This is a genomic window from Polaribacter staleyi (assembly GCF_038024045.1).
In the GTDB taxonomy this organism is placed as follows: Bacteria; Bacteroidota; Bacteroidia; order Flavobacteriales; family Flavobacteriaceae; genus Polaribacter; species Polaribacter butkevichii.
In genome coordinates this window covers 3,114,260-3,162,500 of sequence record NZ_CP150665.1, presented here as the reverse complement: position 1 = coordinate 3,162,500, position 48,241 = coordinate 3,114,260, and the positions used below count along the sequence as shown (strand labels likewise).

Below are 48,241 nucleotides of genomic sequence, written 5' to 3'. Positions count from 1 at the left end.
GTCAGAGTTGCCTCCATTGCCCAATATTCCTCACTGCTGCCTCCCGTAGGAGTCTGGTCCGTGTCTCAGTACCAGTGTGGGGGATCTCCCTCTCAGGACCCCTACCTATCACAGTCATGGTAAGCCGTTACCTTACCATCTAACTAATAGGACGCATAGCCATCTTTTACCAATAAATCTTTAATTAATTAATCATGCGATTAATCAATACTATGGAGCATTAATCTTCATTTCTAAAGGCTATTCTCCAGTAAAAGGTAGGTTCTATACGCGTTACGCACCCGTGCGCCGGTCGTCATCTGTGCAAGCACAATGTTACCCCTCGACTTGCATGTGTTAAGCCTGCCGCTAGCGTTCATCCTGAGCCAGGATCAAACTCTTCATTGTATATTTTAAATATTTTAATGAATAAGTTTCAAAAGAATTTTACATTAATCTAATAATGTGGTCATTCTACTCTTTAATTACGCTGTCAATTTCAATATTTTCAATGAACTTTGCCGAGTCGGAAATGACAAGTTTTAACACTCTATCAATCCCCTTTTAATCTCGAACTTTGTAGAAACGTTAGAATCGAACTAACTGATTTTTTTTTAAATCATTCCAAATTTTCTCTGATCGTTTTTGCTGTATTTCTTAGCGGCTGCAAACATACAAACTATTTCTAATCTGACAATAAAAAAAATAAAGTTTTTTTTTATTTTATTTTGCTTGTGAAAAATGCTGAACTTTTTGCCGAAAATTTCGGACTGCAAACATACAACGTTTTTTACAAAGAAACCTCATAAAAATGAAAGTTTTTTGATAAAATTTTCATAACTTTATCAGCTTAACTCCTTAATTTTTAATCCCTTTACAACTCCTCAATGAACGAAACTAACGAAGCAATATTGCTGTTAGCGGGTGCAAACTTACAACTCATTTTTAATCTAACAACTATTTTTTAACCCTTTTTTTTTGTTTATTTTACATACTTCTCCTAATTATTTTGTTTCTAGCAAGTTACATGAAATATTTTTTAGTTATTTTTTTAAGGATCTTGGGTTTTAGGTGGGGTTTGGGGATAGTTGCTACTTTTTAAAACATAATAGTATTAAAAACGGGAAAGAGTGTACGCTGAAAATTTAGTCTAAATAGGTTTGAAATAACTTTACTTGGTTACTTGGATTTGTTTTTTTGCTTTTAAATAAGGTCGGTAAATAATTGTTTTTTAATTTTAATACAACGAAAATTATGAAAAAGGTCTCTTATAGATGGAGTAGAAACTTTGTAAATAGAATTAAACCTAAAAAAAACGGTTTTATACAAAGCTTCAATTTGCTCAGAAGCTTAATTTACTAGAATAAAGGGATTGCTTCGTGCCTCGCAATGACAGTTTTTTTTACATGAAGAACAAATAGGTGTCTATTTGTTAAAATTGCTCTTTGTAAGCTTGTTTCCTTCTTGCTAATTAAAATTACAGGCTTTGTGTTAGGGATTGAAACGGCATCCTTTTTGCTTTTCGCAAAAAGATATAGTGGAAAGCCCGACCTTTTTTATTCTATAAGTTTATTTGAATTGCAAAAGTGTACCTATATATAAACCCTACTCTTTTTTATATCTCAACAAAAAAAGGGAACATCCAAATGGAAATTTATACGGATACTTTTTGAAATAGCCAACTTTCATTGCATTTTTAATGACTGAAAGAAATGAAATGTTAAAACAAGTTCCGCATGACATGTATTACTCTTTATAGACCGAATTTGTATGAATGTTGTATAAAAACAAGTATGACTGAGAACTTAAACGATTATTTAGATTACATAAAGTTACGATATATTCTAGAAAAAGGCGATAACGAATTGATTATAAACAAAAAAAGCTGACTTATAAAGTCAGCTTTCTCTTATTGTACAGGCGGAGAGACTCGAACTCTCACACCTCGCGGCACTAGATCCTAAGTCTAGCGTGTCTACCAATTCCACCACGCCTGCAACTTTACCATTAAATTGGGGTGCAAATATAAACAATAGTTCGAAACTGCAAAGCAGTTCATAATTATTTTTCTACTTTTGATGAAGAAATAAAAAATATCTTTAATGAATACAATTAAATCTTATATAAAAGACAACAAAGAACGATTCTTAAATGAATTGATTGACTTACTTAAAATACCTTCTGTAAGCGCTGACTCTGCCTACAAAAAAGACGTTTTACTAACTGCCGATTTTGTACTTGAAAGCCTTAAAAAAGCAGGATGTGAGAAAGTAGAAATGTGTGAAACACCAGGGTATCCTATTATTTACGGAGAAAAAATTATTGATAAAAACTTACCTACAGTGTTAGTTTACGGTCATTATGACGTGCAGCCAGCCGATCCTATTGAATTATGGACCTCTCCTCCTTTTGAACCAGTAATTAAAAAAACAGAAAATCACCCAGAAGGAGCAATATTTGCTCGTGGTGCTTGTGATGATAAAGGACAAATGTATATGCATGTAAAAGCATTAGAATACATGACATCTACCGGAAACTTACCTTGTAACGTAAAATTTATGATTGAAGGTGAAGAAGAAGTTGGATCTGAAAGTTTAGCTTGGTTTGTACCAAGAAATACCGAAAAGTTAGCCAATGATGTTATTATAATATCTGACACTGGTATGATTGCCAACGATATTCCTTCAATTACTACAGGTTTACGTGGTTTAAGCTATGTAGAAGTAGAAGTTACAGGACCAAATAGAGATTTACATTCTGGTTTATATGGTGGGGCAGTTGCAAACCCTATTAACATCTTAACCAAGATGATTGCTTCTTTACATGACGAAAATAATCATATTACTGTTCCTGGTTTTTACGACAATGTGGAAGAGCTATCTACAGAAGAAAGAGCTGAAATGGCAAAAGCCCCATTTTCTTTAGAAAACTACAAAGAGGCTTTAAAAATTGATGAAGTATATGGTGAAAAAGGATACTCTACTAACGAACGTAACTCTATAAGACCTACTTTAGATGTAAACGGAATTTGGGGCGGTTATACTGGAGAAGGTGCAAAAACGGTAATTGCTAGTAAAGCTTACGCAAAAATTTCTATGCGTTTAGTACCTAATCAGGATTGGAAAGAAATTACACAATTATTTAAAAAACACTTTGAAAGCATTGCTCCTAATGCCGTAAGAGTAAAAGTAACACCTCATCATGGAGGACAAGGCTATGTTACTCCAATAGACAATATTGCATACAAAGCAGCAAGTAAAGCTTATGAAACTACCTTTGGTAAAACACCAATTCCACAAAGAAGTGGTGGTAGTATACCAATTGTAGCATTATTTGAACAACATTTAAAAAGTAAAACTATTTTGATGGGTTTTGGTTTAGATTCTGACGCAATTCACTCTCCAAATGAACACTTTGGCGTGTTTAATTATCTGAAAGGAATTGAAACAATACCTTATTTTTATAAATACTTCACAGAATTATCAAAATAAAAATCTGCTTTTGAATAAATGAATTTTTATTTAAGACTTAATCTGTTTTTCATATAACAATTCTTTGACAAAACAACGTATAAGGGGCATTACCACTCTATATTTTATAAAAAAACAACTTAATAATACAACTTAACAGCTATAAATTACTTTGTAAATTTCGATTTAAAATGATCCAACATTTATTATAGGGAAAGTATTGTTTGTATATACAAAAAATATTGTAAATTTGCAATCAAAATCACAGTTATAATTAAAAACAAAAAAAATGAAAAGATTAATTTTAGGGGCATTATTAATAGGTTCCGTTTTTCAATCAAGTGCGCAAGATTTTAACAAATGGTCTATCGATGTTGGAGCAGGTGTACAAACAATTGTAGGTTCAGTAGCACCTGGATATGGAACAAACAATCCAGATTTCTGGCAAGCAAATATAGGAGCTAGATATATGTTTAACGAAAGATTTGGTTTACGTTTAGATTTAGGTTACAACAATATTAGTGAAGCTAGCGGTAACAACCCTTTTAAATCTAACTATTACAGAGGAAGTATAGAAGGAGTTATAAATGCTGGTAATCTTTTAAACTTTAGAAGCTGGACGAAAGACTTTAACTTATTAGTGCATGCTGGTGGTGGAATCTCTAGATTATATTCTTCAGAGCCAATAGATACTGATGCTGATAAAATGCGTCAATTAATTGCAGGTGTAACACCTCAGTTTAAATTATCTAATCGTGTTTCTTTATTTGCAGATGTATCTGGAATAAGTAATTATTACCAAAACCGTTCTTTTGATGGTACAACTACAAGTAAAAAAAATGGAATCAGTGGTGGAATTGTTAACTATTCTATTGGTGTAAACATTGCTTTAGGTAAAAATGAGCAACATGCAGACTGGTACTATTCTGATGAAGAATTAGCTACAACTACTGAATTAGAAGAATTAAGTAACCGTTTAAAAACTGCAGAAACTGAAATTGCAGCTTTAAAAGCAAAAGACATTACTAAAGAAAAACTTGTTTCTGAATTAGATACTAGATATGCTAAAGCAGGAAATGAAGGAACTAAAAATGTAGATTTTGCTAAGCAATTAATTGACAACGGTTATGTAAACGTTTATTTTGATATTGACAGAGCTAACGTTCAAACTGGTTCTACAAGTGCAATCAACTTCTTAAAAACATACTTAGAAAATAATTCTTCTGCAAAAGCTGAATTAATTGGTTATGCTGATGAAACTGGACCAGAAGGTTACAACAAATTTTTATCTGAAAAAAGAGCTAAAACAGTATACAATATTTTAGTTGATGCAGGTGTAGATGCTAACAGATTATCTTATAAAGGTGACGGTGAAGACACTACTGCAACTTCTACTGCTAGACAATTAGCAAGAAGAGTAGCTATTAGAATTCAAAAATAATAAATAGTTCGTTACATATTTTATTATAATAGAACAACCATCAACAATTTATTTGTTGATGGTTGTTTTTTTGTACCTATAAATTATTTATTTTAAGAAAACCCTCACTCGTCTACAATTAAGAAATAATTTAAAATAAACGAGTAATTAACAGCTACTAGAGAATGTTTAAAAGACTCTTAGCTAATTTCCTTCAAACCCACAACAGAAAGCAGCAAAATTCAGTAATAATAGCTCTCTATCCCTAAAAAAAGCACTCCACACTATTTTAAAATAGATATAAATAATTCTATTGTAGTTTAATCATAAAAAAAATAGTCATAAAAACAATTCGAAAACTTCGAGATGTTTTTATGACTATTTTAAAGAATCATTAAACTAGATTCTAATGTTATGTGTCCGTAAATAAACCTGTATTAGATTTCTACTTAACTTTACACAAGTTCTAAGTAAAACCCCAGCCTTTATGGTATAAAAGATTACTCTTTTTCTGCCATCTTTTTAACGTAATCTGTAATAATTACAATTTGAGTTGGCCCAACTTTACCCTCAATATATTTTGCATTTTCGTGATCTAAAGAAATTCTACGTACCGCAGTTCCTTGTTTTGCAACCATACTAGATCCTTTTACTTTTAAATCTTTAATTAAAACAACAGAATCACCTGCTTCTAAAATAGCACCATTTGCATCTCTGTGAATAATTTTTTCGCTATCATCTAAATGATCTCCAGATTCTTTTGCAAAACGTAAATCATCATCCTCTAAATACATCATGTCTAACAAATCTTGTGGCCAACCTTCTTTTCTTAAACGAGAAAGCATTCTCCAAGCAACCACCTTTACAGCTCTGTGCTCACTCCACATAGAATCATTTAAACAACGCCAATGGTTTGCATCTGTTTGACCTGGATTATCAATTTGAGTTACACAAGTTTCACAAGCCAGTAAACTTCCATCTACACCTCCACCACCTGTTAAGCTTGGTTTTACTTCATATATAGATAAATTATCTTTTGAAGCACATAATTCACATTGATTTCCACTTCTACTTTCTAGGTCTTGTTGTAAACTCATAATTTTTTATTTTAATTCTGCAAAAGTACATTATTAAATGAAAAAAGCTAATTAATTCCCAATTAACTACACCATAAATTAAGAATTTGATAAAATTTTAACTTTGAGCTATTTCCTGCTTTCACTACTCGCTTTTTTCACCCCAAAAGGGGATAAAAAAGAGCTCAAACACGCCGTTCAATCAGGGCTAGACTTGTTTTCTTGCTTTTAGGTTTTTAGAAACTAATTGTTTTTTCAATTTCTTATTATAGATTCCTAATGCGCAGGAATGACAAAGCATTATTGTCATTTCAAAATGAGATTTTTTTAGCGATTAAGAAATCTCATTTCACATAGACGAATAACCCGTATATAAAATGAGATTGCTTCGTAAACTCGCAATGACAGTTCATTATTCAATTTCTAAAGAAGTAAATGAAAAAGAAGTTCCATCAAACAAACCTTTGTCTGATAATTTTAAAGACGGAATTACCAACAACGCCATAAAAGACAAGCTCATATAAGGAGCACGTAATTTACTACCCATTTGTTTTGCCATAGCATCTAATTCTGCATAAGATTTCCCTATTTCTTCTGCAGATAAATCAGACATGATTCCGGCAACGGGTAACGAAACTATTTTTTCTTCGGTTTTATTTACAGCACAAACTCCTCCTCTATTTTCTATAATAAGGTTTACGGCTTTACAAATATCCTCATCAGACACTCCAACCGCAATTATATTATGAGAATCATGACCAACAGAACTTGCAATAGCACCTTCTTTAATTCCAAAGTTTTTAATAAATGCAATTGCTGGCGCATCATTTTTATAACGATTTACAACCGTCATTTTTAACACATCTGTTTTTGTATTGGAAACTAAATTCCCATCTACAATTAAAGAATTGGCTTCAATTTTATTGGTTACTAATTCGCCATCTAAAGCCTCAATAACTCTAATTTTTTCTAAAGATGATTCAAATCTAAAATCAGATACTTTCTTTTTATCGGTATTAAAATTATTCAACACTTCAAAAGGAACAGATTCTACAAAAGACTCGCCATTTTTAGCAACCAATTCTCCATTAATATAAGTCTCTAAAACATTGAATTTCTCTAAACTATCTACCAAAATAAAATCGGCATCATCTCCTTTTTGTAAGAAACCAACATCTAAATTATAATGTTTGATAGGATTGATACATGCTGCCTGCAATACTTTAAAAACATCGATTCCTTTAGCAACCGCTCTTTCACAAAGTTGATTGATATGTCCTAACAATAAATCATCCGGATGTTTATCATCCGAACAAAACATCATGTTTTCGAAATGAGTTGGTAATAGATCTATTAAAGCTTCAAAATTTTTGGCTGCAGAACCCTCACGGATAATTACTTTCATCCCTTTTTGCAGCTTTTCTAAAGCTTCATCATAAGAAAAACACTCGTGATCTGTAGAAATTCCGGCTGCAATATATTTGGTAACATCATCTCCTCTTAAACCCGGAGCGTGACCATCAACTGGTTTGTTATTGTTTTTAGCATGTTGAATTTTTGCTAAAACCTCAGCATCATCAAACAAAACCCCAGGGTAATTCATCATTTCTGCCAAATATTTGATATCTGGGTTTTCCATCATCAATTTAATATCATCAGCATCTATAATTGCACCAGCACTTTCAAAAGAGGTTGCAGGCACACAACTTGGTGCCCCAAAATTAAATTTCAACGGAACTTTCTTTCCGTTTTCAATCATAAATTCTACACCTTTTACACCTAAAACATTGGCAATTTCGTGTGGATCGGAAACAGTTGCAACTGTACCGTGTTTTACCGCTATTTTGGCAAATTCTGAAGGCACCAACATAGAACTTTCTATGTGAATATGCGCATCTATAAACCCTGGTAAAATATAATTTTCTTGGTGGTGATTTACTTCTTTTACAGAAGATATTTTTCCGTTTACAACTTCTACTTCTCCTTTAAAGATTCTTTTGTTTTGTATATCAACAATATTTCCTTGTACAATCATTTTGCTTTCTGTTTCTAAAACAAATTTACAAAGAATATTAGGTGCCTTAAAGTTTATTTAGGATAGATTACTTGATGTAAAGGGACATCAAACTCATTAGAGTCTTCAATTTGGTAAATAGGTTTAAAAAAGTTTACCCCAATAAATTGTGCCTGATCTGTACATTTTGATAAAAAACGATCGTAATAGCCTTTTCCGTAACCTACTCTATAATTTAATTCATCAGATATTAAAAGCGGAACAAAAATAAGGTCGAGTTCCTTTTCATCTACCTCAACTGCATTTATAGGTTCTGGAACTCCAAATTTATTCAACTCTAAAACAGTATCTTCTTCTAAATAAAAATGAGAAAGTGTGTCATCTTTAAAATTACATCTACTAACTACAATTTTTATATGTTTCTTTCTAAAAAAATTAATAATTGGCTGTGTATCTATCTCATTAAATTTCCTCATAGAAAGAAATAAATGCACATTTTTAACACTCGAAGTATCTAAATTATAAATTTGTTGATAGATGTTTTCTTGAAACGATGCAACTTCATGTTCCGTTAAATCTATACGTTTTTGCTTATAAATTTCTCTAAGTTCTTCCTTTTTCATTATACAAATTATCTACGTTTACTGGTAATGCTATCTACTGTTATTACTCGAAAGGTTTTTGAATTTACGGTAACTCTAATAGCGTGATGCTCATTAGAAACATAAAAATTCTTTCCTTTTTTTAGGTAGTTTTCTAAAGAGGTTTCTTCTAATATTCTTTTAATAAGCAGTTCACTTTCTGCATTAGAAAAATTAGTTTTCAACTTCTTGTTTATCCTTTCGTAAACCAATTTTGTGTAACAATGATTCTTTACAATTTCTTCTTTATGCAACTTCATAAGGTACTTAACAATTCTTTTTGTTTTTTAGTCAAACCTTTTACCACCAATTCATAAGAATGATTTATCAATTCTCTTACTAAATCGTCTGAAACATCACTTCTATTTACACTTACTGTATTCCAGTGTTTTTTATTCATATGAAAACCAGGAATAATACCTTCATATTCATCTCGTAATTCTACAGCTTTTTCTGGATTGCATTTTAGGTTTATTTTAGCCTCTGCTTTTTCCCAATGATTTAATCCGGTTAATAAAAACATTTTATGCATCACCTTAAAAACCAAGGTAGATTCATCAAAAGGAAAATGTTCTGTGACTCCTTTTTTTGCCATGCAAAAATCTCTTAATTGTTCTATGTGCATAAACTCTTTATTTTAAAATTGATATTATTACAATTTAAAAAGTATCTTTATCTATCAAATTTACAATTATTTTATATGACGGAAAATGATTTTTTAGACAATACTACTATTATCAAATATTCTCATAGTAATTATGAAAAAACTGATTTTGCTTCAGTTTCAGAAATTGATTTTCTAGAAAATAAAACAACTATAAAGTGGCTAAACACCTATGGCATTAAATTTCATCAGGCCTACAAGCAAGTCATTATTCAAAATAAATTAGACGATTTTTTAATAAAATTATTAAGTGATGAAGATCATCCTAACAAAGTAATTTTGTTAGATGATTTATTATTTGTAACCACACGTGTCTTAATTACTACAAGCAATAAATTAGATTCTGAACAAATGGTTTTTATTGTTTCTCCAACTTTTTTATGGTCTATTCAAGAAAAACCTGGTGATTATTTTAATTGGATTCGCGAGCGATTAGAAGGAAACAAAGGTATTGTTAGAAAGAAAAAAGCAGATTATTTATTGTTTTTGTTATTAGAATCTATTATTGATAATTACCAAGATACTTATGAAGAAAATGCCGAATTAAGTGCCGATAAACTAAATTCTACACATATTAAACCTACTCCAGAATTTACCTCTCTTGTAGAAAAAAGAAAACAAGAATTATTCAATTTTAAAAAAGCAACAATGAGTTTAAAAGACACTATTGTTAAGCTAGAAAAAATGGAAATTGATGGTTTTGATGTAAAATATTTTAGCGAATTAAAAGAACAAACAAATAATTTAATTTCTAATATCGATTTTGAGTTACAAGAATTAGAAAGTAAAATAAACTTAATTTTTAGTATTCAAGGGCATCGTTTAAATGAGGTAATGAAAACCTTAACCATTTTGTCTGTGGTTTTTATTCCACTAACTTTTTTAGCAGGAATTTACGGAATGAATTTTGATAACATTCCTGAATTAAAATATGAATATAGCTACTTTATTTTATTAGGTGTTATGGTGCTTATTACTATAATTTCTATTTGGTATTTTAAGCGTAAAAAGTGGTTTTAATCCTCTTTTTCAATAAAAAGCTTAGAAATAATTAAAATTAAAGACACCATACCAAAAATCAACAAAAACCACTTTCCCAAATGAATGGTTATATAAATTCCGAATCCCCTACTAGAATCACTTTCTTGTAATTTAAATAAAATTGAATTTACCTTATTAGAATTGTTTAGCACTAGATAGGACGTAAATGATAAAACAGACAATCCAAAAACTTTAATAAGTTTTAAATTAACTTTCTTCATTTAAAAACACCTCAAATTATTTTATAATTTTATACAAAATAGGTTTACTTGGCGTTGCATCATTTTCGAATGGTGCAATCATTAAATTTAATAAATACTCGCCATCATCAATACTATTTGGCACAAAAATAAACTCTGTAATAGTAGCATTCATCCTCATTTTACCAGAAGTGTTCCAAAAAATATTATGAACTTCTAATTTACCCCCATCTTTTTCTTTATCTACAGATGGCAAATCTATTAATAAGTGCTTAATTCCTTTTTCTACCAAATAACTAGCAGCTTCATTAGATAAATAAGGCGGATTTGTATTAAAGTATCTAGTTTCTTTTTTATCGGATAAATTTGGTAAAGTCCTAATTACAATAGCATCTCTTTTCTTATTTCTTAACGCTGTTTTTAACTGCTTTTCAGAAATTACAAAATCACTTCCTATTTTTTCTGGCGCAACTGTTACCAACTCCGCTACAAAAAAATAATGTTTTAAATTCTGATTTACAGAATGTACTTTTTTAGTAATATGCCCAACACATTCTGTATGTGTAATATGAGAATGTGGATTAAATTGTATGCTATTAAAGTTTACAACAGCTCCGTTAGCAACACTTACTTCGTAACCATCAAAAGATTCTGGCCCAATCTTAGGATCATCAATTCCCCAAGCATTTATATTATTTTTAGTGTTATCTATAGGGATCGAAATATCTATAGGTTCTGATACATTGATCTCTATCTTTCTGGAATTGTACTCTATAACCGCTTTCATATTTACCTAACTTATTTCAGTAATTTTTAATTTTACTACAAACTCAAATATAAGTTTTTATAATGGGATTTATACACTTAAACAAGACCTAATCTTAATATTTAACACAAATAAAAAGCTGTGAAAAACTAATTGACCATAAATAGATCAGACGAAATTCCGTCTGACAAGAACTTTCCCTTTTGAGTTGTTTTTAAAATTCTGTTTTCTAGCACCAATAACTCTTGTTGCAGATACTTTTTAGACTGATTTTCTAAATATTTTATATAATTTTCTCCAAAATCCTTTTCAATTTTATCTAAAGAAACTCCCCAAATAGTTCTTAAACCTGTCATAATATATTCATTATAACCATCCATTTTTGTTAACGTTTCTCTTTCTATAGGTAGTTTATTTTCTTGAATAGACTTAATATACTTGGTGTTATTTCTAACATTCCAACTTCGTTGAACACCATCAAACGAATGTGCGGAAGGACCAATACCCAAATAAGATTTACCCAACCAATAAGACGAATTATTTTTACTAAAAAAACCTTCTTTACCAAAGTTTGATAATTCGTAATGCACAAAATTTGCTTTGGCTAGTTCTTCAATTAAAATATAAAACTGCTCTTGTGCTTTTTCTTCGTCAATATTTTTAATTTTACCTTTTTTAATTAAGGTATCTAAAGCTGTTTTTGCTTCTACCGTTAAGGCATAACTAGATATATGTGGAATTCCAAAACTCAATGCCGTTTGTATATTTTCTCTCCATTCTTCATTTGTACAATCTGGAATTCCGTAAATTAAATCGACAGAAATATTATCGAAATATTCAGTCGCTATTTCAAGACATTTTTTTGCTTCGGATGAATCATGAGCACGATTCATCAGTTTTAAATCTTTCTCAAAAAAAGATTGAACACCAATACTCAGTCTGTTTATTGGTGATTTAGAAAGTTGTATAATTTTTTCTTCTGATAAATCATCAGGATTTGCCTCTAGCGTAATTTCTGGATTATCAACGACTGTATGATTTTGATAAACAGCATCAATTAAAGTTTGAATTTCTTCCGTATTTAAAACAGATGGTGTTCCTCCTCCAAAATAAATAGTCTCTATAACTGAATTTTCTAATTCGTATTTTCTAATTTCTATCTCTTTAATTAAAGACAAAATCATATCTTCTTTCTTCTTTAACGAAGTAGAAAAGTGAAAGTCGCAATAAAAACATGCTTGTTTACAAAACGGTATGTGTATATAAATTCCGGACATAAATTCAGTTATCTTTTATCAATTATCACGATTGCTTATTAATTCTAGTCGTTTTTAAAATTGAAAAAAGAATTCTCCCAATTTCATCTGCCTTTTCAAATAAAACATTAAAATCTTCCAAATCTAAATCATTACTATCTTTTAACAAATGCAACCAATACTTTGTTTCTAAACATTCTTTATACGCAATTGACATTTTAGCAGAAAAATCTGCCTTAGAAATAGCTCCATTAGCTTCAACTATATTAGCTCCAACTGAAGTTCCACTTCTTAACATCTGTTTAGACAAAACGTATTCTTTCTTTTCTGCCATTAACTTTTTGCTAAATTTTACAATTAACAATGCAAGGTCATAAGATTTATTCTGTAACGGATTATTGGGTAATTTCATTATTTCTGATAATTGATTACGGATAAATACTCATTGAAAATTTACTTTTTAACCCGTTTTTCATTTTGTTTTACAAAACTGGCCCAACCTGTATAGTTTTTTCCACCAACAACTTTACCTGAATTGTAAAAATGACAAACTGCAGCTGCCAAACCATCTGTTGCATCTAAATTTTTAGGCAATGTTTTTAAATTCAATAAAGATTTTAACATCAAAGCAACTTGCTCTTTACTTGCACTTCCGCTTCCGGTAACTGCCATTTTAATTTTCTTTGGCAAATACTCTGTAATCGGAATTTCTCTTGATAACCCAGCAGCCATAGCAACTCCTTGCGCTCTACCTAACTTTAACATCGATTGCACATTCTTACCAAAAAAAGGTGCTTCAATAGCAATCTCATCCGGATTATAAGTATCTATCAACTCTATGGTTCGTTCAAAAATGAGTTTTAATTTTAGGTAATGATCGTCGTATTTCTTTAACATCAATTCATTCATTTGAATAAATTCCATCTTTTTACCAAGAACTTTTATCAGTCCAAAACCCATAATTGTGGTTCCTGGATCAATTCCTAAAATAATTTTTTCTATCGCCAAACTGGTAGATTGTTTTTGTATGTATCACCAAAAATACTGATGATTATTTATTACTTTGCGAACCATGTACAATTCGCTTTCTTACAAATCTAAACAATTCTTTTGGTTGATAATAAAACTATCGATTGTAATTGGCTGCGGATATTTTATTTACATAAAACTGATTGAAAACGAACAATTAAAGTTTGCTGTTTTTTATCAGAATTTGACAAAAAACAACATTTTTACATTAAAAAACAGCATATTTCTGCTCCTTTTTACTTTTTTAAATTGGACTCTAGAAATCTTAAAATGGAAATATCTTGTAGGTTATGTAAAAAATATTTCTTTTTTAGAAGCATCAAAACAATCTTTAGCCTCCCTAACAACTTCTTTAATTACCCCTAACCGAATAGGAGAATACGGAGCAAAAGCATTGTATTTTGAAAAAAAACATAGAAAACAAATTTTAGGACTAAACTTGGTAGGCAACTTTTATCAAATGTTAATAACCTTATTTTTTGGAATTATTGGTTTTAGCTATTTTGTTTTTAAACATAGCGTTACTATAAATCTTACTCAATTTTTCAGTATTTTATTAATAGGAATATGTATAATCGTTGCTTTATTTTTTTTGATAAGACGCTTTAATTTTAAAGGATTTTCTTTTGAAAAAGTAAGAAATTTTATCAAAAAAATTCCAGCTTCACTTAACCGTAAAGTTGCGCTTATTTCATTATTGAGGTTTGTTGTTTTTTCTCATCAATTTTACTTTCTATTACTAATTTTTAATGTTGACATTTCTTATATAGACGCCATTTCTGCAATTTCGTCCGTTTATTTAATTGCTTCTACAATACCAATGTTATCTTTATTTGATGTTGTTTTAAAAGGGTCTGTAGCAATTTGGGTATTTCATTTTTTTAATATTGAAGCACTTATTATTTTATCTACCACAACCTTAATGTGGATTCTAAATTTTGTTTTACCTGCAATTATTGGTAGCTACTTTGTGTTAACTTTTAAACCTAATTTTACAAAATGATTTGGTTCTTGGTTTTTACATTCGTTTTCTATGCTATTTTAATTGGCTCGTTAGCAATCGGCTTTAAAAATATTGATGATTATATTCCTAAAAACACTAAACCTGAAACTTCTTTCTCTGTAATTATTCCATTTCGTAACGAGGCTAAAAACCTACCTCTTTTATTAAAATCAATTTCAGCATTAAACTACCCAAATAATTTGGTAGAATTTATTTTGGTTGATGATGCTTCTTCTGATAATTCTATCGAAGTCATTAATAGCTTCTTTTCTTTCATTCCGAATGAGGAACGAAGAGAAACCTTTAAAAATGCTACTAGAATTGATATTAAGGTTATAAAAAACGTAAGAATATCTAATTCACCAAAAAAAGACGCCATTACCACTGCCATAGCTACCGCAAGAAACAGTTGGATAATTACCACAGATGCAGATTGTATTTTACCCAAAAACTGGTTGAAAATTTTAGATAATTTTATTCAAAATAAAAACCCGAATATGGTAGTTGCTCCTGTAAACTACAAGGTTGAAAATAACTTTTTAGAACAGTTTCAGTTATTAGATTTTATGAGTATGCAAGGAACTACAATTGGTGGTTTTGGCATCAATTTTCCGTTTTTGTGTAATGGTGCTAATTTTGCTTATAAGAAAACAACCTTTTTAGAGTTAAATGGCTTTAAAGGAAACAACAATATAGCAAGTGGTGATGACATCTTTCTATTCGAAAAATTTATAAAAACTGATAAAAAAAGTGTTCGGTATTTAAAATCACAAGATGCAATTGTAACTACATTTCCTGTAAAAAGTTGGGTAAATTTGATGAACCAAAGAACAAGATGGGCAGCAAAAACAAGTAGTTTTAGTTCTTTAAGCGTAAAATTGATTGGTTTATTAGTTTTACTAACAAACGCATTTGTAGTGTATTCTATTTGCGTTTTACCGTTTAAAACGATGTTTGTTCTTTTTATGCTAAAAATGAGTATTGATTTATTATTATTCTTACCAACAATCAAATTTTTTAAACACCAAAAGAATTTTTATAAATGGTATGTTTTAGCTAGTTTATGGTATCCTTTTTTTAGTGTTTTTATTGTTTTTAAATCACTCTTTTTTAACTATAATTGGAAAGGAAGAAGTTTTAAAAAATAATATTTACACGATTATCAGTACTATCAATAGCAAATAATTTTAGCCCTGATTGAAACAATTGTTTGAGCTCTTTTTTATTCCTTTTTCAGGATAAAAAAAGCGAGTGTGGAAAGCAGGAAATAGCTTCTAAAAAACATCTTAAAACAAGGCACTCATAATATCTTCGGCCTTTAACCAAAGGATGATAACAACCGCTAAAAGCACTATATATAAGAGTCCTTTTGTAGGTTTAGACTCTCTTTTTCTACCAAATTTTCTTTTGAATTCCATTTTTAATATTGATGTTTTATTAGCTATCAAGGCAAATTTAGTTAATCTTACTAAATTTACGCAAACCAATAGACTGAAAACGGTTTACTGTACACTTTTTTTGGTTGCTCTTAACATTTCTCTTTTCCCTGGAGGCCCAGGCAAACGCTCTACTACAAACCCTACTTCTTGCATGGCTCTTCTTACGCTTCCTTTTGCTGAATAGGTAACTAAAATTCCGTTTTCTTTTAATGCCTCAAACATTTTTCTAAAAATTTCTACCGTCCATAATTGAGGTTGTACACGCGCACCAAAGGCATCGAAATAAATTAAATTAAAGGTATCTTTATCTTCAATGTCTTCAAAAAACTGTTTTCTTTTTGTTAGAGAAAAAGTAACAGAAATCTGATGTTTTTCTTCCCAAGAAACCTCGTGCATTTTTTTAAAAGCTTCGTTTTCTTTTTCTGCCTTTAAAATAGAAATAAAATTCATCTTTGTTACTTCTTCCGATGTAACTGGGTAAGCTTCTACACCCACATAATCTATCTCTTTTTTAGCTTCTAAATAAGTTATAAAACAATTTAAACCTGTACCAAAACCAATTTCTAATACAGAAACCTTGTCTGAAGGCACCATTTTTAACCCACTGTTTATAAAAACATGATAGGTTTCATTTATAGAACCGTTTTTAGAATGATATTGCTCATCCCAATCTGGTAAATGTATGGTAGATGAACCGTCTGAAGTTATTAGAATTTCTCTTTTCAAAATCTTAAATTGTTTAAATGATATTATTATTTCTTCATTAAAACACCATCGGCCTCAAAAGCAAATTCTGTTTTAGGTTCTGTTATTTTTGCTATTTCTTCTTTAGATTTCCCTGCATCTTCTGCATAATGTTGCAATTCTTTTACAGAAGTTTCTTTTACAAATGCTTTTCCATTTAAAACCACTTCTTTTCCTTTAGCATCTAAAGGCATAAAAAAACCGTAATCTTTAAAACGAACCATTGTTTCTGTTTTGTCATTTAAAGGAAGCTTCATCCAGCAACCTTTTTTAGAACATACTTCTTTAATTGTAGAAGCAAATTTTACATGAATAGTATCGCCTACTTTTAATTCTTTAAATTTAGACAAAAGCACTTCTGAAGTAATGGCTTTTTCTGAGGTTATTTGTTTGCCAAAAGATTGAAAAGCTAGTTCTTGTTTTTGTTTTTCTACTTCTTTATGCTCCTTTTTACAAGAGGTAAAAACACCCAAGATAACCAAACAAAACGGCAATAAATATTTCATATTTTCTAAATTTAACACGATTTCAACAAAAGTACATTTTTTAAAGAGTAAAAGCAATCATTTGTTCTATTGACAGATGAATATTTTATGTACATTTGTTATTCATCTCAATCAAAAAAGAATGAAATCTAATATAGAAATTCAACGTATAGAAAAATCGAAGATCGATTCTGTAGATTTTAACAACCTACCCTTTGGTAGTGTATATTCTGACCACATGTTAGAATGTGATTTTATAAATGGCGAATGGCAAACCCCTGTTATTAAACCATACGCTCCGATATCTTTAGATCCGGCTGCAAAGATTTTCCATTATGGACAATCTATTTTTGAAGGAATGAAAGCCTACAAAGATGCAGATGAAAACACCATGTTATTTAGACCTTTAGAAAACTGGAAGCGTTTAAATAAATCTGCAGAACGTTTGGTTATTCCTCACATTCCTGAAGATATTTTTATGGAAGGTTTAAAAAAATTATTAGAAGTTGATAATAACTGGATTCCTACAAACGAAGGAAGCTCTTTATACATAAGACCTTTTATGTTTGCTTCTGGAATTGGTTTTCATGCTTCTCCTGCTGATTCGTATAAATTTATAATTTGTACAGCTCCTTCTGGCGCTTATTTTGCTGGTAAAGTAAAAGTTTTAATTGAAGAAAAATATGCACGTGCTGCAAATGGCGGTGTTGGTTTTGCAAAAGCAGGTGGTAATTATGCAGCTCAGTTTTATCCTACACAATTAGCTATAGAAAAAGGGTATAATCAAGTAATTTGGACGGATGATAATTCGCACGAATATATTGAAGAAGCTGGCGCGATGAACATTTTTATCAGAATTAATGACACCTTAATTACAAGCCCTACTAGTGATCGTATTTTAAATGGAATTACACGTAAAAGTGTGATTCAGATTGCAGAAGACATGAACATTGACGTAGAAGTTAGAAAAATTACTGTTTCTGAAGTAATAGCTGCCGCACAAAGTGGTAGTTTAAAAGAAATGTTTGGGGCAGGAACTGCTGCAGTTATTTCTCCAATAGCTACTTTTGGTTATCATGGTACAGATTATGATTTACCAGAATTAGAAAACCCTTTTGCAGAGATTTTAAAGAAAGCTATTACAGATATTCAAACAAATAAAGCAGAAGATCCATACGGATGGAGAGTTGTTTTAGACTAAAAAAAATATTAAATATTTAATATACTAAAAGCATCAATTAATTTTGATGCTTTTTTTTATCTTTCAATTTTATTTCTAAATTATGAAACACATAGCGGCACTTTTATTTCTTTTCCTAATTTCTTGTCAAACTCCTAAAGACAAAGATAAAATTCTACCTTTAGAAAAAGGAAAGCAATACATTACAGTATTAGGAATTGCCCAAGACGGAGGCTACCCACATATTGGTTGTCAAAAAGAATGTTGCGCTAATTTTTACAATGGAAAAAGCAACAAAAAAAGTGTTGTTTCTTTAGGCTTGGTAGATCTAGATAACAAACAAAAATGGCTATTTGATGCAACACCCAATATGCATACACAATTAGCAACATTAGAACAACATCACCTAAAAAAAGAAAACCTTATTGATGGCGTATTTTTAACTCATGCTCATATAGGGCATTACACAGGTCTTATGTATTTTGGTAGAGAAGCTTTTGGTAAAAAAGACATTAAAGTATTTGCAATGCCTAAAATGAAAAGTTTTTTAAAAGAAAATGGCCCTTGGAGTCAATTAATTTCTCTTCAAAATATTCAACTGCAAAATTTACAACATGACGCTACCTTAGTGTTAAATAATAAAATAAAAGTAACCCCATTTTTAGTACCACATAGAGATGAATTTTCTGAAACTGTGGGATATAAAATAGAAGGAACACAAAAAACAGCTCTTTTTATTCCAGACATTGACAAATGGCATAAATGGAACCGCAATATTATTGACGAAGTTAAAAAGGTTGATTATGCCTTTGTAGACGCCACATTTTTAAATCAGAATGAAGTAAAACGAGCAATGACAGAAGTTCCTCATCCTTTTATACAAGAAACCATAGACGTATTTAAAAACGAAACGCTAGCAACTAAAAATAAAGTTATTTTTATTCACTTTAACCACACCAACCCTACTCTACAGAAGGATAGTAAAGAACGAAAAGAAATTGAAAAAATGGGATTTCGTTTTGCAAGTGAAGGCGATAACTATACACTATAAAAACGAGTGTTACTTCCCTCTTTTTTTTTAGTTTTTAAAACATAAAAAAAGACAAAAATATTTATTCTCTATTATTTTGTAAAATAATTATAACACGCTATTTGTCAATCAAATAAAATACAGTACATTTGCACTCCTTTTTTAAGGGAAAATTGATTATTAATAAACAAAAACTAATAGTGTAATTATGAACACATTAAGTTACAAAACAGTATCAGCAAACAGCGCTACCGTAAACAAGGAGTGGGTTTTAGTTGATGCAGACGGGCAAACGTTGGGTCGTCTAGCTTCTAAAGTAGCAAAGCTAATTAGAGGTAAATACAAACCAAATTTTACTCCTCACGTAGATTGTGGAGACAACGTGGTTATTATCAACGCAGAAAAAATTGTTTTAACTGGAAACAAATGGAGAGACAAATCTTACATTCGTCACACAGGTTACCCAGGAGGACAAAGATCGTTAACTGCAACAGAAATGTTTGAGAAAGATCCTACAAGATTAATCGAAAAAGCAGTAAAAGGAATGTTACCTAAAAATATTTTAGGAGCAGCTCTATACAGAAACTTGTATGTATATGCGGGTGGAGAGCACAAACAAGCAGGTCAAGAACCTAAAGCTATTAACCTTAACGATCTTAAATAATGGATATAGTACATAAAATCGGTAGAAGAAAAACAGCTGTTGCTCGTATTTATCTTTCTGAAGGAACAGGAAACATTACAGTAAACAAAAAAGATTATAAAAGCTATTTTACTACAGGTACTTTACAGTATAAAGTACAACAACCTTTAATGTTAACAGATAACTTAGAGTCTTATGACATTAAAGTTAATGTTTACGGAGGTGGTGTAACAGGACAAGCAGAAGCTATCCGTTTAGCTATTACTAGAGCTTTAGTTGCTATTAACGAAGAGCACAGATTAGTATTGAAACCAGAAGGTTTATTAACTCGTGACCCAAGAATGGTTGAACGTAAGAAATTCGGTCAGAAAAAAGCACGTAAAAAATTCCAATTCTCGAAACGTTAATCGAATACAGAATTTATTCTGTACTACATTATATCGAGAACTGTTATTATATTTTAATATTAAACAGTTTAGCATCTAAATAGTTAGGACTCGAAAGACTACCTAACTATTGATTTCAAAACAGAAAGTAAACACATTTAAGAAAATGGCAAACGTAAACATTCAAGAATTATTAGATAGTGGTGTACATTTTGGACACTTAACTAGAAAATGGAACCCAAACATGGCTCCATACATTTATACAGAACGTAATGGTGTTCACATCATCGATTTGTATAAAACAGCAGCAAAAATAGAAGAAACTTCAGAAGCTTTAAAAAAGATTGCTAACTCTGGACGTAAAATTTTATTTGTAGCTACAAAAAAACAAGCAAAAGATATTGTTGCAGAAAAAGCAAAAGCAGTAAACATGCCTTTCATTACAGAAAGATGGCCAGGTGGTATGTTAACTAACTTTGTAACTATTAGAAAAGCTGTTAAAAAAATGGCTCATATTGATAGAATGAAGTTAGATGGATCTTTTGATGCATTATCTAAAAGAGAAAAATTACAAATCAATCGTCAGAGAGAAAAATTAGAAAAGAATTTAGGTTCTATTTCTGATATGACTCGTTTACCTGGAGCATTATTTGTAGTAGATATTAAAAAAGAGCACATTGCTGTAGCAGAAGCTCAAAAATTAAGCATTCCTATTTTTGCAATGGTTGACACAAACTCTGATCCTAGATTAGTAGATTTTATCATTCCAGCAAATGATGATGCCTCTAAATCTATAGATAAAGTATTATCTTATGTTACTGATGCAATTGCAGAAGGTTTATCAGAAAGAAAAGCAGACAAAGAAAAAGTAAAAGAAACTAAAGAGGTTGCAGCTCCAAAGGCAGCTCCTGTAGTTGAAGAAGCAAAAGCTGAAGTTACTGAAACTCCTGCAGAAGAAAAAAAATAACAATCATTAAAAAATATACATAACATGGAAACAGTAAAGATTAGTGCTGCTGATGTTAAAAAGTTAAGAGAAGCAACTGGCGCTGGAATGATGGACTGTAAAAAGGCATTAGTTGAAGCTGCTGGAGACTTTGATAAAGCAATTGATATTTTACGTAAAAAAGGTCAAAAAATTGCTGCAAAAAGAGCTGATAGAGAATCTACAGAAGGAGTTGCAGTAACAAAAATTAACGCAGACAACACTGTTGGTGTTGCTATCGTTTTAGCTTGTGAGACTGATTTTGTTGGTAAAAACGAAGCTTTTGTAACTTTAGGAAGTCAATTTGCTGAAATCGCGTTAAATTATGCAGATAAAGAATCTTTCTTAGCTGCTGATTTTGGAGGAATGACTGTTGCTGATAAATTAATTGAGCAAACTGGTGTTATTGGTGAAAAGTTAGACATAACTGCTTTTGAAAAAGTAGAAGCTGCTTATGTTGGTGCTTACACTCACATTGGTAAAATTGCTGCTTTAGTTGGTTTATCTGCTGCTGTAGATAATGCTGATGTTTTAGCTAAAGACGTAGCAATGCAAGTAGCTTCTATGGGAGCAACTACATTGTCTTACAAAGATTTTGACCCTGCATTTGTAGCTGCTGAAACAGAAGCAAGAATTGCTGTGATTGAAAAAGATAATATTGAATTAGGAAGATTAGGGAAAACATTAAAAAATGTTCCTCAATTTATTTCTAGATCTCAATTATCTGAAGAAGTTTTAGTAAAAGCTGAAGAAGCTGCAAAAGCAGAATTAGCTGCAGAAGGAAAACCAGAAAAAATCTGGGATAGAATTTTACCAGGAAAAATGGAAAGATTTATTTCTGACAACACAACTTTAGATACAGAGCAATGTCTTTTAGACCAAGCTTTTATTAAAGATGAAAAGAAAACTGTTGCACAATATGTTCATACATATGGAGATGTTGAAGTAAGCACTTTTAAAAGAGTTACTTTAGGATAAACCTTACTGCAATTCTTGTTAATTATAAACTCTATTAACTTGAGTTAACAAGAAAATAAATTTTTAAAAACCTCACATTCTATAATTTTAGAATTGTGAGGTTTTTTTATTTCTAAGAAAAAGGAAACTCAAAAAAAAAGCTTAATTTTGCACAACTTTCAAAACAAACTATGCAATATAATAGAATTCTTTTAAAATTAAGCGGAGAAGCACTAATGGGTGATAGACAATATGGTATAGATCCTAAACGTCTAGCAGAATATGCAAAAGAAATAAAAGGAATAGTAGCTAAAGGTATTGAAGTTGCTATTGTAATTGGTGGTGGAAACATTTTTAGAGGAGTAGCTGGTGCAGCTAATGGTATGGATCGTGTACAAGGCGATCACATGGGCATGTTAGCAACCTGCATTAACGGATTAGCTCTACAGAGCGCACTAGAAGACCAAAATGTAGACACTCGCTTACAAACAGCTCTAGAAATTAAAGAAGTTGCAGAACCATATATCAAAAGAAAAGCGATTCGTCATTTAGAAAAAGGAAGAGTTGTTATTTTTGGAGCAGGTACAGGTAATCCATATTTTACAACCGATACTGCTGCTGTTTTAAGAGCAATTGAAATAGATGCTGATGCTATCTTAAAAGGAACTCGAGTAGATGGAATTTACGATGTAGATCCAGAAAAAAATAAAGATGCCATAAAATTCGAAAAAATTACTTTTAAAGACGTTATTAAAAAAGGATTAAAAGTAATGGATATGACTGCATTTACATTGAGTGAAGAAAACAACCTACCAATTATTGTTTTTGACATGAATACAAATGGAAACTTAATGAAATTAGTTTCAGGAGAAAAAATTGGTACTATTGTTGACTCTCTATAAACAGCATATTTTTAAAATTTACTTAAGATGAACGAAGAAATTGAATTTATACTAGATTCTGCTAAAGAAGCAATGAATAATGCTATTGAGCATTTAGTGAAAGAATTAAGAACTATTAGAGCAGGTAAAGCAACGCCTGCAATGTTATCTAACGTTATGGTAGATTACTATGGTTCTCAAACACCATTAAGTCAAGTAGCAAATGTTAACACACCAGACCCTAGAACTATCTCTGTGCAACCTTGGGAAAAAAACATGCTACAACCTATAGAAAAAGCAATAATGATTGCTAATCTTGGTTTTAACCCAATGAACAATGGTGATATTATAATGATTAACGTACCACCTTTAACAGAAGAACGAAGAATTGGTCTAGCTAAACAAGCTAAAGCAGAAGCAGAACACGCAAAAGTTGGTATTAGAAATGCTCGTAAAGATGCAAATAATGAAATCAAAAAAACAGACGTTTCTGATGATATGAAAAAAATTGCAGAAGACGATATTCAAAAACTTACTGATACTTTCGTAAAACAAACAGAAGAAAAACTGGCTGTAAAAGAAGTAGAAATAATGAAGGTTTAATAAAAACCTAAGCAATAAAAAGAGGGTGTTTCTTAACACTCTCTTTTTATTTGCACTACACACAATTTAACTACATTTTCGTAAATATAACTGAATGAATTTTTGGACAAAAGTTGCTGGTACTATCTTAAGAAACCGTTATTTGGTTTTACTAGGTATTGCAATCATTACAGGCTTATTAGCATCACAGATGAAGTATATGAAATTTTCATATACAGAAGCAAACCTATTGCCAGAAGATCATGAGGCAAACATACAATACAACCAATTTTTAAAGATCTTTGGTGAAGAGGGTAACTTAGTAATTTTAGGGATTAAAGACTCTACTGTTTTTACACCTAAGAAATTTAATGCTTGGAACAATTTAGTTCGGAAATTTGATAGTTTAGAAGAAATCGATTTTACAATTTCTATTGCTGATGTACAAAAATTAAAAGCAGATAGAAAACAAAGAAAATTTGTATTAGAACCTTTGTATGAAGAAGAACCTACTACCTCAGAAGAAGTATTGGAAATTAAAAAACAACTTTTCGAAAAACTTCCTTTCTACGATAATTTACTTTTTAATAAAGAAACAGGAACATTACAAACAGCAATTTATATAAAAAAATCAATTATAAATACTCCTAAACGTAGAGATTTTATTTTTGATACATTAATACCCACAATAAAACAGTTTGAAAAGGAAAACAATGTAAACGTACGTGTTTCTGGTATGCCTTACATTAGAACTCTAAACGCACAAAACATACAAGATGAAATTATACTCTTTGTAGGGGGAGCATTAGGTATAACAGCTATTATTTTCTTCTTTTTCTTTAGATCCTTTAGAGCTACATTTATTACGCTTTTAGTAGTAATGATTGGTGTTATATGGGCATTTGGATTTATTGGTTGGTTTCAGTATGAAATCACAGTATTGTCTGCATTAATACCTCCTTTAATTATTGTTATTGGAGTACCCAATGCTGTATTTCTGATAAATAAATATCAACAAGAAATAAAAAAACACGGACAACAAGCCAAAGCCTTACAACGAGTAATATCTAAAGTAGGAAATGCTACTTTAATGACCAATATTACCACGGCATCTGGTTTTGCAACTTTTGTTTTTGTAAAAAGTAATCTACTTCGTGAGTTTGGTATTTTAGCATCTGTAAACATTATTAGTATCTTTATTTTAGCATTACTTATTATACCTATTTTATATAGTTTTATGCCGCTTCCTAAGAAGAAACATTTAAATCACTTAGAAACAAAGTGGATTGAAAATGTGGTAAATTGGATGGAAAAAACGGTTAAAAATAGAAGAATTACTATTTATTTTACCACAGTAATTGTTATTGTTGCAGCAATTATTGGTGTTTATAAAATTAAAGTATCTGGTAGTTTAATAGAAGATATGCCTAAAAGTTTAGAGTTCTATCAAGATATTAAATTTTTTGAAAGAGAATTTGGAGGTATCATGCCGTTAGAAATATTGGTAGATACTAAAAAAGAAAAGGGAGTTATGAAACTCTCTACTTTAAAAAAGATGGAAAAAATAAATGAAGCCATTGAAACTTTTCCAGAACTATCTAAACCAATATCGGTTACCAACTTAGTTAAATACTCTAAACAAGCGTATTACAGAGGTAATCCTAAATATTATCAATTACCAACAAGTCAAGAACAGAGTTACATTTTTGCATATACTAAAAACTCTAACAGTGAAGCAGGTATGCTTAAAAACTTTGTAGATTCTACAGGTCGTTATGCCAGAATAACAACGTTTATGAAAGACATTGGTACTGAAAAAATGAATGTCATTCAAGAAAGACTTAAAGCTGTTATAGCTAAAGAATTTCCAACAGACGATTATAAAGTTTCTATAACAGGTAAAGCATTGGTTTTTATAAAAGGGACCAATTATTTGATCAAAAATTTAGTAATATCTTTATCATTAGCAATTTTATTAATCGCCATTTTTATGGCTTGGATGTTTAGATCGCCACAAATGATATTTATTTCCCTGATTCCAAACATACTACCATTACTAATTACGGCAGGTTTAATGGGCTTTATTGGCATACCAATAAAACCATCAACCATTTTAGTATTTAGTATTGCTTTTGGGATATCGGTAGATGATACCATTCACTTTTTAGCGAAATATCGTCAAGAATTAATGACCAATAATTGGCGTGTAAAAACCTCTGTTTACGCTGCTCTTAGAGAAACCGGTGTAAGTATGTTTTATACTTCTATAGTGTTATTTTTTGGTTTTTTAACTTTTACCCTTTCTAGTTTTGGAGGTACCATTGCGTTAGGAGGTTTAGTATCTATTACTTTATTATTAGCCATGGTTTCTAACTTATTATTATTACCATCCTTACTATTAACTTTTGAAAAGAAAATAGCCAATAAAAAAGTATTTAAAGAGCCTGCAATAAAAATATTTCCTCCAAAGGAAGAACTAACAGACGAATAATATTTTAGTTTGATAAAATATAGCCCAAATAAAAAAAATCGGATGTTTTATAAAAACATCCGATTTTTAAGTTAATGAAAGAAATTAACATATAATATAATTCAAATAATAACATAAATTTCTAACGGTTTAAAAGTATATAAAAAAACATACCCTTTATAGGGGATTTTCCCCTTTTTATTTATTTTTAAAACATCATATAATAAAACCATACCATTTCTACTTATAAGAACAGTAATTAGTTTTTAACAAGTCTTTTAATAGCTTTTCCTTTATCGGTAATTATGTTTACCAAATAAATACCTTTTGCTAAATATGAAACATCTATAGATTTTAAGGGTTTATTTACAACATGTATTTTCTTACCTAGTACATTGTAAATTTCAATACTTATTACTTTATCCTTGTTAATATTACTAATTTTCAAAGTATTTGTAACAGGATTAGGGTACAATTTAATCGATTTTAAGAAATTAACATCATTTACACTTAACGCTGCATCATAATTTAATGTAACTCTTTCTGTCTCTATAGTTAAACTGGTAACAATCGAATTTGAAACTTTACAGTAGTAGTAACCAGCATCTTGGTGGGTTGCATCTGTAATTACATATTGCTTATCGATTGCATCTGTAATTTTCCCTCCATTTTTATACCATTGATACGTATTGTTAGTCCCACTAACAACAGCTTCTAATGTTTTATCAAAACCATCGCCAAAATCTACGTTTTCTTCTTCACCAACTTTTTCTTGAGAAGTATAAGAAAACGTCTTTAAATTTTGATACGTTGTAAATTCATCTTCAAAATCACCAAACTGAAATTTATTAGAACTGATGTATAATCTTTCTAAAGTTGAAGCTTCCGTAAAATCAGGAACTTTACCCATAATTTCATTATTTTGTAAATAAATGGTTTTTAACTTTAACATTCTAGTCATTTCTACTGGTAAACTTTCAATTTTATTATTGTTTAAATACAAAGTTTCTAAAGATATTAGGTTACCAATAGAGCTTGGTAAAGCTCCAGAAATATCATTAGAACTTAACTGTACGTTTATTAATTTAGATAAATTACCAAAACTTTCTGGTATTTCTCCTTTTAGCTTATTTGATGACAAGCTAACATCGGTTATATGCTTTCCTCCGTCTACAATTTTTGTAGTTATTCCTCTCCATTTAGTTGCATTGTACGGATTGCTTATTAATGCTTTTGCTAAATTTCCTGTCCAGTTTTCACTGTTAGTCCAATTAGCTCCATCTAAATTATTATAGATATCTACCAAAGCTTGCATTTCATCTTCTGGCACATTGTTGTAAGCACTACAATCTTGACCCCAAACAATATTTGGATTTGAAGTTGCAAAAGAACTTGATTCCCAATCTGTAATTGTGTTATCGGGTACAGCAATACAGTTTAAATATTGATTTGAAAAACTAAATCTATTGCTATATCCATCTTGAGATCCATTATCGAAAACATTTGGTGAAACGCCAATTTTTAAACCTGTAATTTGATTTGATGAAACGATTAAAGATGTAAGATTTACAAGATTACTAAAATCTAAATTCCCTTCTAACTGATTAGAACTTAATTCTAATCTTTTTAAAGAAATTATATTATTAATTTCAGATGGTATACCCTTTAAAACATACTCAGCTTTTGCAGAACTGTATTGACTTGTAAAAGTTAATTGTTCTAAATTAGCCAACTCACCAATTTCAGCTGGTATTTCTGAAATAGCATTGCTATTAATTTCCAGCTCTTGTAGTTGCGGTAAATTTTTAATTTCTGATGGAATTTTACCATCTAAATCATTTGAGTTTAACTCAATTTTAGTAACATGTTTTTGTCCGTTTATAATTGCAGTTGTAACACCATGCCAAGCACCTACGTTTCTTTTTAAACTGTTATCCGTTTCCCAAGGCACACCATAAGAACTAGATAAGTCATTTTTCCAATCTGTACCTTTTGTCTTATTGTAAATTGCAACTAAAGCATCTCTTTCTAAATCTGGTATAGAATTAGTTGTAACTGAACTACAATTGTCTGAGTAAACGACACCATTGTCTATAATATTTCTTTCTTCTGTAGCTTCTGATAGTTGCCATGCAACCAATTCGTCATTTGGCACTTCTATACAACCCAATGCATTTCTTTTAGCATAAAACCTACTTGAACGATCTGTAATACCAAAAATAGTTGGGGAAACTGCTATTTTTAATTCAGATATATTGTTATAATCTACTCTAAAATCCTTTAAAACCTCAGAATTACTTAAATCTAAACTTCCTGAAATTCTATTATTTCGAACATTTAAATTTTCAAGGTTGATTAGACTCGTAATTGTTGTTGGTAAGCTTTCTAAATTGTTATATTGAAGTTCTAATTTTTCTAAACTTGTAATATTACCAATCTCATCGGGTAAACTAGCTAATGTATATTCAGGTTTATACCTTACTGGACTTGTTTTTTGATATGAAATATTTAGCTCTTTTAAATTTGTAAAATTCCCTATTCCTGATGGTAAACTCGTTAAGCCGTTATAACTTAAATTTAACTTTTCTAAGGTGGCTATATTACCAATCTCATCAGGTAAACTTGTTAATGTTGAAGTATATTGAGAAGTTCTAACATCTTTTTTCTGATTTGTTATTTGTAATTCCATCAAGCTTGCAAAATTCCCTATTCCTGTTGGTAAACTCTCTAAACTATTACTACTTAAATTTAAATAAACTAATTTGCCTAAATCTCCTATTTCGGTAGGGATGCTTTCTAAACTATTCCCACTTAAATTTAAAATCGTTAACTCACTTAAATCTTTTATTTCTTTTGGTACATTTCCTGATAATCTTTTATTGGTTAACTCTAACTTTGTTACATGTTTCTGACCATTTATAATCTCTGTGGTAACTCCTTGCCAAGAACCAACATTGGTTAATTCTGTTGCATCTGTACTCCAATTTGCACCTACCCATGTTATTCCTGTTGTTGCATCTACTTTATCACCACCTTTTGTAGCTACATAAAATGCAACTAATGCATCTCGTTCACTTTGTGGTACTCTAAAACCTGTACAGTTATCACTAAAAGCAATACCATTGTCTGCTATTTGTGGTACTTGTGCATATCTTGCTTCCCATTTTGTTACTTCTGAGGTAGGTACTTCTACACATGTTATAAATGGATTTTGAGTAAGGTTAAAATGATATCCAGCACTCGAAACTGAAAAGTTTGACACTGGTGCATCTATCTTTAAATCGGTAATCTTATTATTATTCAATTGAATCCTTTTCAGTTTCGTTAATTTTGTTAAATCTACCAAACCTTCTATACCACTATTAGAAGCTTCTAATGCTTCTAAATTTAACATCTTATTCATCGTGGTTGGTAAACTTGTTAAGGTATATGTATAAACTCCTGTTGTAGTATCATAACTACGCATATTCTCTACATACAATTCTTTTAAGTTGCTTAAATCTCCTATCTCATCGGGTAAACTTGTAATCTTATTATTTGAACTACTTTGCGACAAATACAACTTCTCTAAACTTGTTAAACCTCCTATTGTTGTTGGTAAAACCGTTAACTCATTCGCATGCAAGTGTAATTCTTGTAAACCTGACAATCCATTAATTGTTGTAGGTAAACTTGTTAAGCCATTATTATTTAAATATAGTTTTTCTAAACTTGTAATGTTTCCTATTTCATCTGGAAGACTTGTTAAGGTTCTTGTTAAAACACCTTCTGGTTTTGTCTCCTGATAAGTGATTTTCAACTCTTTTAAATTTGAAAAATTCCCTATTCCTGATGGTAAACTCGTTAAGCCGTTATAACTTAAATCTAACTTCTCTAAAGTAGATATATCACCTATCTCATCCGGTAAACTTGTTAAAGGTCTAACATAATTAGAGCTACTTAATCCATCTTTTTTCTGATTTGTTATATGTAATTCCAACAAGCTTACAAAATTCCCTATTCCTGTTGGTAAACTCTCTATGTTATTATTTGATAAATTTAAATAAGTTAATTTGCTTAAATCTCCTATTTCGGTAGGAATACTTTTTAATCTATTCCCACTTAAATTTAAAATCGTTAACTCACTTAAATCTTTTATTTCTTTTGGTACATTTCCTGATAATCTTTTATTGGTTAACTCTAACTTGGTTACATGTTTCTGACCATTTATAATCTCTGTTGTAACTCCTTGCCAAGAACCAACATTGGTTAATTCTGTTGCATCTGTACTCCAATTTGCACCTACCCATGTTATTCCTGTTGTTGCATCTACTTTATCACCACCTTTTGTAGCTACATAAAATGCAACTAATGCATCTCGTTCACTTTGTGGCACTCTAAAACCTGTACAGTTATCACTAAAAGCAATACCATTGTCTGCTATTTGTGGTACTTGTGCATATCTTGCTTCCCATTTTGTTACTTCTGAGGTAGGTACTTCTATACATGTTATAAATGGATTTTGAGTAAGGTTAAAATGATATCCAGCACTCGAAACTGAAAAGTTTGACACTGGTGCATCTATCTTTAAATCGGTAATCTTATTATTATTCAATTGAATTCTTTTCAGTTTCGTTAATTTTGTTAAATCTACCAAACCTTCTATACCACTATTAGAAGCTTCTAATGCTTCTAAATTTAACATCTTATTCATCGTGGTTGGTAAACTTGTTAAGGTATATGTATAAACTCCTGTTGTAGTATCATAACTACGCATATTCTCTACATACAATTCTTTTAAGTTGCTTAAATCTCCTATCTCATCGGGTAAACTTGTAATCTTATTATTTGAACTACTTTGCGACAAATACAACTTCTCTAAACTTGTTAAACCTCCTATTGTTGTTGGTAAAACCGTTAACTCATTCGCATGCAAGTGTAATTCTTGTAAACCTGACAATCCATTAATTGTTGTAGGTAAACTTGTTAAGCCATTATTATTTAAATATAGTTTTTCTAAACTTGTAATGTTTCCTATTTCATCTGGAAGACTTGTTAAGGTTCTTGTTAAAACACCTTCTGGTTTTGTCTCCTGATAAGTGATTTTCAACTCTTTTAAATTTGAAAAATTCCCTATTCCTGATGGTAAACTCGTTAAGCCGTTATAACTTAAATCTAACTTCTCTAAAGTAGATATATCACCTATCTCATCCGGTAAACTTGTTAAAGGTCTAACATAATTAGAGCTACTTAATCCATCTTTTTTCTGATTTGTTATATGTAATTCCAACAAGCTTACAAAATTCCCTATTCCTGTTGGTAAACTCTCTATGTTATTATTTGATAAATTTAAATAAGTTAATTTGCTTAAATCTCCTATTTCGGTAGGAATACTTTTTAATCTATTCCCACTTAAATTTAAAATCGTTAACTCACTTAAATCTTTTATTTCTTTTGGTACATTTCCTGATAATCTTTTATTGGTTAACTCTAACTTGGTTACATGTTTCTGACCATTTATAATCTCTGTTGTAACTCCTTGCCAAGAACCAACATTGGTTAATTCTGTTGCATCTGTACTCCAATTTGCACCTACCCATGTTATTCCTGTTGTTGCATCTACTTTATCACCACCTTTTGTAGCTACATAAAATGCAACTAATGCATCTCGTTCACTTTGTGGCACTCTAAAACCTGTACAGTTATCACTAAAAGCAATACCATTGTCTGCTATTTGTGGTACTTGTGCATATCTTGCTTCCCATTTTGTTACTTCTGAGGTAGGTACTTCTATACATGTTATAAATGGATTTTGAGTAAGGTTAAAATGATATCCAGCACTCGAAACTGAAAAGTTTGACACTGGTGCATCTATCTTTAAATCGGTAATCTTATTATTATTCAATTGAATTCTTTTCAGTTTCGTTAATTTTGTTAAATCTACCAAACCTTCTATACCACTATTAGAAGCTTCTAATGCTTCTAAATTTAACATCTTATTCATCGTGGTTGGTAAACTTGTTAAGGTATATGTATAAACTCCTGTTGTAGTATCATAACTACGCATATTCTCTACATACAATTCTTTTAAGTTGCTTAAATCTCCTATCTCATCGGGTAAACTTGTAATCTTATTATTTGAACTACTTTGTGACAAATACAACTTCTCTAAACTTGTTAAACCTCCTATTGTTGTTGGTAAACTTGTTAGTTTATTTCCCTCTAATTTCAATTCAATTAAATTTGTTAAATTTCCAATTGTTGTTGGTAAGCTCTCTAAATTATTTTGCTGAAGATGTAATTTTGTAAGTTTATTCAGATTACCAATATTAGTAGGTAACTTTGTTAATTGATTAGAATACAAAGTCAACTCTTCCAACAAAACCAAATCACTCATATCTTCTGGTAGATCTGTATTAAAGTTAGGGTTGTCTTCTCCTAATCTATTATTATGCAGGCGTAATTGTTTTAATTGGGTAAATCCTCCTAAACCAGCAACTACTTGTAATTCGTTATCATTTAAAAACAAGGTTTCTAATTGAGTAAGATTTGCAAAAGCAGCTGGAGTATTTGATAATTCACAATTAGCAAAATCTAAATAGGTAAGTTTTGTTAATTGTCCAAATTCAGATGGAATACTTGCAATATTATTAGGTGCAGCAACCAATCTTGTTAACGCTGTTAAACCGCCTATTTGAGGAGGTAACAAAGATATCTTTGTTTTGGAAAATTCTAAAATTACTAACTTTTTTAAATTACCTATTGTGTTAGGTATTAAGTCTACTTGTGTATTATTAAACTTTAAGGTTAATAAATTAAATAAATTACCAAGGCCAGTTGAAAAAGTTAATAATGGATTATTATTGATTTCGAAAATCTCTAAATTTGATAAATTATAAAAATTTTCGGGTAAAATAGTAATTGAATTATTATTAACTCGAAAATCTTTTAAATTTGTTAAATTTCCTATTTCTGACGGTAAGGATGTTATAGAATTGTTATTTAAATATACACTTTCTACCTTAACCAAATTACCAAACTCATTTGGAATAGAATTTAGTTTACACTGAAATAAATTTAAGCTTTTTAATTCCGTTAATAAACCTACTTCAGTAGGTAAGGCATTATTAGCAAACGTATAATTGCTTAAATTAATTTGAGTAATTCTTACTTCTCCATTAATATTTTCTAGTCCAAATGATTTAGCGTCTTTAAAAGTTTTTATATTATTATCAAACCTTAAAATAGCCTCTCTATCACCTGCATTCGGAATTACAGTTTTATCAGCTTGATTATAAGAAACAATTCTTAATCCAACATCAAAATTAGAATATCTTAAATCGTTAAAATGGTTACTTCCAACTTCAACATAGGCTAATTTTGGAGTGTTTTTAGCTCTAAAAGAACCATCATCATCACCATCCAGACTATGAGGTAATTTTAAAAAATTAATATTGGTGTTATTAATATTTATTGCATTAAAACCATCAAACTCACTAAAGTCTAACTCTCCTGAAATATCATTGTTATTCAACCAAACACTATTTATATTTTTATTAAATAAAGAAGAATTTACAGAGCCTGTAAAATGATTATTCCCCAACCTAAGGTAAACGATTCTAGATTTATTGCTGAAATCTGGAATATTACCAGAAAACTGATTGTCATCAAAAAGAATAGAACTTGCTCTCGGAGGTAAAAAATCTACATTTATAGTTCCTCTTAAATTATTATTAATAAAGTTTAAACTTTTCAATTCAACTAATTTTGACAAATTAGGGAGTTCACCAACTAAATTATTATCTGATAATGTTAAGCTATTCACATATTTTTGTCCTGCTATACTAGCAACTGAAACACCATACCAAGTAGAAACATCAGATGTAGAATTTATATCTGTATCCCAATTGGTATTATTGGTCCAATTATCGCCATCTGTGGCGATATAAAAATCGATTAATGCTTGCCTTTCAGCCTGAGATACTTGTCCTTGTATGGCCAAAGTAAACATCGAAAAAAATAATAGTAGTTTTGTTTTCATGGGTTAGGTATTTAGTAATACACAAAACTATAAGATAATAACCTATATATCAATACCTAATAGTAGGTATATTTATACCTTCAAGTTTTAAATAATTACTTATTTTACATTTTTGAGTATATTCTTGTCTTTCTTGTTAAATTATTTAATTAGTTAAATCTTTCTAAATAATCCTTTTTTTAGAAAATCAGAAAAATCAATTATTGTGCTTTTTTATATACCGAATATCATTGCTCATCTTATATCAAAAAAGTATCTTTACTTTTTAATTATAACATATATTTATATCAATATTATAAGAATATGATAAACAGCAACGTTGCCGAACTTTTAAAGTCGGAAGGATTATTATTACAAGAAGTACAATTAAAAGGATGGGTTAGAACTTTTAGAAGCAATCGTTTTATTGCTTTAAATGATGGTTCTACTATTAATAATATTCAATGTGTAATAGATTTTGAAAACACAGATGAAAATACATTAAAAAGAATTACAACAGGTGCAGCAATTGCTATAAAAGGAACTTTAGCCGCAAGTCAAGGAAGAGGACAGTCTGTAGAAATTCAGGTTACCGAAATAGAAATTCTAGGAGATTCTAATCCAGATGAATACCCTATTCAACCTAAAAAACACAGTTTCGAATTCTTAAGAGAAAATGCACATTTACGTGTTAGAACTAATACATTTAGCGCTGTAATGCGTGTACGTTCTAAATTATCATTTGCCGTACATCAGTATTTTCAAGAAAGAGATTTCAACTATGTTCACACTCCAATTGTTACAGGTTCTGATGCAGAAGGTGCAGGAGAAATGTTTAGAGTTACTACTTTTAAAGACAATGAAGCCCCAGTTACAGAAGACGGAAAAGTAGATTATTCTAAAGACTTTTTTGGTAAAGAAACTAACTTAACCGTTTCCGGACAATTAGAAGCAGAAACTTTTGCAATGGCTTTAGGTAAAGCATATACTTTTGGTCCAACTTTTAGAGCAGAAAACTCTAATACCACCCGTCATTTAGCAGAATTTTGGATGATAGAACCAGAAGTTGCCTTTATGGATTTAGATGGTAATATGGATTTAGCAGAAGACTTTATAAAATATGTAATAAACTATGTTTTAGAAAAGTGTGAAGATGATTTAGCCTTTTTAGACCAACGTTTAACGCAAGAAGAAAAAAGCAAGCCACAAGCTGAAAGAAGTGAAATGAGTTTGTTAAATAAATTAAAATTTGTTGTTGATAACAACTTTAAAAGAGTTTCCTATACAGAAGCGATAGATATTCTTAGAAATTCGAAACCAAATAAAAAGAAAAAATTTCAATTCCCTATTAACGAATGGGGAGCCGATTTACAATCTGAACACGAACGTTTTTTAGTTGAAAAACACTTTAAATGTCCTGTAATTTTATTTGATTACCCAGCAAACATCAAAGCATTTTACATGCGTTTAAATGACGATGGTAAAACAGTAAGGGCCATGGATGTATTATTTCCTGGCATTGGAGAAATCGTAGGAGGTTCTCAAAGAGAAGAACGTTATGATGTTTTAGTTGATAAAATGAAAGCATTAGATATCGAAGAAAAAGAATTGTGGTGGTATTTAGATCTAAGAAAATTTGGAACAGCAGTACATTCTGGATTTGGCTTAGGTTTTGAAAGATTAGTGCAATTTACAACAGGAATGAATAATATTAGAGACGTAATTCCTTTTCCAAGAACTCCACAAAACGCAGAGTTTTAAAAGAAATACTAAAATTTTATAATATGAAACGTCATTCCTAACAGAATGACGTTTTTTATTTTAACCTATTTCATATATTTGTCTATATGCTAAAACAAAGTTTACAATACAAACTCTTACAAAAATTATCTCCGCAACAAATACAGTTGATGAAGTTAATTCAATTGCCTACGCAAGCTTTTGAAGAACGCTTAAAGCAAGAAATAGAAGAAAACCCTGCGTTAGACACAGGTAAAGATGATTCTGATGCTATAGATGATGATTTATCTAATGAGTTTGATGATACCGGTAATGAGAAAATTGAAGCAGAAGACATCAATATTGATGAGTATTTGAGCGATGATGAAATACCTAATTACAAAACTCAAGCAAACAATTATTCTGCAGATGATGAAGAAAAAAATGTACCTTATGCATCTGGGACAAGCTTTCATCAATCTTTAAAAAATCAATTAAGTACTTATAGTTTTAATGAAGAAGAACTTGCTATTGCAGAATTTTTAGTAGGTAGTATTGATGATAGCGGTTATATAAGAAGAGATATTTTAGATTTAGTAGATGATTTGGCGTTTACAGAAAATGTTTTTACCACTGAAGAGAAAGTTATATCTATCCTAAAAAAAGTAGTGCACACCTTAGATCCTATTGGTGTTGGAGCTAGAGATTTAAAAGAGTGTTTAATCATTCAACTAAAAAGAAAAGAAAAAAACAAAATAAGAAGTTTAGCCATTGACATTTTAGAATCTGCCTTTGATCATTTTGTAAAAAAGCATTACAAAAAACTACAAGAAAAATTTAATATTTCTGAAAATGAATTAAAGGAAGTAAATAAAGAAATTTCTAAACTAAATCCTAAACCTGGTAGTTCTTACGCTGGTAATAATAAAATTGCAGAACAAATTGTTCCTGATTTTTCTATTAAACTTATTGATGGAGAATTAGACTTGGTTTTAAACTCTAGAAATGCACCAGAATTGCATATTTCTAGAGAATACAACAACATGCTAAAAGGATACCAAGAAGCAAGTGTAAAAAGTAAATCTCAAAAAGACGCTGTATTTTTTATCAAACAAAAATTAGATTCCGCAAAGTGGTTTATTGATGCTATAAAACAACGTCAGCAAACACTTTTGGTGACCATGAATACTATTATGCATTATCAATACGATTATTTTTTAACAGGTGATGAACGCAAGTTAAAACCAATGATTTTAAAAGACATTGCAGATAAGATTAACATGGATGTTTCTACCGTGTCTAGAGTTGCAAACAGTAAATATGTATCTACTCCTTACGGAACAAAACTAATTAAAGAATTCTTTTCTGAATCTATGAAAAATGATCAAGGAGAAGATGTTTCTACCAAAGAAATAAAGAAGATTTTAGAAACTGTAATCTTAGAAGAGAACAAGAAAAAACCTTTAACAGATGAAAAGCTAGCAGCCATTCTAAAAGAAAAAGGATATCCAATAGCAAGAAGAACAGTAGCTAAATATAGAGAGCAGTTAGATTTACCTGTGGCGCGTTTAAGAAAAGAAATTTAGTGAAGTTTTATAAATTTATATCCGTAATGTTACACCCAATTGTTGTACCAACAATTGGCATATTCTTATATTTTATTTTTATACAAAATAACTTTAATAGTTCGCAAAAGTTTACGGTTTTAGGTTTAATATTTTTAACAACATACATAATACCTTTACTTGTTCTTATCCTTTTTAAGAGATTTAAGCTCATTAAATCTTTTAAAGCAGAAAGTATTCAAGAAAGAAAAGTTCCTATCGCTATGATGATTGTTCTGTTCTATCTATTGGGTAATACCCTATACGGAATACATAATTTAATAGATTTGGGAATCCTTTTTTATGCCACAACTTTAGGATTACTTTTTATCTATATCTTATTCGCCTTTAAGATAAAAACAAGTATCCATTTAACATCATTAGGCATCACTACAGGGTTCTTTTTTATTTTAAACCTAATCTATCAGCAAAATTTAATAATCCTAATTATTTGCTCAATACTACTCTCGGGGATAGTTGCTAGTGCACGTTTGCATTTAAAAGCGCATACACAAAAAGAAGTTTATTTAGGGTTTGTTTTAGGATTTCTATCTCCAATAATCGTTTTCTATTTTTTATAAAATATAGAAAATCAGTCCAAATTTTAAAATCTTTGTATTTATCACTTCTCCATTTATAACACTATTATTAAAAATAGGTGTTAATCCATAATAAATATTGATATTAAACTCATCATACCCTGCAGATAAGGTTAAACCATACTGCAAATTATTATAATTAGAGATATTAGAATACTTAAAAGTAGTTTGAGTATCGTCATCAAACTGAAATTTATTCGATAGATTGTAAGCAAATTTTACACCACCATAAATTCTCCAAAAACTATATTTATTAGCTGTAGAAGTTCTCCATCTAAACTCTAAAGGAAACTCTAAGTTATGCGACTTAAATAAATTTGAACTAATAGTATTATCTTGACTAAAAACAATTTCATTATTAATTTCTTGAATCTTTAATTTATGATTGAAAAAATCAAAACCATAGCCAACTCCGGCTGCGATAGATATATTTCCTTGCTTATTTAATATTATATCCTTGATAAACCCTACAGAAAGCCCATACGAAAAATTACTTTTAGAAATTACAGTTGGTTGATCATAAAACTGAGCATAAGAAACAGCTACATAAATTTGATCGTCTGCATATCTATTTCCTAGTTCTAAAGAATCTTTCTGAGCAAAAGAGACCATAACATTCATCAATAATAAAAAGGAGGTAATAGCTGTTTTCATATACAAAATTAACGTAGTCTAAAGATACAATATTTCATTAGTAGAACTGTTTTACTCAAAAAAAAACATAAAAAAAGGATAATTCAAATGAATTATCCTTTTTTTATTACAATTATATTATAAAGATTACTCTGTTTTTTTAGAAGCAGAATAACTAATTTTAAGAGCGTTAACATCTCTTAATTTTAATCTAATATCCGTAATTGTACCTACATTAGATTCTTTATCTGCTTTAATCGAAGTCGTCATAAATGGTACTTCTGCTTCAGAAACCTTAGATCTTGCATTTATAATAAAAGCAGGAACGTCATCTGCAGAACCTATTTTATCATTCAATTGAATTCTATTAAAACTAGTTCCGTATTTAGCATCTTTTGCTTTACCTACGTATATAGTAGTTACTAAACTTTTATGTTCAAGTTTTTTAACTTCTGTTGCCGACGGTAATCTTGGAGCATCAATTTGTAAAGAAGTTTCTCTCATAGTAGTAGTTACCATGAAAAAGAATAACAACATAAATACAATATCTGGTAAAGCTGCAGTATTCACTGCAGGCATTCCTTTTTTCTTTTTTCTAAATTTAGACATACTGTTAAATTTTAAAGATTATTTTGTAGGTTCTTGATCAGAAATAATTTGAGGATAACTTGTTTTGATAAACTCAACTTTTTTCTTCAAACTCTCGTTATTCTTATCATCTTTATAAGCTTCTTCTAATTCAGAAAAAGGCATTTTGTATTTTTCAATACTTAACCTATTTCTTAATGAAGCATAAGCCTTCAACAATTGATCTTGAACAGTTAAATACGTTCCATATTCTGTTAATCTATCACTTTGTACCGAAATAATTGCTTTGTTTGGATGATCTGAAGAAGATTCACTTCTTTCACCTTTACAATAGCTACAACGTCCACTAGCAACACCATTCTCAACTTTACCTTCACCTCCACCATTATCGATAAAAGCGATAGCAGCTTCTTTTAGGTCTTTAATATCCATTCTTTCGCCTTCAACTAAAAGCTCATTATTTCTATTAATGCTTACCTCAAAAATGTTTTTTTCTTTAATAACAGGTGGTACATAATCCGCTGGTGGTTTTTCAGATAGTTTTTTAGAAACTCCTGAATCAACATTCATTGTTGTTGTTACTAAGAAAAAGATTAACAGCAAGAAGGCAATATCTGCCATAGAACCTGCATTAATTTCTGGATTCTCTCTTCTTGCCATATTATTATGATTTTATTAATCCTTTTACTAAATCGTATACAAAGAACAAACTTGCTACAAGTCCTAAACAAATGCTGTACCAGATACCTGTTCCAACCCATTGGTTTATTGATGTTCCTGCATCACCTCCTTCAAGTACTTTACCTTGTGTATCTAATACGGCATTACTATCTGCTAAAAAGTAAGCAAAAACTAATACAACACCTAACACAGCAACACCTAATAAAGTTTTCTTTAAATTATCAGGATTTGTAAAAAGGCTGATTAAAGAAAGTATTAAAGTTGCACCAATTGCAAAGTACAGTAATATAGTAGAAAAAGTAACTATACTACCCACAGAGCCACTTAAGGCTTCTGTATCTCCTTCATCAGTCATAAAGATTCTGATGAAGAGAAAAGCTCCTATTACAGCTATAATAGCTATAAATATGTTTAAAATTTTTGATAAATTATTTTTCATAATATATCTTATTTTTTATATTTCACTAATAAATCTATTAATTGAATAGATGCATCTTCCATATTATTTACAATACTATCGATTTTAGAAACGATGTAATTATAAAAGATTTGAAGAATAATAGCCACAACTAAACCAAATACAGTTGTTAATAAGGCTACTTTAATACCAACAGCTACAACTCCTGGAGAGATATCATTTGCTACTGCAATCATATCAAAGGCCTGAATCATACCGATTACTGTCCCCATAAACCCAAGCATTGGTGCTAAAGCGATAAACAAAGATAACCATGAAATATTTTTCTCTAAAAGTCCCATTTGAACACCTCCATAAGAAACTACTGCTTTTTCTGCTGCATCTATTCCCTCATCTACTCTGTCTAATCCTTGGTAAAAGATAGATGCAACTGGTCCTTTAGAGTTTCTACAAACTTCTTTAGCAGCTTCTATACCACCAGAACTTAAAGCATCATCTACACTTGCTACTAATTTCTTAGTATTGGTTGTTGCCATATTTAAATAAATAATTCTTTCAATTGCAATTGCTAAACCTAAAATTAAGGCTACTAATACAATTCCCATAAATTCTGGGCCACCTTCTATAAAACGTTGTTTTAATTCCTGGTGGAAAGTTTTTGACTCTTCAGCTGCTTCTTGTGCGAAAGTTGATTGAATAGCTCCAAAAAACATAAATCCTGTTACGGATAGGACATTTACTACTTTTTTCATCTTTGTTATAATTAATTTTTAATAGTTAACGGGTTAAAGATATTAATTTTCATCTCAAAAAAACAATATGAAAGACAATTTAACTAAATAAATTAGAAAGATTTTCTCTCTACAATACTTTTGAGAGTGCCAAGTAACAAAAAAATATTGAGCATAAAAAAAAAAAATCAATCTATTTATCTCTTGAAAGTTGATTTAACTGAATTAGTTATTTAAAAATGATATTTATCAGTTAATTCGCCCCTTAAAGACGATTCGAAGTACTTTTTAAATGCCTCATTTGATAAATTTTTATTTAAAAGGTACATTAATTTGGCTATTGCAGACTCTGTTGTGATATCTCTTCCATTGATAACTCCCATTTCTTTTAACAATAAACTAGTATCATAATGCCCCATCATTACCCTACCACTTTTACATTGAGTAACGTTTACAATTTTAATTCCTTTATTAATTGCTTCTTTTAATAAAGCAATAAAATAATCAGAATTTGGTGCATTTCCAGAACCATAAGTTTCTAATACAATTCCTTTTAAATTGGGTATATTTAAAATACTTTCTATAACTAACTTAGAAATACCTGGAAATAATTTTAAAATAACAACTTCTTCCACCAATTCTTTTCTAACAACTAAAGGTTGCTCTGTATTTTTTGTTTGATGAATTAAATGTTCATTAAACTTAAGATGCACACCACTTTCTGCCAATGGAGGAAAATTCATAGAAGTAAATGCCTCAAACTGTTCTGAGCTTATTTTGGTTGTTCTATTAGCTCTGTATAATTTATATTCAAAATACAAACAAACTTCAGAAATAACAGGCACTCCATTTTTATTGGCGCAAGCTACTTCTATAGAAGTTATTAAATTCTCTTTTGCATCTGTTCTTAAATCGCCAATTGGCAATTGAGAACCTGTAAAAATAATAGGTTTTTGTAGGTTTTCTAACATAAAGCTAATTGCTGATGATGTATATGCCATTGTATCAGAACCTGTTAACACCACAAAACCCTCGAATTTTGTATAATTTTCTTCAAGAATTTCTATAATATCTTTATAGTACTCAATATTCATGTTTGATGAATCTATAGCTTCATCAAAAGAAATACTTGTAATATTACAATTTAACTGTTGTAATTCTGGAATTTTATCTACAATCTGACTAAAATCAAATGCTTTTAAAGCATTGGTTTTATAATCTTTAATCATACCAATAGTTCCGCCTGTATAAATAAGTAATATATTTGGTTTCGTTGTCATTTTGTCATTTTTATTCTCCAAACAATAAATTGGAATACTTTATGCTGTAAATTTATCAAACAAAAATGAAAAACAATTTTTAAACAATATAAATTATGATAGGATTTTATATTTTAATTGGTGCAATTGCTTTAGTAAGCTGGCTAGTTAGTAATACTTTAAAAAATAAATTTAAAAAATACTCTAAAATTCAGCTTAGAAATGGAATGAGCGGTGCAGAAATTGCTAAAAAAATGCTTGCTGATAATGGTATTTTTGATGTAAAAGTGATTTCTACTCCAGGTAGATTAACAGACCACTACAATCCTGCAGATAAAACGGTGAATTTAAGTGAAGCTGTTTACAACCAAACAAATGCCGCTGCCGCTGCTGTTGCAGCACATGAATGCGGGCATGCAGTGCAACATGCACAAGCGTATAGCTATTTAACAATGCGATCTCAATTAGTGCCAATTGTAAGTGTTACTTCTAAATACTCGCAATGGTTGGTAATTGGTGGGTTAATTTTAGGGGCTGCTTCCGGAGCTACAGGAATTGGTTTTTATATTGCCATTGCTGGTTTAATTTTTATGGGCTTTGCTACTCTTTTTAGCTTTGTTACCTTACCTGTAGAATATGATGCTAGTAACAGAGCATTGGCTTGGTTAGAAAATAAGAACATGGTAACCCGAGAAGAGTTATCGGGTGCAACAGATGCCTTAAAATGGGCTGCAAGAACGTATTTAGTAGCTGCTTTAGGTTCTTTAGCTTCATTATTATATTGGGGACTTCAAATTTTAGGAGGAAGAGATTAAGCATCGCAAATGCTTTTAACTTTTATCTGATACAAATATTACAAAACACTTTCGATTTATTTTGGAAGTGTTTTTTTTTGACTCAACTTATAAAAGTAGATTTATGAGTACTGCTTTCGCAGGATAAAAAATAAGCTGGCAAAAAAGTATAGCCCGGATTGAACGGCATGTTTGAGCTCTTTTTTATTCCTTTTTTAGGATAAAAAAAGCGAGTAGTGAAAGCCGGAAATAGCTACAAATAAAAAACCCTTCTTGATTTCTCAAAAAAGGTTTTTCTATGTTGTAAGTTTTGTACTATTAATTGACATTCTATGGATTCCTGCCTGCGCAGGAATGACAAATCGGATTTTTAATTCTAAAAATCGAGTAATCTAGATTTAGTCATTCAATTTTAAAACCGCCATAAATGCTTCTTGCGGAATTTCTACATTACCAACCTGACGCATTCTTTTCTTTCCTTTTTTCTGTTTTTCTAGTAACTTACGTTTTCTAGAAATATCTCCACCATAACATTTTGCGGTAACATCTTTACGTAATGCTTTTGTGGTTTCACGCGCAATAATTTTTGCTCCAATTGCTGCCTGAATAGGAATATCAAACTGTTGTCTTGGTATTAATTCTTTTAATTTTTCTACAATTTTCTTACCAATTGTATAGGCATTATCTGCGTGTAAAAGTGCAGAAAGTGCATCTACTGGAGAGCCATTTAATAAAATATCTACTCTTACCAATTTAGAAGTTCTCATTCCTATTGGAGAATAATCGAAAGAAGCATATCCTTTAGAAACTGTTTTTAATCGATCGTAAAAATCGAAAACAATTTCTGCCAAAGGCATATCAAAAATTAATTCTACTCTTTCGGTTGTTAAATAAGTTTGATTTACAATTTCGCCACGTTTTTCGATACACAAACTCATTACCTGTCCAACAAAATCTGACTTGGTAATAATACTTGCCTTAATATATGGCTCTTCTACTTTTTCTAATCTTGATGGATCTGGTAAATCGGTTGGATTGTTTAATAAAACAATTTCGGTTGGGTTTTTCTTGGTATATGCGTGGTAAGATACGTTGGGAACCGTTGTAATTACCGTCATATTAAACTCACGTTCTAAACGTTCTTGAATAATTTCCATGTGCAACATTCCTAAGAAACCACATCTAAAACCAAAACCTAAAGCGGCAGAACTTTCTGGTACAAATACCAAAGAAGCATCATTTAATTGCAGTTTTTCCATAGAATAACGCAACTCTTCATAATCTTCTGTATCTACAGGATAAATCCCTGCAAAAACCATTGGTTTTACATCTTCGAAACCATCTATAATTTCTGTTGTAGGGTTTAATGCATCTGTAATTGTATCTCCTACTTTTACTTCTTTTGCTGTTTTTATTCCTGTAATTAAATACCCTACATCACCTGTTTTTACAGATTTTTTTACAACCTGAGATAATTTTAAAGTACCTACTTCATCGGCAAAATACTCATTATCTGTTGCCATGAATTTAATACGTTGCCCTTTTTTTATTTCTCCGTTTAAAACTCTAAAATAAGTTTCTATACCTCTATAAGAATTGTAAACAGAATCGAAAATTAAGGCTTGTAACGGTGCATCTGGATCTCCTTTTGGAGGAGGAATTCTATCTATAATGGCCGCTAAAATATTTTCGACTCCAAAACCTGTTTTTCCACTAGCATGAATTACTTCTTCTGGGTCGCAGCCTAATAAATCTACAATATCATCTGTTACCTCTTCTGGGTTTGCAGAAGGTAAATCTACTTTATTTAACACCGGAATAATTTCTAAATCATTCTCTAAGGCTAAATATAGGTTAGAAATTGTTTGTGCTTGTATACTTTGTGCAGCATCTACAATTAACAAAGCTCCCTCACAGGCCGCTATAGAACGAGAAACTTCGTAAGAAAAATCTACGTGACCTGGTGTGTCAATTAAATTTAAAACATATTCTTCTCCTTTATAGATATAATCCATTTGAATGGCGTGCGATTTTATGGTAATTCCGCGTTCGCGTTCTAAATCCATATTATCTAATAACTGATCTTTCTTTTCTCGATCTGTTACAGAGCCTGTATATTCTAATAACCTATCTGCCAACGTACTTTTACCATGATCTATATGTGCGATAATGCAAAAGTTTCTAATATTCTTCATACTTCGTTTTCTAACTGCGTTCAACTTACAAAGATATGTTATTTACAGACCTTCCCAAATAAAAAAAATCACAATACCTATTATTGTACTATTCTAATAAAAAAAATGAATTATAAATCTCTTTCTAATTCAGAAATTGCTATTTTAAACTCTTCTAAATTAATAGCTTCATCACCAGATTTATCATACCCTTTAATTAATTCGTTAGCTACAATTCCTCTTAAAAAACTACTTATATCCGCATTTTTTAATAAATCTTTAAGTTCGTCTTTGTTTAAACTTCCGTCTTTATCCTTATCGTAAAACTGAAAAGCTTCTGTAGGTGTTTGAAATTTATCGTTAATTAAACCGTGTATTTTTTCTAATATTTTTTCTTTTGTTCCCATTTTATTTTTTGGCTAATAATATTTTAAGATACTAAATAAAGTTGAAATGAATTACAAAAATACAATCTTTTACAACTTATTTTCACAAAAATAAATGACTAAAAAAAGCGAAGCCACCACGTATTTGTAACTCATAAATAAACCAACGAGAACTAAAGCTTCTCTTTACATTGATGAGCTATAAAAATATTTTTTCCTCTGAAGGATGAAAAAACACTAAATTTGCAAAAAATTAAATCGTTTTGATTAAAATTAGCAACATAGAATTACCAGACTTTCCGCTTTTATTAGCACCAATGGAAGATGTTTCTGACCCACCATTTAGAGCCTTATGTAAAGAACAAGGCGCTGATGTGGTTTATACAGAGTTTATTTCTTCTGAAGGCTTGATTCGTGACGCTGCAAAGAGCATCATGAAATTAGATATCTATGAAAAAGAACGTCCGGTAGGAATTCAGATTTTTGGAGCCAATTTAGAATCGATGTTAAAAACGGTAGAAATTGTAGAAAAATCGAATCCAGATATTATTGATATCAACTTTGGTTGCCCTGTAAAAAAAGTAGTTTCTAAAGGAGCCGGAGCAGGAATTTTAAAAGATATCGATTTGATGGTTTCTCTTACAGAAGCCATGGTAAAACACACCAATTTACCAATTACCGTAAAAACTCGTTTGGGTTGGGATCATGATTCTATTAGAATTGTAGAAGTTGCAGAGCGCTTACAAGATGTTGGCTGTAAAGCAATTTCTATACATGGTAGAACGCGTGCTCAAATGTATAAAGGAGAGGCTGATTGGAAACCTATTGCCGATGTAAAAAACAACCAAAGAATGCACATTCCTGTTTTTGGTAATGGAGATGTTACGACTCCTGAAAAAGCTATGGAAATGAGAGATTCTTATGGTTTAGATGGCGCCATGATTGGTAGAGCTGCAATTGGATATCCTTGGATTTTTAACGAAATAAAACATTTTTTTAATACTGGTGAACATTTAGCAAAACCAACAATTGCCCAACGTGTGGAAATGGCGAGAAGACATTTGCAAATGGCCATTGATTGGAAAGGACCTGTTTTAGGTGTTTTTGAAACCAGAAGACATTATACCAATTACTTTAAAGGCATTCCGCATTTTAAAGAATACAGAATGAAAATGGTAACTTCGGATGATGCTAAAGATGTTTTTGCGACGTTTGATGAAGTAGAAGCGAAGTTTGGAAATACAATTATTCCTCAGTTTTAAACTCAGTTAATTCGATAAATACTATTGTTAGCAAAAATACTTAGCCCTGATTGAAGTGACATCCTTTTTATTGCTCTTTTAAATAAGCGTCATTACGAGGAACGAAGTAATCTCTTTCGGATTTAGAGATTGCCACAGTTTACAAAAAAGTAAACTTCCCAATGACAGCAATAAAAAGATATAACGAAAAGCAGGAAATAGCTTCAAAAAAATCACTTCTCTATAAACTCTTTTGAAATTCTACTACTAGCTATTTTAGAGGCTATAAAACCTAAAACGGTAATGGTTGCTATTACAATAAACAGATTAGAAAATCGAAACTCAACCGGATAAGCTAAATTTTGAGTGATCATAAACACCCCAAATTCTTTTTGTATAAAAACAATGAGCACACCCAATGTTAAGCCTATCAACATCCCTAAAACAGTTAATAAAAATCCTTGTAAAACAAAAACTTTTTTAATTTCTTTAATGGATGCTCCTAAACTAAAAAGTGTTTTTAAGTTAGATTTTTTATCAATTATCATCATTATAATGGCACCAATAACATTAAATAATGCTATAATTACAATCAAAGTAAAAATAAGATAAGAAACAAAATTCTCTGTATTTATAACCTTATAGAAAACTTCATTCAATTGCTGTTTGGTTTGTACTTTAAATTGATTACCTAGTTGTTCTTGTAACTGTTCTGAAAATAAATCTGCCGTAGAATTATCTTTTAATTTAATTTCAATTCCAGTAATTTCGTTGTCTTTATACCTTAATAAATTCTTAGCATCATCTATAGAAACAAAAACAAATTTACTTTCAAACTCTTCTGTACCCGAGTATAAACCTACAATTTGTACATCCTTTTTATAGAAAGCATTATTAGGATTTATAAAACCAACACCAGGCTTAGGAACCATGATAGATAAAGGCGCTCCAAAATTTAAAATCCCTAAGGATAGTTTTCTAGAAATACCATTCCCCACCACTGCTATATTAGAAAAATCACTATCCAACCAATTCCCCATACTTACAACAGAATCTATTTGGGTAATAGAAGTA

General features: G+C 30.3%; 42 protein-coding genes, 1 tRNA gene and 1 rRNA gene (2 of these 44 cut by a window edge). 19 read left to right on the top strand and 25 right to left on the bottom strand.

What is annotated here, in order from left to right:
- Both WHD07_RS13320 and WHD07_RS13315 read right to left on the bottom strand, forming a co-directional pair.
- Positions 1–387 (bottom strand): 16S ribosomal RNA (locus tag WHD07_RS13320) (it extends 1,131 nt beyond the left edge of the window).
- 1,507 nt (positions 388–1,894) lie between these two features.
- Positions 1,895–1,976: transfer RNA gene (locus tag WHD07_RS13315), tRNA-Leu, on the bottom strand.
- Positions 1,977–2,081: 105 nt separating this feature from the next.
- On the opposite strand from WHD07_RS13315, the gene WHD07_RS13310 reads away from it, so the two are divergent.
- Positions 2,082–3,470: a dipeptidase gene (locus tag WHD07_RS13310; protein WP_343328803.1), complete on the top strand. Its 1,389-nt coding sequence runs from the start codon at positions 2,082–2,084 to the stop codon at positions 3,468–3,470.
- Between the two features lie 268 nt (positions 3,471–3,738).
- Positions 3,739–4,890 (top strand): OmpA family protein, encoded by a 1,152-nt coding sequence (locus tag WHD07_RS13305; protein ID WP_343328802.1) that lies wholly within the window; start codon positions 3,739–3,741, stop codon positions 4,888–4,890.
- 479 nt (positions 4,891–5,369) lie between these two features.
- On the opposite strand, the gene WHD07_RS13300 is transcribed toward WHD07_RS13305, so the two are convergent.
- The 5 genes from WHD07_RS13300 to WHD07_RS13280 form a co-directional block, all read right to left on the bottom strand.
- Complete coding sequence (locus WHD07_RS13300) at positions 5,370–5,966, bottom strand: PhnA domain-containing protein (protein WP_343328801.1); 597 nt, start codon at positions 5,964–5,966, stop codon at positions 5,370–5,372.
- 391 nt (positions 5,967–6,357) lie between these two features.
- On the bottom strand, positions 6,358–7,980 hold the full coding sequence (gene ade, locus WHD07_RS13295; RefSeq protein WP_343328800.1) for an adenine deaminase: 1,623 nt from the start codon (positions 7,978–7,980) through the stop codon (positions 6,358–6,360).
- 53 nt (positions 7,981–8,033) lie between these two features.
- Complete coding sequence (locus tag WHD07_RS13290; protein WP_343328799.1) at positions 8,034–8,582, bottom strand: 5-formyltetrahydrofolate cyclo-ligase; 549 nt, start codon at positions 8,580–8,582, stop codon at positions 8,034–8,036.
- 8 nt (positions 8,583–8,590) lie between these two features.
- Complete coding sequence (locus WHD07_RS13285; protein WP_343328798.1) at positions 8,591–8,860, bottom strand: DUF3781 domain-containing protein; 270 nt, start codon at positions 8,858–8,860, stop codon at positions 8,591–8,593.
- Positions 8,857–9,225 carry an MmcQ/YjbR family DNA-binding protein gene (locus tag WHD07_RS13280; protein WP_343328797.1) on the bottom strand — a complete coding sequence of 123 codons (369 nt, stop codon included), beginning with the start codon at positions 9,223–9,225 and terminating at the stop codon, positions 8,857–8,859. The genes WHD07_RS13285 and WHD07_RS13280 overlap by 4 nt, the downstream gene beginning before the upstream one ends.
- 75 nt (positions 9,226–9,300) lie before the next feature.
- Between WHD07_RS13280 and WHD07_RS13275 the strand changes: the two genes are divergently transcribed.
- Complete coding sequence (locus WHD07_RS13275) at positions 9,301–10,284, top strand: CorA family divalent cation transporter (protein WP_343328796.1); 984 nt, start codon at positions 9,301–9,303, stop codon at positions 10,282–10,284.
- Here the strand turns inward: WHD07_RS13275 and WHD07_RS13270 are convergent.
- From WHD07_RS13270 to ruvC, 5 genes are all read right to left on the bottom strand, one after another.
- Positions 10,281–10,526, bottom strand: coding sequence for a hypothetical protein (locus WHD07_RS13270; protein WP_343328795.1), 246 nt, complete (start codon positions 10,524–10,526; stop codon positions 10,281–10,283). The two genes, WHD07_RS13275 and WHD07_RS13270, sit on opposite strands and share 4 nt — an antisense overlap.
- Before the next feature lie 16 nt (positions 10,527–10,542).
- Positions 10,543–11,292, bottom strand: a complete 750-nt coding sequence (locus WHD07_RS13265; RefSeq protein WP_343328794.1) for a cyclase family protein — start codon at positions 11,290–11,292, stop codon at positions 10,543–10,545.
- Positions 11,293–11,420: 128 nt separating this feature from the next.
- Positions 11,421–12,548, bottom strand: coding sequence for a radical SAM family heme chaperone HemW (hemW, locus tag WHD07_RS13260; RefSeq protein ID WP_343328793.1), 1,128 nt, complete (start codon positions 12,546–12,548; stop codon positions 11,421–11,423).
- A 25-nt stretch (positions 12,549–12,573) separates the two neighbouring features.
- The gene (locus tag WHD07_RS13255; RefSeq protein ID WP_105049417.1) at positions 12,574–12,939 is read right to left on the bottom strand and encodes a four helix bundle protein; all 366 of its coding nucleotides are present in this window, start codon (positions 12,937–12,939) and stop codon (positions 12,574–12,576) included.
- 41 nt (positions 12,940–12,980) lie between these two features.
- Positions 12,981–13,535, bottom strand: a complete 555-nt coding sequence (gene ruvC / locus WHD07_RS13250; protein WP_343328792.1) for a crossover junction endodeoxyribonuclease RuvC — start codon at positions 13,533–13,535, stop codon at positions 12,981–12,983.
- A gap of 106 nt (positions 13,536–13,641) precedes the next feature.
- Between ruvC and WHD07_RS13245 the strand changes: the two genes are divergently transcribed.
- On the top strand, positions 13,642–14,559 hold the full coding sequence (locus tag WHD07_RS13245) for a hypothetical protein (RefSeq protein WP_343328791.1): 918 nt from the start codon (positions 13,642–13,644) through the stop codon (positions 14,557–14,559).
- A complete protein-coding gene (locus tag WHD07_RS13240) occupies positions 14,556–15,707 on the top strand; it encodes a glycosyltransferase family 2 protein (RefSeq protein WP_343328790.1) in 1,152 nt (383 codons plus the stop codon). The genes WHD07_RS13245 and WHD07_RS13240 overlap by 4 nt, the downstream gene beginning before the upstream one ends.
- Positions 15,708–15,845: 138 nt before the next feature.
- Here WHD07_RS13240 and WHD07_RS13235 read toward each other — a convergent pair whose 3' ends face one another.
- The 3 genes from WHD07_RS13235 to WHD07_RS13225 form a co-directional block, all read right to left on the bottom strand.
- Positions 15,846–15,977: a hypothetical protein gene (locus WHD07_RS13235; protein WP_262510182.1), complete on the bottom strand. Its 132-nt coding sequence runs from the start codon at positions 15,975–15,977 to the stop codon at positions 15,846–15,848.
- Positions 15,978–16,061: 84 nt separating this feature from the next.
- Complete coding sequence (gene mnmD, locus WHD07_RS13230; RefSeq protein ID WP_343328789.1) at positions 16,062–16,724, bottom strand: tRNA (5-methylaminomethyl-2-thiouridine)(34)-methyltransferase MnmD; 663 nt, start codon at positions 16,722–16,724, stop codon at positions 16,062–16,064.
- 26 nt (positions 16,725–16,750) lie between these two features.
- Positions 16,751–17,248 (bottom strand): DUF4920 domain-containing protein, encoded by a 498-nt coding sequence (locus WHD07_RS13225; RefSeq protein ID WP_343328788.1) that lies wholly within the window; start codon positions 17,246–17,248, stop codon positions 16,751–16,753.
- A gap of 121 nt (positions 17,249–17,369) precedes the next feature.
- Between WHD07_RS13225 and WHD07_RS13220 the strand changes: the two genes are divergently transcribed.
- The 9 genes from WHD07_RS13220 (at position 17,370) to WHD07_RS13180 (ending at position 26,362) form a co-directional block, all read left to right on the top strand.
- On the top strand, positions 17,370–18,428 hold the full coding sequence (locus WHD07_RS13220) for a branched-chain amino acid aminotransferase (RefSeq protein ID WP_105049423.1): 1,059 nt from the start codon (positions 17,370–17,372) through the stop codon (positions 18,426–18,428).
- Positions 18,429–18,510: 82 nt separating this feature from the next.
- Positions 18,511–19,458: an MBL fold metallo-hydrolase gene (locus WHD07_RS13215; protein WP_343328787.1), complete on the top strand. Its 948-nt coding sequence runs from the start codon at positions 18,511–18,513 to the stop codon at positions 19,456–19,458.
- Positions 19,459–19,645: 187 nt separating this feature from the next.
- Positions 19,646–20,101, top strand: coding sequence for a 50S ribosomal protein L13 (gene rplM / locus WHD07_RS13210; RefSeq protein ID WP_068449531.1), 456 nt, complete (start codon positions 19,646–19,648; stop codon positions 20,099–20,101).
- Positions 20,101–20,487, top strand: a complete 387-nt coding sequence (gene rpsI / locus WHD07_RS13205) for a 30S ribosomal protein S9 (protein ID WP_343328786.1) — start codon at positions 20,101–20,103, stop codon at positions 20,485–20,487. The genes rplM and rpsI overlap by 1 nt, the downstream gene beginning before the upstream one ends.
- Positions 20,488–20,632: 145 nt before the next feature.
- Complete coding sequence (gene rpsB, locus WHD07_RS13200) at positions 20,633–21,433, top strand: 30S ribosomal protein S2 (protein ID WP_105049426.1); 801 nt, start codon at positions 20,633–20,635, stop codon at positions 21,431–21,433.
- A 24-nt stretch (positions 21,434–21,457) separates the two neighbouring features.
- Complete coding sequence (gene tsf / locus WHD07_RS13195; protein WP_105049427.1) at positions 21,458–22,429, top strand: translation elongation factor Ts; 972 nt, start codon at positions 21,458–21,460, stop codon at positions 22,427–22,429.
- Positions 22,430–22,599: 170 nt separating this feature from the next.
- Complete coding sequence (gene pyrH / locus WHD07_RS13190) at positions 22,600–23,310, top strand: UMP kinase (RefSeq protein ID WP_105049428.1); 711 nt, start codon at positions 22,600–22,602, stop codon at positions 23,308–23,310.
- 27 nt (positions 23,311–23,337) lie between these two features.
- On the top strand, positions 23,338–23,892 hold the full coding sequence (frr, locus tag WHD07_RS13185; RefSeq protein ID WP_343328785.1) for a ribosome recycling factor: 555 nt from the start codon (positions 23,338–23,340) through the stop codon (positions 23,890–23,892).
- 94 nt (positions 23,893–23,986) lie between these two features.
- A complete protein-coding gene (locus WHD07_RS13180; RefSeq protein ID WP_105049430.1) occupies positions 23,987–26,362 on the top strand; it encodes an efflux RND transporter permease subunit in 2,376 nt (791 codons plus the stop codon).
- A gap of 238 nt (positions 26,363–26,600) precedes the next feature.
- Here the strand turns inward: WHD07_RS13180 and WHD07_RS13175 are convergent, their stop codons facing one another.
- Complete coding sequence (locus WHD07_RS13175; RefSeq protein ID WP_343328784.1) at positions 26,601–34,361, bottom strand: leucine-rich repeat domain-containing protein; 7,761 nt, start codon at positions 34,359–34,361, stop codon at positions 26,601–26,603.
- Positions 34,362–34,664: 303 nt separating this feature from the next.
- Here WHD07_RS13175 and asnS point away from each other — a divergent pair, with 303 nt between their 5' ends.
- From asnS to WHD07_RS13160, 3 genes are all read left to right on the top strand, one after another.
- Complete coding sequence (gene asnS, locus WHD07_RS13170; RefSeq protein WP_343328783.1) at positions 34,665–36,101, top strand: asparagine--tRNA ligase; 1,437 nt, start codon at positions 34,665–34,667, stop codon at positions 36,099–36,101.
- Between the two features lie 86 nt (positions 36,102–36,187).
- A complete protein-coding gene (gene rpoN / locus WHD07_RS13165; RefSeq protein WP_343328782.1) occupies positions 36,188–37,645 on the top strand; it encodes an RNA polymerase factor sigma-54 in 1,458 nt (485 codons plus the stop codon).
- Complete coding sequence (locus WHD07_RS13160; RefSeq protein ID WP_343328781.1) at positions 37,645–38,244, top strand: hypothetical protein; 600 nt, start codon at positions 37,645–37,647, stop codon at positions 38,242–38,244. Before rpoN ends, WHD07_RS13160 begins: the two co-directional genes overlap by 1 nt.
- Here the strand turns inward: WHD07_RS13160 and WHD07_RS13155 are convergent.
- From WHD07_RS13155 to WHD07_RS13130, 6 genes are all read right to left on the bottom strand, one after another.
- Positions 38,239–38,916, bottom strand: a complete 678-nt coding sequence (locus WHD07_RS13155) for a porin family protein (RefSeq protein WP_343328780.1) — start codon at positions 38,914–38,916, stop codon at positions 38,239–38,241. The two genes, WHD07_RS13160 and WHD07_RS13155, sit on opposite strands and share 6 nt — an antisense overlap.
- A 126-nt stretch (positions 38,917–39,042) precedes the next feature.
- Positions 39,043–39,504: a biopolymer transporter ExbD gene (locus WHD07_RS13150; protein WP_343328779.1), complete on the bottom strand. Its 462-nt coding sequence runs from the start codon at positions 39,502–39,504 to the stop codon at positions 39,043–39,045.
- A gap of 18 nt (positions 39,505–39,522) precedes the next feature.
- Positions 39,523–40,143, bottom strand: a complete 621-nt coding sequence (locus WHD07_RS13145) for a biopolymer transporter ExbD (protein ID WP_343328778.1) — start codon at positions 40,141–40,143, stop codon at positions 39,523–39,525.
- Between the two features lie 4 nt (positions 40,144–40,147).
- On the bottom strand, positions 40,148–40,603 hold the full coding sequence (locus tag WHD07_RS13140; RefSeq protein WP_343328777.1) for a hypothetical protein: 456 nt from the start codon (positions 40,601–40,603) through the stop codon (positions 40,148–40,150).
- 8 nt (positions 40,604–40,611) lie between these two features.
- A complete protein-coding gene (locus WHD07_RS13135) occupies positions 40,612–41,334 on the bottom strand; it encodes a MotA/TolQ/ExbB proton channel family protein (RefSeq protein ID WP_343328776.1) in 723 nt (240 codons plus the stop codon).
- A gap of 212 nt (positions 41,335–41,546) precedes the next feature.
- Positions 41,547–42,593, bottom strand: a complete 1,047-nt coding sequence (locus WHD07_RS13130) for an asparaginase (protein WP_343328775.1) — start codon at positions 42,591–42,593, stop codon at positions 41,547–41,549.
- A 95-nt stretch (positions 42,594–42,688) separates the two neighbouring features.
- Here WHD07_RS13130 and WHD07_RS13125 point away from each other — a divergent pair, with 95 nt between their 5' ends.
- Positions 42,689–43,387 (top strand): zinc metallopeptidase, encoded by a 699-nt coding sequence (locus WHD07_RS13125; RefSeq protein WP_343328774.1) that lies wholly within the window; start codon positions 42,689–42,691, stop codon positions 43,385–43,387.
- A gap of 377 nt (positions 43,388–43,764) precedes the next feature.
- Here WHD07_RS13125 and lepA read toward each other — a convergent pair whose 3' ends face one another.
- Positions 43,765–45,561 carry a translation elongation factor 4 gene (gene lepA / locus WHD07_RS13120; RefSeq protein WP_105049441.1) on the bottom strand — a complete coding sequence of 599 codons (1,797 nt, stop codon included), beginning with the start codon at positions 45,559–45,561 and terminating at the stop codon, positions 43,765–43,767.
- Between the two features lie 110 nt (positions 45,562–45,671).
- A complete protein-coding gene (locus WHD07_RS13115) occupies positions 45,672–45,947 on the bottom strand; it encodes an EF-hand domain-containing protein (RefSeq protein ID WP_105049442.1) in 276 nt (91 codons plus the stop codon).
- 242 nt (positions 45,948–46,189) lie between these two features.
- Here WHD07_RS13115 and dusB point away from each other — a divergent pair, with 242 nt between their 5' ends.
- Positions 46,190–47,188: a tRNA dihydrouridine synthase DusB gene (gene dusB, locus WHD07_RS13110; RefSeq protein WP_343328773.1), complete on the top strand. Its 999-nt coding sequence runs from the start codon at positions 46,190–46,192 to the stop codon at positions 47,186–47,188.
- 212 nt (positions 47,189–47,400) lie between these two features.
- Here dusB and WHD07_RS13105 read toward each other — a convergent pair whose 3' ends face one another.
- Positions 47,401–48,241, bottom strand: partial view of an ABC transporter permease gene (locus WHD07_RS13105; protein ID WP_343328772.1) — the 3' portion only. It continues 362 nt past the right edge of the window; 841 of the gene's 1,203 nt are visible here — the last part of the coding sequence; the start codon falls outside the window, past its right edge; it ends in the stop codon at positions 47,401–47,403.

What these genes read in the sequence shown, in the direction of transcription:
- WHD07_RS13310 (WP_343328803.1), top strand. Translation starts at nt 2,082, where the DNA reads ATGAATACAATTAAATCTTATATAAAAGACAACAAAGAACGATTCTTA.
- WHD07_RS13305 (WP_343328802.1), top strand. Translation starts at nt 3,739, where the DNA reads ATGAAAAGATTAATTTTAGGGGCATTATTAATAGGTTCCGTTTTTCAA.
- WHD07_RS13300 (WP_343328801.1), bottom strand. Translation starts at nt 5,966, where the DNA reads ATGAGTTTACAACAAGACCTAGAAAGTAGAAGTGGAAATCAATGTGAA.
- ade (WP_343328800.1), bottom strand. Translation starts at nt 7,980, where the DNA reads ATGATTGTACAAGGAAATATTGTTGATATACAAAACAAAAGAATCTTT.
- WHD07_RS13290 (WP_343328799.1), bottom strand. Translation starts at nt 8,582, where the DNA reads ATGAAAAAGGAAGAACTTAGAGAAATTTATAAGCAAAAACGTATAGAT.
- WHD07_RS13285 (WP_343328798.1), bottom strand. Translation starts at nt 8,860, where the DNA reads ATGAAGTTGCATAAAGAAGAAATTGTAAAGAATCATTGTTACACAAAA.
- WHD07_RS13280 (WP_343328797.1), bottom strand. Translation starts at nt 9,225, where the DNA reads ATGCACATAGAACAATTAAGAGATTTTTGCATGGCAAAAAAAGGAGTC.
- WHD07_RS13275 (WP_343328796.1), top strand. Translation starts at nt 9,301, where the DNA reads ATGACGGAAAATGATTTTTTAGACAATACTACTATTATCAAATATTCT.
- WHD07_RS13270 (WP_343328795.1), bottom strand. Translation starts at nt 10,526, where the DNA reads ATGAAGAAAGTTAATTTAAAACTTATTAAAGTTTTTGGATTGTCTGTT.
- WHD07_RS13265 (WP_343328794.1), bottom strand. Translation starts at nt 11,292, where the DNA reads ATGAAAGCGGTTATAGAGTACAATTCCAGAAAGATAGAGATCAATGTA.
- hemW (WP_343328793.1), bottom strand. Translation starts at nt 12,548, where the DNA reads ATGTCCGGAATTTATATACACATACCGTTTTGTAAACAAGCATGTTTT.
- WHD07_RS13255 (WP_105049417.1), bottom strand. Translation starts at nt 12,939, where the DNA reads ATGAAATTACCCAATAATCCGTTACAGAATAAATCTTATGACCTTGCA.
- WHD07_RS13240 (WP_343328790.1), top strand. Translation starts at nt 14,556, where the DNA reads ATGATTTGGTTCTTGGTTTTTACATTCGTTTTCTATGCTATTTTAATT.
- WHD07_RS13235 (WP_262510182.1), bottom strand. Translation starts at nt 15,977, where the DNA reads ATGGAATTCAAAAGAAAATTTGGTAGAAAAAGAGAGTCTAAACCTACA.
- WHD07_RS13225 (WP_343328788.1), bottom strand. Translation starts at nt 17,248, where the DNA reads ATGAAATATTTATTGCCGTTTTGTTTGGTTATCTTGGGTGTTTTTACC.
- WHD07_RS13220 (WP_105049423.1), top strand. Translation starts at nt 17,370, where the DNA reads ATGAAATCTAATATAGAAATTCAACGTATAGAAAAATCGAAGATCGAT.
- WHD07_RS13215 (WP_343328787.1), top strand. Translation starts at nt 18,511, where the DNA reads ATGAAACACATAGCGGCACTTTTATTTCTTTTCCTAATTTCTTGTCAA.
- rplM (WP_068449531.1), top strand. Translation starts at nt 19,646, where the DNA reads ATGAACACATTAAGTTACAAAACAGTATCAGCAAACAGCGCTACCGTA.
- rpsI (WP_343328786.1), top strand. Translation starts at nt 20,101, where the DNA reads ATGGATATAGTACATAAAATCGGTAGAAGAAAAACAGCTGTTGCTCGT.
- rpsB (WP_105049426.1), top strand. Translation starts at nt 20,633, where the DNA reads ATGGCAAACGTAAACATTCAAGAATTATTAGATAGTGGTGTACATTTT.
- tsf (WP_105049427.1), top strand. Translation starts at nt 21,458, where the DNA reads ATGGAAACAGTAAAGATTAGTGCTGCTGATGTTAAAAAGTTAAGAGAA.
- pyrH (WP_105049428.1), top strand. Translation starts at nt 22,600, where the DNA reads ATGCAATATAATAGAATTCTTTTAAAATTAAGCGGAGAAGCACTAATG.
- frr (WP_343328785.1), top strand. Translation starts at nt 23,338, where the DNA reads ATGAACGAAGAAATTGAATTTATACTAGATTCTGCTAAAGAAGCAATG.
- WHD07_RS13180 (WP_105049430.1), top strand. Translation starts at nt 23,987, where the DNA reads ATGAATTTTTGGACAAAAGTTGCTGGTACTATCTTAAGAAACCGTTAT.
- WHD07_RS13175 (WP_343328784.1), bottom strand. Translation starts at nt 34,361, where the DNA reads ATGAAAACAAAACTACTATTATTTTTTTCGATGTTTACTTTGGCCATA.
- asnS (WP_343328783.1), top strand. Translation starts at nt 34,665, where the DNA reads ATGATAAACAGCAACGTTGCCGAACTTTTAAAGTCGGAAGGATTATTA.
- rpoN (WP_343328782.1), top strand. Translation starts at nt 36,188, where the DNA reads ATGCTAAAACAAAGTTTACAATACAAACTCTTACAAAAATTATCTCCG.
- WHD07_RS13155 (WP_343328780.1), bottom strand. Translation starts at nt 38,916, where the DNA reads ATGAAAACAGCTATTACCTCCTTTTTATTATTGATGAATGTTATGGTC.
- WHD07_RS13150 (WP_343328779.1), bottom strand. Translation starts at nt 39,504, where the DNA reads ATGTCTAAATTTAGAAAAAAGAAAAAAGGAATGCCTGCAGTGAATACT.
- WHD07_RS13145 (WP_343328778.1), bottom strand. Translation starts at nt 40,143, where the DNA reads ATGGCAAGAAGAGAGAATCCAGAAATTAATGCAGGTTCTATGGCAGAT.
- WHD07_RS13140 (WP_343328777.1), bottom strand. Translation starts at nt 40,603, where the DNA reads ATGAAAAATAATTTATCAAAAATTTTAAACATATTTATAGCTATTATA.
- WHD07_RS13135 (WP_343328776.1), bottom strand. Translation starts at nt 41,334, where the DNA reads ATGAAAAAAGTAGTAAATGTCCTATCCGTAACAGGATTTATGTTTTTT.
- WHD07_RS13130 (WP_343328775.1), bottom strand. Translation starts at nt 42,593, where the DNA reads ATGACAACGAAACCAAATATATTACTTATTTATACAGGCGGAACTATT.
- WHD07_RS13125 (WP_343328774.1), top strand. Translation starts at nt 42,689, where the DNA reads ATGATAGGATTTTATATTTTAATTGGTGCAATTGCTTTAGTAAGCTGG.
- lepA (WP_105049441.1), bottom strand. Translation starts at nt 45,561, where the DNA reads ATGAAGAATATTAGAAACTTTTGCATTATCGCACATATAGATCATGGT.
- WHD07_RS13115 (WP_105049442.1), bottom strand. Translation starts at nt 45,947, where the DNA reads ATGGGAACAAAAGAAAAAATATTAGAAAAAATACACGGTTTAATTAAC.